At 47.4% G+C, this 57,671-nt stretch carries 60 protein-coding genes, 1 pseudogene, 1 riboswitch and 1 other annotated feature (2 of these 63 only partly in view); of the genes and pseudogenes, 31 read left to right on the plus strand and 30 right to left on the minus strand.

Annotation, left to right across the window (positions count from 1 at the left end; all coding sequences use genetic code 11):
• The 9 genes from P403_RS0106685 to acpS form a co-directional block, all read right to left on the minus strand.
• Positions 1-119 carry the beginning of a SprT family protein gene (locus P403_RS0106685; protein WP_029331909.1) on the minus strand. The gene continues 322 nt to the left of window position 1, outside the view, so only the first 119 of its 441 coding nucleotides appear in the window; it begins with the start codon at positions 117-119; the stop codon falls past the left edge of the window.
• Positions 116-2,236, minus strand: a complete 2,121-nt coding sequence (locus tag P403_RS0106690; protein WP_029331910.1) for a Tex family protein — start codon at positions 2,234-2,236, stop codon at positions 116-118. Before P403_RS0106690 ends, P403_RS0106685 begins: the two co-directional genes overlap by 4 nt.
• Before the next feature lie 63 nt (positions 2,237-2,299).
• On the minus strand, positions 2,300-3,097 hold the full coding sequence (sigB, locus tag P403_RS0106695) for an RNA polymerase sigma factor SigB (protein WP_012371666.1): 798 nt from the start codon (positions 3,095-3,097) through the stop codon (positions 2,300-2,302).
• Entirely contained in the window at positions 3,063-3,545 is a 483-nt protein-coding gene (gene rsbW, locus P403_RS0106700; protein ID WP_029331912.1) for an anti-sigma B factor RsbW, read from the minus strand. The genes sigB and rsbW overlap by 35 nt, the downstream gene beginning before the upstream one ends.
• On the minus strand, positions 3,542-3,868 hold the full coding sequence (locus P403_RS0106705; RefSeq protein WP_029331913.1) for an STAS domain-containing protein: 327 nt from the start codon (positions 3,866-3,868) through the stop codon (positions 3,542-3,544). Before P403_RS0106705 ends, rsbW begins: the two co-directional genes overlap by 4 nt.
• 198 nt (positions 3,869-4,066) lie before the next feature.
• On the minus strand, positions 4,067-4,417 hold the full coding sequence (locus tag P403_RS0106710; protein WP_029331914.1) for a type II toxin-antitoxin system PemK/MazF family toxin: 351 nt from the start codon (positions 4,415-4,417) through the stop codon (positions 4,067-4,069).
• 3 nt (positions 4,418-4,420) lie between these two features.
• Positions 4,421-4,645 (minus strand): hypothetical protein, encoded by a 225-nt coding sequence (locus P403_RS0106715; RefSeq protein WP_012371670.1) that lies wholly within the window; start codon positions 4,643-4,645, stop codon positions 4,421-4,423.
• A gap of 139 nt (positions 4,646-4,784) precedes the next feature.
• Positions 4,785-5,861, minus strand: coding sequence for an alanine racemase (alr, locus tag P403_RS0106720; protein ID WP_029331915.1), 1,077 nt, complete (start codon positions 5,859-5,861; stop codon positions 4,785-4,787).
• Entirely contained in the window at positions 5,839-6,219 is a 381-nt protein-coding gene (gene acpS, locus P403_RS0106725) for a holo-ACP synthase (RefSeq protein WP_029331917.1), read from the minus strand. The genes alr and acpS overlap by 23 nt, the downstream gene beginning before the upstream one ends.
• 68 nt (positions 6,220-6,287) lie before the next feature.
• Here acpS and P403_RS0106730 point away from each other — a divergent pair, with 68 nt between their 5' ends.
• Positions 6,288-7,034, plus strand: a complete 747-nt coding sequence (locus P403_RS0106730; RefSeq protein ID WP_029331918.1) for a rhomboid family intramembrane serine protease — start codon at positions 6,288-6,290, stop codon at positions 7,032-7,034.
• Between the two features lie 68 nt (positions 7,035-7,102).
• On the opposite strand, the gene P403_RS0106735 is transcribed toward P403_RS0106730, so the two are convergent.
• From P403_RS0106735 to P403_RS0106745, 3 genes are read right to left on the minus strand one after another with little or no spacing between them, the layout of a single operon-like run.
• Positions 7,103-7,366 carry a hypothetical protein gene (locus P403_RS0106735; RefSeq protein ID WP_029331920.1) on the minus strand — a complete coding sequence of 88 codons (264 nt, stop codon included), beginning with the start codon at positions 7,364-7,366 and terminating at the stop codon, positions 7,103-7,105.
• A 23-nt stretch (positions 7,367-7,389) separates the two neighbouring features.
• Positions 7,390-7,887, minus strand: a complete 498-nt coding sequence (locus tag P403_RS0106740) for a hypothetical protein (protein WP_029331922.1) — start codon at positions 7,885-7,887, stop codon at positions 7,390-7,392.
• A complete protein-coding gene (locus P403_RS0106745) occupies positions 7,877-8,152 on the minus strand; it encodes a 4a-hydroxytetrahydrobiopterin dehydratase (RefSeq protein WP_029331924.1) in 276 nt (91 codons plus the stop codon). The genes P403_RS0106740 and P403_RS0106745 overlap by 11 nt, the downstream gene beginning before the upstream one ends.
• A gap of 164 nt (positions 8,153-8,316) precedes the next feature.
• On the opposite strand from P403_RS0106745, the gene P403_RS0106750 reads away from it, so the two are divergent.
• Together P403_RS0106750 and P403_RS0106755 are read left to right on the plus strand one after the other, a co-directional pair.
• A complete protein-coding gene (locus tag P403_RS0106750; protein WP_029331926.1) occupies positions 8,317-8,850 on the plus strand; it encodes a cysteine hydrolase family protein in 534 nt (177 codons plus the stop codon).
• Positions 8,851-8,866: 16 nt separating this feature from the next.
• Positions 8,867-10,318: a nicotinate phosphoribosyltransferase gene (locus tag P403_RS0106755; RefSeq protein WP_029331927.1), complete on the plus strand. Its 1,452-nt coding sequence runs from the start codon at positions 8,867-8,869 to the stop codon at positions 10,316-10,318.
• A gap of 325 nt (positions 10,319-10,643) precedes the next feature.
• Here P403_RS0106755 and P403_RS0106760 read toward each other — a convergent pair whose 3' ends face one another.
• Positions 10,644-10,973, minus strand: coding sequence for a hypothetical protein (locus tag P403_RS0106760; RefSeq protein WP_029331928.1), 330 nt, complete (start codon positions 10,971-10,973; stop codon positions 10,644-10,646).
• A gap of 143 nt (positions 10,974-11,116) precedes the next feature.
• Here P403_RS0106760 and P403_RS0106765 point away from each other — a divergent pair, with 143 nt between their 5' ends.
• Positions 11,117-11,608 (plus strand): YwpF family protein, encoded by a 492-nt coding sequence (locus tag P403_RS0106765; protein ID WP_029331929.1) that lies wholly within the window; start codon positions 11,117-11,119, stop codon positions 11,606-11,608.
• 3 nt (positions 11,609-11,611) lie between these two features.
• Here P403_RS0106765 and P403_RS0106770 read toward each other — a convergent pair whose 3' ends face one another.
• Positions 11,612-12,187, minus strand: a complete 576-nt coding sequence (locus P403_RS0106770) for a histidine phosphatase family protein (protein ID WP_029331930.1) — start codon at positions 12,185-12,187, stop codon at positions 11,612-11,614.
• A 46-nt stretch (positions 12,188-12,233) separates the two neighbouring features.
• On the minus strand, positions 12,234-13,193 hold the full coding sequence (locus P403_RS0106775) for an alpha/beta hydrolase (RefSeq protein ID WP_029331931.1): 960 nt from the start codon (positions 13,191-13,193) through the stop codon (positions 12,234-12,236).
• Between the two features lie 171 nt (positions 13,194-13,364).
• On the opposite strand from P403_RS0106775, the gene P403_RS0106780 reads away from it, so the two are divergent.
• A complete protein-coding gene (locus P403_RS0106780; RefSeq protein WP_029331932.1) occupies positions 13,365-14,336 on the plus strand; it encodes a metal ABC transporter solute-binding protein, Zn/Mn family in 972 nt (323 codons plus the stop codon).
• 68 nt (positions 14,337-14,404) lie between these two features.
• Positions 14,405-14,508, plus strand: a riboswitch (SAM riboswitch).
• Positions 14,509-14,589: 81 nt separating this feature from the next.
• Positions 14,590-15,897, plus strand: a complete 1,308-nt coding sequence (locus tag P403_RS0106785) for a Na+/H+ antiporter NhaC family protein (protein ID WP_029331933.1) — start codon at positions 14,590-14,592, stop codon at positions 15,895-15,897.
• A gap of 41 nt (positions 15,898-15,938) precedes the next feature.
• Here P403_RS0106785 and P403_RS0106790 read toward each other — a convergent pair whose 3' ends face one another.
• Entirely contained in the window at positions 15,939-16,139 is a 201-nt protein-coding gene (locus P403_RS0106790; RefSeq protein ID WP_029331934.1) for a hypothetical protein, read from the minus strand.
• A 158-nt stretch (positions 16,140-16,297) separates the two neighbouring features.
• Between P403_RS0106790 and P403_RS0106795 the strand changes: the two genes are divergently transcribed.
• Entirely contained in the window at positions 16,298-17,110 is an 813-nt protein-coding gene (locus tag P403_RS0106795) for an aldo/keto reductase (RefSeq protein WP_029331935.1), read from the plus strand.
• A gap of 55 nt (positions 17,111-17,165) precedes the next feature.
• Here the strand turns inward: P403_RS0106795 and P403_RS0106800 are convergent, their stop codons facing one another.
• The 3 genes from P403_RS0106800 to P403_RS0106815 all read right to left on the minus strand — a co-directional run bounded on the left by P403_RS0106800 (position 17,166) and on the right by P403_RS0106815 (position 22,144).
• Positions 17,166-17,627, minus strand: a complete 462-nt coding sequence (locus P403_RS0106800) for a hypothetical protein (protein ID WP_029331937.1) — start codon at positions 17,625-17,627, stop codon at positions 17,166-17,168.
• A 169-nt stretch (positions 17,628-17,796) separates the two neighbouring features.
• The gene (locus P403_RS0106805; protein ID WP_029331939.1) at positions 17,797-19,242 is read right to left on the minus strand and encodes an alanine/glycine:cation symporter family protein; all 1,446 of its coding nucleotides are present in this window, start codon (positions 19,240-19,242) and stop codon (positions 17,797-17,799) included.
• 445 nt (positions 19,243-19,687) lie between these two features.
• Positions 19,688-22,144, minus strand: coding sequence for a CoA-disulfide reductase (locus tag P403_RS0106815; protein ID WP_029331940.1), 2,457 nt, complete (start codon positions 22,142-22,144; stop codon positions 19,688-19,690).
• Between the two features lie 204 nt (positions 22,145-22,348).
• Between P403_RS0106815 and P403_RS0106820 the strand changes: the two genes are divergently transcribed.
• From P403_RS0106820 to P403_RS0106865, 10 genes are all read left to right on the plus strand, one after another.
• Complete coding sequence (locus P403_RS0106820) at positions 22,349-22,882, plus strand: type III secretion system chaperone family protein (RefSeq protein WP_029331941.1); 534 nt, start codon at positions 22,349-22,351, stop codon at positions 22,880-22,882.
• A gap of 152 nt (positions 22,883-23,034) precedes the next feature.
• Positions 23,035-24,219: a hypothetical protein gene (locus P403_RS0106825; RefSeq protein ID WP_029331942.1), complete on the plus strand. Its 1,185-nt coding sequence runs from the start codon at positions 23,035-23,037 to the stop codon at positions 24,217-24,219.
• Positions 24,220-24,243: 24 nt separating this feature from the next.
• Positions 24,244-25,164: an NAD-dependent epimerase/dehydratase family protein gene (locus tag P403_RS0106830; RefSeq protein ID WP_029331943.1), complete on the plus strand. Its 921-nt coding sequence runs from the start codon at positions 24,244-24,246 to the stop codon at positions 25,162-25,164.
• Entirely contained in the window at positions 25,143-26,006 is an 864-nt protein-coding gene (locus tag P403_RS0106835) for a lysylphosphatidylglycerol synthase domain-containing protein (RefSeq protein WP_029331945.1), read from the plus strand. Before P403_RS0106830 ends, P403_RS0106835 begins: the two co-directional genes overlap by 22 nt.
• The gene (locus P403_RS0106840) at positions 26,003-27,436 is read left to right on the plus strand and encodes an alkaline phosphatase family protein (RefSeq protein WP_029331947.1); all 1,434 of its coding nucleotides are present in this window, start codon (positions 26,003-26,005) and stop codon (positions 27,434-27,436) included. Before P403_RS0106835 ends, P403_RS0106840 begins: the two co-directional genes overlap by 4 nt.
• Complete coding sequence (locus P403_RS0106845) at positions 27,433-28,164, plus strand: glycosyltransferase family 2 protein (RefSeq protein ID WP_029331948.1); 732 nt, start codon at positions 27,433-27,435, stop codon at positions 28,162-28,164. Before P403_RS0106840 ends, P403_RS0106845 begins: the two co-directional genes overlap by 4 nt.
• Positions 28,161-28,901 carry a hypothetical protein gene (locus P403_RS0106850; protein WP_029331949.1) on the plus strand — a complete coding sequence of 247 codons (741 nt, stop codon included), beginning with the start codon at positions 28,161-28,163 and terminating at the stop codon, positions 28,899-28,901. Before P403_RS0106845 ends, P403_RS0106850 begins: the two co-directional genes overlap by 4 nt.
• Before the next feature lie 16 nt (positions 28,902-28,917).
• A complete protein-coding gene (locus P403_RS0106855; protein ID WP_029331950.1) occupies positions 28,918-29,835 on the plus strand; it encodes an FTR1 family iron permease in 918 nt (305 codons plus the stop codon).
• Positions 29,832-31,385, plus strand: coding sequence for a hypothetical protein (locus P403_RS0106860; protein ID WP_235195187.1), 1,554 nt, complete (start codon positions 29,832-29,834; stop codon positions 31,383-31,385). The genes P403_RS0106855 and P403_RS0106860 overlap by 4 nt, the downstream gene beginning before the upstream one ends.
• A gap of 22 nt (positions 31,386-31,407) precedes the next feature.
• A complete protein-coding gene (locus P403_RS0106865; protein WP_029331953.1) occupies positions 31,408-31,917 on the plus strand; it encodes an aminoglycoside phosphotransferase family protein in 510 nt (169 codons plus the stop codon).
• A gap of 410 nt (positions 31,918-32,327) precedes the next feature.
• On the opposite strand, the gene P403_RS0106875 is transcribed toward P403_RS0106865, so the two are convergent.
• Both P403_RS0106875 and P403_RS0106880 read right to left on the minus strand, forming a co-directional pair.
• Positions 32,328-32,888: a GNAT family N-acetyltransferase gene (locus P403_RS0106875; protein WP_029331955.1), complete on the minus strand. Its 561-nt coding sequence runs from the start codon at positions 32,886-32,888 to the stop codon at positions 32,328-32,330.
• Positions 32,889-32,959: 71 nt separating this feature from the next.
• On the minus strand, positions 32,960-33,577 hold the full coding sequence (locus P403_RS0106880) for a YitT family protein (protein ID WP_029331956.1): 618 nt from the start codon (positions 33,575-33,577) through the stop codon (positions 32,960-32,962).
• A 423-nt stretch (positions 33,578-34,000) separates the two neighbouring features.
• Here P403_RS0106880 and P403_RS0106885 point away from each other — a divergent pair, with 423 nt between their 5' ends.
• The 7 genes and pseudogenes from P403_RS0106885 to P403_RS0106910 all read left to right on the plus strand — a co-directional run bounded on the left by P403_RS0106885 (position 34,001) and on the right by P403_RS0106910 (position 40,479).
• Entirely contained in the window at positions 34,001-35,353 is a 1,353-nt protein-coding gene (locus P403_RS0106885) for an FAD-dependent oxidoreductase (RefSeq protein ID WP_029331957.1), read from the plus strand.
• Positions 35,354-35,479: 126 nt separating this feature from the next.
• Entirely contained in the window at positions 35,480-36,364 is an 885-nt protein-coding gene (locus P403_RS0106890; protein ID WP_029331958.1) for an SDR family oxidoreductase, read from the plus strand.
• A gap of 122 nt (positions 36,365-36,486) precedes the next feature.
• Positions 36,487-37,038 carry a maltose acetyltransferase domain-containing protein gene (locus P403_RS0106895; protein WP_420805684.1) on the plus strand — a complete coding sequence of 184 codons (552 nt, stop codon included), beginning with the start codon at positions 36,487-36,489 and terminating at the stop codon, positions 37,036-37,038.
• Positions 37,039-37,137: 99 nt separating this feature from the next.
• Complete coding sequence (locus tag P403_RS16035) at positions 37,138-38,223, plus strand: site-2 protease family protein (RefSeq protein WP_034801016.1); 1,086 nt, start codon at positions 37,138-37,140, stop codon at positions 38,221-38,223.
• 261 nt (positions 38,224-38,484) lie between these two features.
• Positions 38,485-38,892, plus strand: a pseudogene (locus P403_RS16820) (MATE family efflux transporter); the annotation flags it as partial.
• Between the two features lie 364 nt (positions 38,893-39,256).
• Positions 39,257-39,793, plus strand: a complete 537-nt coding sequence (locus tag P403_RS16825) for an MATE family efflux transporter (protein WP_235195188.1) — start codon at positions 39,257-39,259, stop codon at positions 39,791-39,793.
• Between the two features lie 110 nt (positions 39,794-39,903).
• Positions 39,904-40,479, plus strand: coding sequence for a 3'-5' exonuclease (locus P403_RS0106910; protein ID WP_029331961.1), 576 nt, complete (start codon positions 39,904-39,906; stop codon positions 40,477-40,479).
• 60 nt (positions 40,480-40,539) lie between these two features.
• Here P403_RS0106910 and P403_RS0106915 read toward each other — a convergent pair whose 3' ends face one another.
• The 3 genes from P403_RS0106915 to P403_RS0106925 form a co-directional block, all read right to left on the minus strand.
• Positions 40,540-41,655, minus strand: coding sequence for an NADH-dependent flavin oxidoreductase (locus tag P403_RS0106915; RefSeq protein ID WP_029331963.1), 1,116 nt, complete (start codon positions 41,653-41,655; stop codon positions 40,540-40,542).
• Between the two features lie 101 nt (positions 41,656-41,756).
• Positions 41,757-43,865 carry an MMPL family transporter gene (locus P403_RS0106920; protein WP_029331965.1) on the minus strand — a complete coding sequence of 703 codons (2,109 nt, stop codon included), beginning with the start codon at positions 43,863-43,865 and terminating at the stop codon, positions 41,757-41,759.
• A 64-nt stretch (positions 43,866-43,929) separates the two neighbouring features.
• Positions 43,930-44,730, minus strand: a complete 801-nt coding sequence (locus tag P403_RS0106925; RefSeq protein ID WP_029331966.1) for a hypothetical protein — start codon at positions 44,728-44,730, stop codon at positions 43,930-43,932.
• A gap of 108 nt (positions 44,731-44,838) precedes the next feature.
• Between P403_RS0106925 and P403_RS16405 the strand changes: the two genes are divergently transcribed.
• Complete coding sequence (locus P403_RS16405) at positions 44,839-45,012, plus strand: YycC family protein (protein ID WP_084157645.1); 174 nt, start codon at positions 44,839-44,841, stop codon at positions 45,010-45,012.
• A gap of 63 nt (positions 45,013-45,075) precedes the next feature.
• Here the strand turns inward: P403_RS16405 and P403_RS0106935 are convergent, their stop codons facing one another.
• Both P403_RS0106935 and pulA read right to left on the minus strand, forming a co-directional pair.
• Positions 45,076-45,558, minus strand: a complete 483-nt coding sequence (locus P403_RS0106935) for a hypothetical protein (RefSeq protein WP_029331967.1) — start codon at positions 45,556-45,558, stop codon at positions 45,076-45,078.
• A gap of 137 nt (positions 45,559-45,695) precedes the next feature.
• Positions 45,696-47,705, minus strand: a complete 2,010-nt coding sequence (gene pulA, locus P403_RS0106940; protein WP_029331968.1) for a type I pullulanase — start codon at positions 47,703-47,705, stop codon at positions 45,696-45,698.
• 106 nt (positions 47,706-47,811) lie between these two features.
• On the opposite strand from pulA, the gene P403_RS0106945 reads away from it, so the two are divergent.
• Positions 47,812-48,306, plus strand: a complete 495-nt coding sequence (locus P403_RS0106945; protein WP_029331969.1) for a YajQ family cyclic di-GMP-binding protein — start codon at positions 47,812-47,814, stop codon at positions 48,304-48,306.
• 465 nt (positions 48,307-48,771) lie between these two features.
• Here the strand turns inward: P403_RS0106945 and P403_RS0106950 are convergent, their stop codons facing one another.
• Positions 48,772-49,554 carry a 3-hydroxybutyrate dehydrogenase gene (locus tag P403_RS0106950; RefSeq protein ID WP_084157647.1) on the minus strand — a complete coding sequence of 261 codons (783 nt, stop codon included), beginning with the start codon at positions 49,552-49,554 and terminating at the stop codon, positions 48,772-48,774.
• A 115-nt stretch (positions 49,555-49,669) separates the two neighbouring features.
• Here P403_RS0106950 and P403_RS0106955 point away from each other — a divergent pair, with 115 nt between their 5' ends.
• From P403_RS0106955 to P403_RS0106965, 3 genes are all read left to right on the plus strand, one after another.
• A complete protein-coding gene (locus P403_RS0106955; RefSeq protein WP_029331971.1) occupies positions 49,670-50,554 on the plus strand; it encodes a LysR family transcriptional regulator in 885 nt (294 codons plus the stop codon).
• Between the two features lie 86 nt (positions 50,555-50,640).
• Positions 50,641-51,051 (plus strand): carboxymuconolactone decarboxylase family protein, encoded by a 411-nt coding sequence (locus P403_RS0106960; protein WP_029331972.1) that lies wholly within the window; start codon positions 50,641-50,643, stop codon positions 51,049-51,051.
• Positions 51,052-51,104: 53 nt separating this feature from the next.
• Positions 51,105-51,698, plus strand: coding sequence for a metallophosphoesterase family protein (locus tag P403_RS0106965; protein ID WP_029331974.1), 594 nt, complete (start codon positions 51,105-51,107; stop codon positions 51,696-51,698).
• 61 nt (positions 51,699-51,759) lie between these two features.
• On the opposite strand, the gene P403_RS0106970 is transcribed toward P403_RS0106965, so the two are convergent.
• Positions 51,760-52,365, minus strand: coding sequence for a hypothetical protein (locus P403_RS0106970; protein ID WP_029331975.1), 606 nt, complete (start codon positions 52,363-52,365; stop codon positions 51,760-51,762).
• Positions 52,366-52,394: 29 nt separating this feature from the next.
• A complete protein-coding gene (argS, locus tag P403_RS0106975) occupies positions 52,395-54,077 on the minus strand; it encodes an arginine--tRNA ligase (RefSeq protein WP_029331976.1) in 1,683 nt (560 codons plus the stop codon).
• Positions 54,078-54,133: 56 nt separating this feature from the next.
• Positions 54,134-54,354: a binding site (T-box leader), on the minus strand.
• Between the two features lie 129 nt (positions 54,355-54,483).
• Here argS and P403_RS0106980 point away from each other — a divergent pair.
• A complete protein-coding gene (locus P403_RS0106980) occupies positions 54,484-56,160 on the plus strand; it encodes a GGDEF domain-containing protein (protein WP_029331978.1) in 1,677 nt (558 codons plus the stop codon).
• Positions 56,161-56,175: 15 nt separating this feature from the next.
• The gene (locus tag P403_RS0106985; protein WP_029331979.1) at positions 56,176-56,952 is read left to right on the plus strand and encodes an alpha/beta hydrolase; all 777 of its coding nucleotides are present in this window, start codon (positions 56,176-56,178) and stop codon (positions 56,950-56,952) included.
• 110 nt (positions 56,953-57,062) lie between these two features.
• Here the strand turns inward: P403_RS0106985 and trhO are convergent, their stop codons facing one another.
• A protein-coding gene (trhO, locus tag P403_RS0106990) for an oxygen-dependent tRNA uridine(34) hydroxylase TrhO (RefSeq protein WP_084157649.1) crosses the window boundary here: on the minus strand, positions 57,063-57,671 show its 3' portion. It continues 309 nt past the right edge of the window; 609 of the gene's 918 nt are visible here — the last part of the coding sequence; its start codon lies off the right edge, out of view; its stop codon occupies positions 57,063-57,065.

Genomic DNA, 57,671 nt, shown 5'->3' on the forward strand with positions numbered 1-57,671 from the left:
AAATAACGACCACCTGTCGTCCGTAGTCGTTCATTAAAAACAGCCTTATGTCTAAACGGTAAAGCAAACACGTCGAGCGAAACCTGCTCGACGTATTGCTGTAATTGTTCGTTCGTCATGATGGACTGACCATCGTTAAACCGATTCTGCCACGTTCGGGTTCGACACTCGTCACCCAGACCGTTACGATTTCTCCGACGGCGATCACGTCGAGCGGATGCTTAACGCGTCGTTCACTTAACTTCGAGATGTGGACGAGTCCACTTTCCTTTACACCGATATCAACGAATGCACCGAAATCAAGCACGTTCCGGACGGTCCCTTGGAACTCCATCCCGACTTGAATCATATCCAGTGATAATACATCTTGTCGCAAAATCGGTTTATCCAGCGCCTCCCGCGGATCACGCTCCGGACGCTGCAGGGCTTCAATGATATCTCGGAGCGTCGGTTCACCAATCTCGAGTTGTTCTGCCGTATCCTTCACTGGAAGTTCCGCTAACTTCGTGCGAAGTTCTTCCGTCCCGACGGTCGTCAGCGCTAACTGAAGCTGCTTAAACAGTTGTTCGACGGTTTTATACTGTTCCGGGTGAATCGGTGTCCGGTCCAGCGGATGCGTCCCTTCAGGAATACGAAGGAAACCGGCTGCCTGCTCGTATGCTTTTGCTCCGAGACGCGGCACTTTTAACAGTTCTTTTCGTGAAGCAAATGCCCCGAGTTCGGAACGTCGTTCGACGATTTTTTTCGCTGTCGCCTTCGTGATTCCCGCTACATACCCGAGCAAGGACTCAGACGCTGTATTTACATCGACACCGACTTGGTTTACGACGGTCTCAACGACAAAGTCGAGTGTCTCCTTTAATTTCACTTGTGTCACGTCATGCTGGTACTGCCCCACCCCGACAGATTGCGGATCGACTTTAACGAGTTCTGCTAACGGGTCTTGAAGACGGCGGGCGATTGAAATCGCTGAGCGTTGTTCGACTTGGAGGTCCGGGAACTCCGTTCGCGCAATTTCAGAAGCCGAGTAAATACTTGCTCCTGCTTCGTCGACGATCGTAAAGGCAACTTCTGCATGCCCTTTAATCCAGTCCGCTACAAACGATTCGGTTTCACGCGATGCCGTCCCGTTGCCAATCGCAATCAGCTCGACCCCATATTTCTTCACCAGTTCTGATAATTTAGTGCGGGCTTCTTTCGCCTTTTGCTCTGACATCGTGACGTAAATAACGCCGACTTCTTTTAATTCCCCCGTCGGATCAATGACTGCCCACTTACACCCTGTCCGGTAAGCCGGGTCGAGTCCTAACATGACTTTCCCTTTCATCGGTGGTTGCATGTAGAGTTGGCGTAAGTTTTTGCCGAAGACTTCAATCGCTTGGTTCTCCGCCTTCTCCGTCAATTCATTTCGGATTTCACGCTCAATTGCCGGGAAGACCGATTTTTTATAGCCTGTTTTGACTGCTTCTTCAACAAGCTGGCGCTTTTGTTCGGGCAACCGATTAAAAGGACGAAGTAAGTAGGGTAAGACTTGCTGCTCGTCTAACACGACTTTCACGGACACGATTTTCAAGGATTCCGCCCGGTTGATTGCTAAAATCCGGTGTGGCACGATTTGACGGACTCGCTCGTTGTACTCATAGTACTGGGCAAAGACACGTTTCTCATCGACGGCATCCTTTTTTTGTTTCGTCACGATTTCTGCCGCACGGTGTGTCACTTGACGAATGTAATCGCGGACAGTTGCTTGTTCGCCCCATTCTTCCGCGATGATTGCTTCCGCCCCGGCAACGGCCTCTGTTTCTTCGAGTCCGGCAAATAATTCCTCGAACTTCGTTGTCACAAATGGCGTTGTCGATCGGAGCCAGTCTGCGAGTGGTGCGAGCCCTGCCTCTCGTGCAATTTCCGCTTTCGTACGTCGTTTCGGACGGAACGGTAAGTATAAGTCTTCAATTTGTTGTAACGTCGTCGCTTCACGCAACGCTTGATTCAATGCCTCGGTCATCACACCCTGCTCTTCGATTTTCCGAAGGACATCGTCACGTTTTGTTTCGAGTTGCGTGATGCTTTTATGTCGATCGAGGATCGCCTTGATTTCGACTTCGTCGAGCTCACCAGTTTGCTCTTTACGATAACGTGCGATGAATGGGATCGTCCCTCCATCTTCCGTCAACTGTAAGACGGCTTTCACTTGCTGGGGTCGTAAATTCAATTCTGTTGCGATTCTCTTCTCCATTTTTCCTCACCTCCCCCTCATTATACCGAAGAATCGACAGAAAAAAAGACTGACGCCATGGCATCAGTCTTTTGAGAATACTTCATTCGGTTCTACTTTGATCGCTTCTCGTAATTTCTGCAATGCGCGGCGTTGTAAACGCGAAACGTGCATTTGCGAAATACCTAGAAGTTCTCCTGTTTCTTTTTGGCTCATGTTGCGGTAATACGCACATTCAAGAATCGAACGCTCACGGTCTGTCAGTACAGCAAACGCTTTTTCAAGAATCAGCTTTTGGTCGACCGAGTCATAACCATTTTCCTGGTTACCGACTAAATCAAGTAAAGTGACCGTGCTGCCCTCTTGATCCGCTTCAATCGAGCTATCAACGGATAACGCTTGATAACTTTTACCCATTTCGAGTGTTTCGAGCACTTCCTCCTCCGACACTTCAAGACGCGCAGCGATTTCGTCGATTCGCGGTGAACGTTGTAGTTCAGTCGTCAATTCTTCGACAGCTTTCTTAATCTTCGGGCCTAGCTCTTTAATTCGACGCGGAACATGGACGCTCCACGTTTTATCGCGAATGAATCGCTTGATTTCCCCGATGATTGTCGGGACAGCGAACGATTCGAAACTTCGTCCAAATTCTTTATCGAAACGACGAAGCGCGGCAAGTAATCCAATCATCCCGACTTGAACGAGATCATCATGAATCGGACGACCACGTGAGAATTTACGGGCGAGCGCCTCGACGAGATCCGAGTAACGGGCGAGCAGCGCGGCATGGACTTCTTCATCTTGGTCATCTTGTTGATACAGATCAATCAGTCGAAGGACTTCGTCATCACTGTGATGGCGTTGTTGAGACTTTGCTGGCACTTTGACCCACCTCATCTCTATTCATATATTTTGTCATATGGACAGTGACGCCGTTTGCTTTTTCGATCGTGACTTGATCCATCAATGCCTCAATCATCAAGATCCCTAGTCCCCCCTCATGCAGTGAGTCTAGATCGTGCGAATCCGTAATTGGTTCACTTTGGCGTTTGACGCTATCTTTATCAAATGTCACACCGTTGTCTTTGACGATGATTTCAAGACGATCGTCCGGGTAAACGTTACATGTTAAGCCCATTGATCCGTCTTGCTGATCTTCATAAGCATGTTGAACAGCATTCGCACATGCTTCAGAAACAGCAATTTTAATGTCTTCGATGTCATCATACGTATAGCCCATACGGTTTGCGACACCTGAGACCGTCAAGCGTGCGATTGCCACGTATTCAGGTTTTGCAGGTAGTGTCATTTCAAGTTGTTCGTTCTTCATTGCGTACCACCTCGTACACCACTGTCGATTGTAATGATGCTAGAAAGACCTGTGATTTCAAAAAGACGACGAATACGTTCTGAAACACCAACAAGCGTAAACGATGTACCGTTTTTCTTCGATGCTTTAAGCGCTCCGACGAATACACCGAGACCTGTCGAATCCATGTAATGAATTTCATCCAAGTGAACGACGACATCATTTGCTTCTACAGCGGGAACGAGTTCTTGACGAAGTTTTGGTGCTGTATACGTATCAATCTCTCCTACGATATAGAGATGCGTCTGACCTTCTAGTTGCTCTGTTCTAATTGTTAAATCCATCTTCAAGTTCCTCCTCAAGGAAATATGCTATATGATTTCTCTCTGTTTCATCAGTTGATTGTAAATAAAGTGGCTCCTTAAAAAAGTCACTTAAGTATATTTCCCGTATTAAAACACTTCTAAACCTATTTTTAAAAATTTAGTCAAAAAAAGTCGCATACAAATGTATCGACTCTTCTCGTGCTTCTATGTAGGTGCCTAAAAATCAATCAAGCCTAAGCTGATTGCAACGGCACTATTCACTTTCATCATCGTCTCAGGATCCAGGTGTGTCACCTTATCCGTCAGACGGCGCTTATCGATCGTACGGACCTGCTCAAGTAGGATGACCGAATCACGTTCTAATCCGTGTCGCTCTCGATATACTTCCACATGGGTCGGTAGTTTGGCTTTGTCGATCTGTGCCGTGATCGCAGCCACGATAACAGTAGGGCTGAATCGGTTACCAATATCATTTTGTAGGACAAGGACAGGACGTACTCCTCCTTGTTCCGATCCGACCACAGGTGACAAATTTGCATAAAACACGTCGCCACGTTTGACTATCAAAGCTTACACCCCGCTTACTTGACGTAGGAGCGAGAACTCCGCCTCCGTTTCAATCTGGAACATTTCACCAACGATTGATAAATTGATTGCTGCCATTTCTTCGTAACCACGCTTCAATTCCTCACGTAGCTGACGCTTGCGTTCTTCGGTCGTATGGTTCGACTTCATCCCAATCGTCTCCTTCGCTACATTTCGCTCAACAAACTGCTTTTCCCGTTGTTGGACCAAGATAATGGCACCTCCAGATTCACTGAAACCTTAACGAACGACTCACTTTCTACTTCAATATATCAGTCGAATTCAGAAAATACAATCAAAATTCAAAGAAATAACATTTTTTTGCCATCATATTGATGGTTTTTTAAATTTATTTTCGCGGCACACGTTTTGAAAATTGACAAAGGACTTCATAGTTAATCGTCCCTAACCAGTGTGCTGCTTCATCAATCGGTGCGCCCGTTCCAATTAACGTCACTTCTGTGCCGACGGGGTATTCCTGCGGTAAACGAATCATTAACCGGTCCATACAGACACGACCGACGATTTCACACGGTTGACCATCGACGATGAGTGAGTACCCTTGAAAACGTCGCGACCACCCATCTGCGTAGCCGATCGGGACGGTCCCGATCCACTCATCCGTCGGTGCCGTGTACGTCGCCCCATAACTGATCGTCTGTCCGGGTTCGACGCACTTGACTTGCATCAGCTGACTCTTCAACGAAAATGCCGGCTGAAGGAAATCATAATATGGAATCATCTCGTCAGACGGCATCGCGCCGTAAAGGGCAATCCCGATGCGGACGATATTAAACGGGTCATCTTGACCTGCGAGTCGAATCGCAGCAGCAGAATTCGCCGCATGGATATATCGGACGTGCGGTACGCGTTCGACGAAGCCGAGAAACGTCGTCCGTTGCTGTTCGAACAGACGGCTCGACAGTTCGTCCGCTGTCGCGAAATGTGTATAAATCCCTTCGAGCTCAAGCAAATCAGAATCGAGCTCCATTAAAAGTTCATCCAGTTCTTCCATCGTTTGCAGGCCGAGCCGCCCCATCCCACTATCGACTTTAATATGAATCCGAAGCGAATCGATTTCCGTCAGATGTTGTTTTGCTTGCCGTAACCACTCGGCTGAAAACACCGGTACCGCTACATCATAATTCGAAGCGACGGAGACATGCTCCGGCAATAACGTCTCGAGCATAAGAATCGGTGCTTGGATACCTGCTTCACGCAGCTCGATTGCTTCTTCAAGAAGAGCGACGGCAAGTAAGTCAGCCCCGTTTTCCAGTGCAATTTCTGCCACAGTGATCGCACCGTGTCCGTAGCCATCCGCTTTGACGACGGCCATCATCGATTGGTCGCCGATTCTTGCCTTTATCTCGCGTACATTATGTGCAATCGCAGCACGATCAATTTCAATCCACGTCGGTCGGTACATCGCCATCCCTCTTTTCTAATAAGACTTGTGCTGCCGCATAATGATCCGAATGCGTAATCGATACATGAATCATACCGTCAAACGGCCCCGTCATGATAGGGCGACCTGATGTTTCATTTAGTACTTCAAGATCGCGCCAAGACACTTCTCGCCCAATCCCCGTGCCGAGTGCTTTGACAAACGCTTCTTTTGCCGCGAACCGTCCTGCGAGATATTCAAGTCGGCGTCCGTCCGCCAATGTTTCATACCGCGCTTGTTCACGATCCGTCAAAATACGTGTCAGCATCCGGGGTTGACGTTCGAGTGTCAGACGAACGCGTTCTAATTCAATCAAGTCAAGACCGATACCATAAATCATTCCCTACGCCTCCACAGTTCTATTCTTCGTCCACTTCATATAGAATGAAAGTGAAGCGAGGTGTTGTCATGTTTAGTCGAACGGAAAATCTACAAACGTTCACACGTTCTTATCCGGTCGTTTCGTTGTTCATTTTAATCCAAGTCGCTCTGTTTGTCATCGAGCAGTTGAATCAGTTACTCGGCTTTGGTTTCTCTCCACTCAGTTATGGTTCAGCGATTAATTTATTCATCGCGAAGGGCGAATGGTGGCGTGTCGTCACGGCGACATTTTTGCACTACGATTTTTGGCACATTGCCTTTAATACGTTTGCGTTGATTATTTTCGCTCCTGCGCTCGAGCGGATGATCGGGCATGTGAAATTTGCCATCTTTTACTTGCTTGTCGGAACGCTCGCTAACGTGTTGACGTACATCACGTTAAGTGGCGAATTGTTTTACGAACAGGCAGGGGCTTCAGGAGCAATCCTCGGACTGCTTGGCTTTTACGTTTATCTCGGTCGTTTTCGTCGGACGATCATTTCTGTCGAAGATGCACGACTCGTCTACATCTTTAGTGCCATCACGGCCGTCTTTACACTGATCGGCTCGAACGTTTCCGTCTTCGGTCACTTGTATGGTTTCCTCCTCGGATTCCTAGCCGGATTCATCTTCGGGAAAAGCGCTGTTCCGTTCACACGTCCGTTTAATACGGGTCAACGGGCGACGTTCGGTGGTCATGTCGTTCACTCGACAGGATCCGGTCAAACGGGACGCATCGTGTTTTATGTCATCGTTGCTTTTGCCGTTTTCGGTCTACTCGCGCGATTCATCTAATCTACAAAAAAAGCGCCTTGTCTGATTCCGTACTACGGAAAACAGACTCGGCGCTTTTTTCTTATTTCTTACTTCCGGAACGATTCCGCAAGATCCTTCACATCGTCAATCAAATTATGGATGGTTTCTTGATTATCTGTGTAGAGGGCACGAATTTCTTCAAAACGTCCTTTTGGATCTTGTTTGACTGCCGAAAGTTGTGTGCCGGCTCCGCCAAACGCACGCTTCGTCGCTTCGATTTGTGCGTGGCGTGTATCTTTATGAAGTAATGAGAGTGTTGCTCCGATTAGTGCGCCACCTACTGTTGCGAGTACAAAATAATTCTTTTTCATCTGTTTCTTCCCCCTGTGTCATTTTAATGTAATGGTGGTACAAGTTGATAACGTTTCATAATTGGAGAAGGCGCAAACGACTTCCCTGCTTCTTCAGCATACTGGTCAACTGTCAAGCGTTCAACTGATTTTGCGTAACGTGACGCATCTCCTTCGTCCTTGAATTGAATCAACAATACGAGATCCGTCGCCCGCTCGACCCGGGCAACCCGTAAGGCTTGGAAACTGCCATATTCTGCCCCGAGTACTTTCGGGTCCGACATGACCTGATGGATGAAAAGATCGCCGCTATTTTGATCCGCTGGAATCGACCAGTAAAAAATCGTCCCCTTCTCATCAAAATTACCACGCGTTTCGAGGAGTGTATAGCTGTTCCCGCTTTGAAACGGTGACTTTCCGTCCGTCTCAATCCAGAGTAATGCTTCTCCGCTTCCGCTCGCCGCCCGAATTTGAGCATCACGTGAGCGAATTTGGTCGACAAAGTTACCGCTACCGAATGTAATGAATAGTTTAGATGGCATCACAGGCCTCCGCGAGTTCGAAGTCTTTTCCAGTCAATCCGCCAGCATCATGTGTCGTCACGGCGAGCGTCACCTGTTTATAATCAATCATGATCCGCGGGTGATGATTCAAGTGTTCCGCTAAAGAACCGACCTCTTGAACAAAATCAAGTGCCGCCGGAAAAGAATCCAATGTGTAGATGCGTACGATTTCGTCATCGACGACGCTCCAGTCATTCAGACCTTCTAAACGTTCTTCTACCTCATACTCATTCAACCGTTCCATTCCATTCTCCTCCTCTACTATCGTTTTCGTCCTATACCTTATACCCTACTTTCCTTACTTCTTATACCTCTACTCGTTCGATTTCTTCCTTTTGCCTTCGAAGTGAGATAGAGTACAATGTGAAAGAGAACACTATATCCCATTCAGGAAAGGGGCTATCGCTCATGCGCGCTCTTATCGTTATTGATTATACGTTTGATTTCGTCGCCGATGAAGGTAAGCTGACTTGCGGAAAACCGGGTCAACTCATCGAAGGACGCATCGCATCGCTCATGGATGAATTTTCGACGAACGACTATGTCGTCATTGCAAACGACCTTCATGAAGAAGGCGACACATTCCATCCGGAAACCGTCCTCTTCCCGCCTCATAATATTCGAGGAACACACGGACGGGACTTATTCGGACAGGTCGCAGAGATGGCACGTGTTGCGGATCATGTCATCGACAAGACGCGTTATAGCGCCTTTGCTGGGACGGACCTAGATTTACGTCTTCGTGAACGGCATATCACAGAAGTTCACCTCGTCGGCGTTTGTACAGACATCTGCATCTTGCACACCGCTGTCGACGCGTACAATCTCGGCTATAAAATCGTCGTCCATGCTGACGCCGTCGCCAGTTTCAATGCGGCCGGTCACGACTGGGCACTCACACACTTTAAACAATCGATCGGCGCAGAAGTCGTCGGCGAATAAGAAGGGATCTGTCTTCATGTTACAACGTAATCTTGCACTTCATACTGACCTCTATCTTCCGAGATGGATGTATATCTATTGGAAGGAAGGACGTCATAATGAGCGTGCTGTTTTTGACGTCTATTACCGCAGCAATCCATTCGAAGGTGGTTATGTCGTCTTCGCCGGTCTTGAAAATATCATCGAATATATCCAGACACTTCACTTCACAGAAGAAGACATTACGTATCTTCAAACGATGATCGGGTTCCCGGATGAATTCAAGGATGAGTTACGTAACTTTAAATTCAATGGCTCTCTCTCGAGTGTGAGAGAAGGCGAAATCGTCTTCCCGAACGAACCGTTAGTCCGGATTGAAGCACGGATTTTCGAAGCGAAGTTACTGCAAACGGCCATCTTGAACATCGCCAATCACGAATCGTTGATTGCGACGAAATACGCGCGAATCCGTCAGTCAGCGCCAGGCGCGAAATTCCTCGAAGCCGGTTCACGCCGCGCTCAAGGAATCGATGCTGCTTACTTCGGAACACGTGCCTCTTATTTAGCCGGGTTCGACGTGACAAGTCTCGCGTCTGCCGGCCGCGACTTTGGTATCCCGTGCGGCGGAACGATGGAGCATGCAGATATCCAGTTCCATGATGATGAGTTGACGGCTTTCCGGACGTTCGCGTCGCATTATCCGGATCAAGCGACACTGCTCGTCGATACGTACGATACGCTTAAAAGTGGACTCCCGAATGCGATCACGGTCGCAAAAGAACTCGCAGCAGACGGACATAAGTTACGCGGGATTCGAATCGATTCCGGCGACTTATCCTACCTATCAAAACGCGCCCGGAAGATGCTTGATGAAGCTGGCTTACTCGACGTCGAAATCGTCCTGTCTGGTGATTTAGACGAATATGTCATTCAAGACCTTCGAATCCAAGGGGCACAGGCAAACACCTTCCTCGTCGGAACACGCGGCATCACGGCGTATGAACAACCGGCGCTCGGCATGGTTTATAAACTCGTCGCCCGCGAAATTGACGGCGAACTTGCACCCGTCATCAAAGTTTCATCTTCAAAAGCAAAGACGACGACACCGCATATCAAGGAAGCGTACCGCATCGTCGACCCGGAAACGAACAAGTTCAAAGGGGACTACATCACGTTACTCGATGAAGATCCGAGTCAACTCGATTTCGTCGACTTGATTGACGTCCGCGATCCGTCGTTCCGCAACCGGATTGAAAACTTCAAGGTCGAGCGGTTACTGGCTCCAATCTTCAAGGATGGTGAACTCGTGTATACCGTTCCGACGATTGAAGAAAGTCGTCAGTTCCATGAACAGCAAATCGGACGTCTGTGGGAAGAGTACAAACGTCTACGTCTACCTGAAATCTATGCCGTCACGTTCAGCGACCGTCTCTGGAAACTGAAACTCGACATGATTCGGAAGACACGCCTCGCAAGTGGCGTAAAATAACAAAATCAAGTAGCCTCAAGAATCAAGCTTCTTGATGGACGTGCGTTAAAAACGCACTTTTCCCCGTAGGAGTCAAAGAAACGTGACGCTTTTTAGGGCATACCATGACGGAAATCCAGTCATGCAGACACTTTAGAGCGCAAGCCGTCTCGAATCGCTTTTAAAGCGAAAAGTAATCGGTCGCGACCCTGCAGCTCTGCTGTAGCGGCGTGACCGATTGCCGATTTAAAGACGAGGCGAGACAGGGAAGCACGAACGGATTGCCTCTCGATATCGCATGTTCACGTTTCATAATCATTTTTCTATACGCTAAAAACAGCCCGCTTCAACTGAAGTGGGCTGTTTCATTTGGACGTGCAGTCATTTTGGCTGTCGCTTGTTCCATTTGTTGACGAAAGTACCACGCAAAACCAAGCGCACCTCCGATGAAGACGATATAGGTAATCCGTTGACCGAACTCAGCAAGAGAATCGGCGTAAAAGATGCTAATTAAATGATCACTTCCACTGATAAGAAGCAAACAGGCGATCAGGAGCGCTATGCGGTACGCAAGCGTCGGGCGATCTTTTGGCTCAGCATGCCAATACATGATGATGTGATGGGCAAGTAAGATAATCCCCACGATCCCTAATATTCCTATAAGTGCTTGCGGCATAATAAACGGTCCTCCTGTTTCTGATTTCTAGTTCCATTTAAACATAGTTCGACTCGAAGACGTTACGAAAAGTTTCGCGCAGGCGACAGACTCACGTTATACTGAAGAAAATCACGTACGAACAACAAAAGGAGGAGTTCTTTTTGAAAACCTTTAAATTGTGTACATTACGTATTCTCATGGATGAATCAGGGCGAGACACGACAATCCCCGTTCAGATTAAAGATGGGCTGACGGTGAGTACCGACCAAACTGCCCAGTGGGTCGCTGAAATCGTCGTCACCGAAGCCGATCAACCGATTCTGAAAGAACTGTTCGAGAAAAAGCTACGCGCTTTGATTGAAATCACGATTTCACGGCCGGACAATGACCCCGCCGCCATGATCGTCACGCCTTATGAAAGTACGCAATTGAGCGAAGGCGTCTCTTATCTCTTTACCGGTAAGATGGTCATGATGAAAAATGATTTATCCGAATCGATTTTACGTGAAGTCGTCGAAGACAACTTTACTGGCGAAGAGCTGATTCAAGAATATAAAGACCGACGCTCTAAACGTGGTGCGCACATCACGAGCATCGCGAAAGAAACGTTTAAACAGTACTTACAAGAACACCCGGCAATCGTCGAAGGATGATGCTCAAATTGTGATATGGTCCGCTACATTAATCCGCTCAATCTCATAACGGTCAGAAAAGCGAATGTAATTCGCACATGCATTTTTTAATGGTGTCCGGTAACTGAACGTCTCATCAATCGAGGAGAGTGCCGCTTTAATCGTATGCGAATGGCAGACGACTAAGAGGCGTTTTCCTCGATATTTTTCTGTCATTTCTTCAACTGCACTGAAGACACGACGTTGAATCTCCGCTTCCGTTTCAAGCCCCGGCACGCGTTTTGCATCATTTGCCTGCACTGCTTCGTAAATTCCGGCGACCGGTTCACCAGAAGCCGTTCCGAATTCGCGCTCGACAAGCCGTTCATCCGTTTCCGTCAAGCTTAGACCGATCGATTGACCAATGATTTCAGCCGTTTCGACAGCTCGTGATAGCGGACTTGAAATCAAGACGTCCCACTGTTCTTCTGCCAGGTAAGCAGCACTGAGGGCCGCCTGTTTTCTACCGGTCTCGTTAAGTGGTATATCTTCACGCCCTTGAATCCGCTCGTTTAAGTTCCAGTCCGTTTGACCGTGTCGTACTAAACAAATTTCCGTCATTTTGCAGTCTCCTTCTAAAGAAATATGACTGATTGTATCATGTTTCCTAATGAAGCGTCTCTCGTTTCGGTAAGATGAGCACGTGACAACTGAAGGCTTCGATTCGTTCGAGTAAACGTTCAATCTTGAGCGGATTTTCAGTTTGGGCAAAGCTCGCCAGCGAATGCGTACCATTTGGGAAAGAGAATAATCGAACATCCGCCCCAACATCCGCTCCCTTCTCAACGAAATGGAGTGCTTGAGCAAACGGGACGATTGGATCTTTTTTTCCGTGCAACAACATGATTGGCGGCGAGTCAGAACTTAAATGTGTCGCCGGGGAGACACGCGTCATCAGCTGTCGCCATTCTTCCCGTCCGCCGCCATAAAACTTGATATGGGCAATCCAGGTTTGAATGAACTTAAACAACAGAAAATTCGTCGGCGGATATAGGGCGATGACTCCACTGATTAAAGGGAGATGCGATTCCGCCTGTTCGCCGATAAATTCAGTCGGAGCAAGTGCCGTCGTCAACATTAAGGCACCACCTGCTGAATCACCCCATAAAAGCATCCGACCGCGCGCGATGCGCAATTCATCCGCTTGTTGATTTAAAAAACATAAGGCATCTCGAACATCTTCAAGGTTATCCGGAAAATAGCTGCCATCCTCAAATAAACGATAGTCGATGCTACAAACGGCAATTCCGAGTTCTAAAAACCGGTCGATGATTGGAGCAAAACTAAACACATCATCACGGTTCCCACGAACGAATGCGCCGCCATGAGCATAAATCGCGACCGGAAACGGTCCTTCTCCCGGCGGATAATAGATATCTAACGTCAAGTCCTGCTGATTGACCGTCTTGTATAAAAGATTTCGTGGTGCTAATTGCTTTTCGGTAAGCGGCAAGACCGGCTCCGTCCATCTCAGTAAGGCTCCATAATTATTCCAAATGCTCGCACCAGCAGCAGCCGTCGTCAAAATAGCGGCTCCACCCATCAACCATGCTGTTTCACGTTTCACCTCACCACCTCCAAGGCTCATTCCGATTTCTCTTCTACTCTTCTCTTACCCGATTTATTTTGAACTAGAACTTCACAACATTCCGACTTGACGCTTTAATTTTCGTCGGATATAGTTAGAAAGTCCAAATCGGAACAATTACGTTTTAATAATCTTGGAGGTTTTATTCATATGAAAAAACTAATTACAGCATTCACCGTTGCAACCATGAGCGCAAGTCTTCTTGCTGCGTGCGGGTCATCGTCTTCATCAGATTCGAGTGACGATGGTAAACTACAGGTTTATACTTCGACGTTCGCCACGGCAGCCATCGCCAAAGAAATTGGTGGAAAGGACGTTCAGGTCGAAATGATCGTTCCACCTGGCGCCGATCCGCATTCGTATGAGCCGACTCCGAAGCAACTGACGACGATTGCGAAAGCCGATCTATTTTTACTTACCGGCACAACCCTTGAGCCGTACTCTGAAAAGATTAAGGAAAGTTTAGCCGGTAATTCCATCCGTTTTGTCGAGACAAGTAAAAATATCGACTTACTCGAGGCTTCCGCTTCGCTTCATACGCACGAAGAAGACGGACACGATGACCATGATGATCACGAGGCTGAAGAAGCGTCGCATGACCATGGACAATACGATCCGCATGTTTGGCTCGACCCGAACAACGCCAAGAAAATGGCTGACTCGATTACGACCGCGTTAGCAAAGGAAGCACCTGACCGGAAGGATGCGTTCGAAAAAAACCTCGCACTCTTTAATAAACAGGCAGATGAACTCGACCAAAACTTACAAAAGGCCGTTGACTCCGGTTCAAAAAAAGAGTTACTCGTCACTCATGCAGCGTATGGATATCTTGCAGAGCGGTATGGTTTCGAGCAACTCCCGATTGCCGGTATCTCGCCGTCTGACGAACCGTCACAAAAGCAACTCGCCGCAATCGTCAAAGAAGCTAAGTTACATGACTTACACTATATCGCCTTCGAAGAGACGGTGTCGCCAAAGGTCGCCCGTGTCATCCAAAAAGAAATCGGTGCCGAATCGATTACGATCCATAACCTCGAGTCCGTCACAAAAGAACAACAAGATCAATCCTATTTTGATTTGATGAATGAAAACGTCACGACACTCAAACAGGCACTGCAGTAAGGTGCTGTTGACAAGCATTAAAAGATACGTTACGGTAGAAAACGTATTTTAAACAACTAAATGACTTCTTTTTATCGCGAGAAACGGAGGGACTGGCCCAATGATGTTTCGGCAGCGGACGATTGATTCGTACTGTGCCAAATCCAGCAAGCTACGGCTTGAGAGATAAGAAGAGCGTCTTTTTCAGTAAAGACCTCCTTCTTTCTTGCGAAGGGGTCTTTTTTTGTATGCTGAAGAAATGGAGTGATTCGACATGAACGAAACGATTACACCGAACAAATGGGCTTTGTTGCCCTTGTTCGTTTTCCTTGTATTATTCATCGGTGCAGGAATCTTCTACAACGACTTTTACAAATTCCCAATCTTGATTGCAGCGTTGATTGCCTTGATTTTTGCTGCTGCGACAGCTAAAGGAGACATCAACCAGACGGTCGAGCGGATTGCCCGCGGTGCCGGTAACCCGGACATCATGATCATGGTCTTCATCTTTTTACTTGCCGGTACGTTTTCCGGAACAGCGAATGCGATTGGAGCGATTGATGCGACCGTCAATGCCGCACTCAGCTTCCTACCCCAGTCGCTCCTGATGAGTGGATTGTTCATCATCGCCGCTTTCATCTCGATGGCGATGGGGACTTCGACCGGGACGATCGCTGCCCTCGCCCCGATTGCCCTTGGGATTCATGACGCGACGGGTGTCAATGTCGCACTCGCCGCTGCTGCCGTCGTCGGTGGAGCAATGTTCGGTGACAACTTATCGTTCATCTCCGATACGACGATCGCAGCCGTCCGGACACAAAAAACGAACATGCGTGATAAATTCAGAACGAACTTTTTAATCGTCTTGCCTGCTGCTATCATCACTGTCATCTTACTTGCCTTCGTATCAGGCGCCGGAGATGTCGTCGAAGCAAAGGCGTTCGACTTCTATAAGTTGATTCCGTATCTTTCCGTCATCGTGCTCGCACTTTTCGGTGTCAACGTCATTCTCGTCTTACTCGGCGGGACATTGTTGACAGGGATCATCGGGATGATCGACGGAAGCTTCGGATTAAGTGGCTTTGTTCTCGCGATGTCTGACGGATTGATGGGGATGGCAGAAATCTCCATCTTGACGTTACTGATGGGCGGACTCGTTAGCCTGATCACCTATAACGGCGGAATTGCTTATCTCAAAGAAACGCTGACACGAAAAATCTCCAAGCGCCGGGGAGCGGAGTTCAGTATGGCTGCCCTCGTCAGTGCAATGAATCTCGCAACAGCGAATAACACGATTTCGATTCTTGTCGCAGGACCGCTCGCCGCTGAAATCGCGGATACGTACGACATCGATCGGAAGAAGTCAGCCAGTATCCTCGACCTCTTTTCCTGTGGTGTCCAAGGAATCATCCCGTACGGAGCACAACTTTTGATTGCCGCCGAACTGACAAAAACGGCATCTCCCGAACTGATTCCATATTTGTTCTATCCGTTTCTGTTGTTCATTTGTGGATCGCTCGCAATCTTCTTCGGATTCCCACGCCGGAAGTCCGATACAGCACAGAAAAAAAGCATCTCGTAAAATAAACAGCCCCGTCGCATTTTCTGCGACGGGGCTTACTTTTATTTACGTTTTTCTTGACGATTCAAAATGAAATAAGCAATCGCCGGAAGTGGGAATTGAACGAGCCCAGCTCCACCCCATACCCACGGGTTACGTCCTGTCTTGCGGGCACCAAGGAAAAGGAACGTGGCTTGAGCGCCTAATAACGCAGCAATGCTTGTCCAAACTCCATTTGGTACTTTTTTAATCGATTTCACCATGATTTTACACCTCTCTTCATTTATGCGTCAGTAGACTTTCTTCTCTTTCCCATTCTATATTCCCTGCTTATGAGCATCAAAACAGATGTTCTTCTGACTTCATGCTAAACTGAACAGGCAAATCCATATTCTAGTTCTATTGAAGGAGGAGTATACACATGCAATACGCAAAACTTTCAAATGGTATCACGATTCCACAAATCGGGTTCGGTGTCTGGCAAGTCGATGAAGAGACGGAAGCACCGGCTGCCGTCGCAGAAGCACTTCGCGTCGGTTACCGTCATATCGATACGGCTGCCGTCTACAAAAACGAACGTGGTGTCGCAAAAGGAATCAAAGAAAGCGGCGTGAAACGTGAAGAACTCTTCTTGACGTCTAAAGTTTGGAACGATGACATTCGTGCCGGACGGACGAAAGAGGCTTTCGCTGAGTCACTTGAGCGACTAGAAACAGATTATCTCGATCTCTACCTCATTCACTGGCCTGTCGAAGGTTATGTCGAAGCATGGAAAGCCATGGTCGAGCTTTACGAAGCGGGTAAAATCAAGGCGATTGGTGTATCGAACTTCAAAGAACATCACCTCGATACACTTGCTGAAGAGGGACTCATGACGCCGATGATTAACCAAGTCGAGCTTCACCCACAACTTCCGCAACATGAACTGCATGAGTACTTGCAGGATCATAACATTCAAATCGAAGCATGGAGCCCACTCATGCAAGGTAAATTCCTCGAAATCAATGATTTCAAAGAGATTGCTGAAAAACATGGTAAGAGCCCATCGCAAGTCGTTCTTCGTTGGCACCTCGATAACGGAATCGTTGCACTTCCGAAATCGGTCACACCAGAACGGATTGCTGAAAACTTTGATGTGTTTGATTTCCAACTCGATGCAGACGATCTTGAAAAAATTGACCGTCTCGCGTCAGAAGACCGCCTCGGACCGGACCCTGACGAAATCGATTTTTAATGCATGTACGCCTAAAAAAGACTGCTCGCGGGAACGCTTCCGGAGCAGTCTTTTTTTAGGCATAATAGATAAGAATCGTCTCTTCAGTTTCTTCCGCTTTACTAAAATAGGCCCGTAGATCCGCGAATTGTTCCCACACGTCGTCGAATTCTCCATGTTGCCCCGCTTCATCATAAATCGTCTCAAGTGACCGACGATCAAAATTTCGCATGACTTCTGCTGAGATGATGATTAACGGAAGAGGGAGAATCCCGACAATTGCCGCTTGTGTTTCGTTGACAATCAACTCTTCACCGACAATCGCTCGACCTAAGTTGTAATGCGTCTCTTGATCGATGTAGATATCGATTTGATTCATCACGTGATAGAGGGCTGCTGTTTCTTCGAGGGCAAATACCTGCTCCTGGTCGGGCTGCGTCTCATGGATAAAAAGAATCCAGTCCATGATGATATGCGGGTCGTCACCAAACGAATCCCAAACGGCATCCGTGACACGGACGTAATGTACGTTTTCCATCCTCCCTCTCCTCTCTTCGTTTCTTTAATAGCTATTCCCATTTTTTCGATGCTTTAGTAATTTTTTTAGAATCTGCGTACTAAAAAGCAACGAAAAAAAACGCTCCCACCTTCTGATAGCACGTTGTCTACATGCAAAAAGAACCAGCAAAATGCCGGTTCTTTTTTGATTACATCGCTTTTTCTTTTGATTCGTCCGTTTCCCAAGCCTCAAGAGATTCCTTACCTGGTAAGTTCGGAATCGAATTCGCATAAAAGCGCGGATCTTTTCCGGCTTTTCGTTGTTCGAGGTAATCATCAAGTGCGAGTTTCGCGATTTTAGATAAGCGGAAAATCGCATACAAGTTGACGACTGCCATCAAGCCCATGAAAATATCAGCAAGCGCCCAGACAAGACCTGCCGTCTGTACGACTGAACCGAAGACAATCATCCCGAGTACGATGACACGGTACGCCATCATCAGTGTTTTATTGTCATTAATGAAGCTGATGTTCGACTCACCATAGTAGTAGTTTCCAACAATCGAACTGAAGGCGAATAAGAAAATGGCAAGTGCCATGAACGTCGTCGCAAACACTCCGACCTGAGTCGAGAGGGCGCTTTGCGCGAGTTCGATCCCGGCAACGGCTTTTCCGTTCGCGTCTTTCGTCGCGACATCACTGACGAGGATGATCATCGCTGTCGACGAACAAATGAGTAACGTATCCACGAATACACCGAATGACTGAATCAACCCTTGCTTGACGGGGTGTGACACTTCAGCCGTCGCAGCAGCGTTCGGAGCAGAACCCATACCGGCTTCATTCGAGAACAGACCACGACGAATTCCGTTAAGAACTGCAGCACCAATCGCTCCGCCAGCAAGCGTCTTAAACTCTAAAAGTCCTTCTTGGAAAATCAAGCTGAAGACGTTCGGCAACAATTCAAGATTCGTGATCATAATGAAGAGGGCGATTAAAATGTATCCGCCCGCCATGATCGGAACGAGGAATGCAGAGACCGTCGCGATACTGCGCACACCGCCGAAAATCACGAGTGATGTTAATAAAACGAGGCCAATCGTGATCCACATCTTATCGATGCCATACTGACTTTGAAGTGACAACGAAATCGTATTCGATTGAACCGAATTAAAGACAAACCCGAACGAGATTGTAATCAAGATACTGAAGACGATTCCGAGCCACCGTTGACCAAGCGCCTTTTCCATGTAGTAGGCAGGGCCCCCACGCCATGCCTTCTCATCACGGACTTTATAAATTTGTGCAAGTGTACTTTCGACGAATGCTGACGCTGAACCGATTAAGGCAATCAGCCACATCCAAAAGACGGCACCGGGACCACCTAGTGCGATGGCTGTCGCAACACCGGCAATGTTCCCGGTTCCGACACGTGCCGCCGTACTGATCGCGAACGCTTGGAATGGCGAGACGCCATCCTTTCCTTTATCTGTTCCTTGGAACAGCAACCGTAACATTTCAGGTAACATCCGGAATTGGACGAACCCCATGCGAATCGTAAAATAAATGCCTAAGCCAACAAGTAAAATGATCAATACGGTCGACCATAATACGTCACTAATATTCGTTACAATCTCCATCAGTTGTTTCTCCATACAGGCTCCTCCACTTCTCTCTTATGTAACATTTCTTCACATGTGTTCTATAATACGAAAGTTTTTTTGAAAAATCAAATACAGTTGTATCAGTCAATTTCTGATTACGAGGCATTTCTATCCATTTCCTCACATTAGATGTAAGGTTTTTCGTTTGCGAACAAAAAAGAACGGCCTCACTCAAAAGGAGGAACGGCTACCCATTAAACGGAATCAGGACTTTTTCATGCGTGTCCCAGATACACACTAAGCCATCGTGAAAAAGAAGCATTTACATCGAATGGCCGATGATTCCTTGAAAAACGGGATCATCGGCCATTCGATTAATGGAGGACGGAAACGTCCGTCACAAAGATGGATGTTCGTCTGAATTAGTCAGCCCCTCCATCTTTAGACAAACGCTTAGAGCCCCTCCACTTTTCGCGGAAGGGCTCTTTTCGATTCTTTAGATGAATAGATTTAAGTTGGCATCATCTGTCGCACCAAGGTAACTTGCGACCCCACCATAATCGATATCATCTAACAGTTCTTCTTTTTTAATCCCCATGATGTCCATCGACATCGTACACGCAATCATTCGGACACCTGCCGCTTGTGCTTTTGCCATCATCGTCTCTAACGCATCGACTTGTTTGTCCTTCATGACTTTTTTCATCATTTTTTGACCGGCGCCTGCCATGTTCATGTTGGATAATGGAAGATCACCGGCATGTTTTGGCATCATCATCCCCATCATGCGTTCCATCGGCGCTTTGTCGACGGCTGGTGCATCCGGCTTCCGAATGACATTCAATCCCCAGAACGTGAAGAACATCGTGACTTGTTTTCCCATTGCTTGTGCACCTTGTGCGATGACGAATGACGCAAGTGCTTTATCAAGGTCTCCACTAAAGACGACCATCGTTGCGTCGTCTGCTTTTGCGACAGGAGCTGATGTCACTCGTTGCTCCGTTTGTCCTTGCCCTTTTTCAAGTAAGACTTCGACAATTCCTTTATTCATTTCTGCCGTGTGGACGGTATGTCCGAGCTTCGTTGCCCATGCCTGGACGTCCGGTAAGAAACCAGGATCCGATGCTTTAATGAAGACTTGGTCGCCATCTTGCAGTTGATCCATCTTTGCTTTTAATTCAACGATTGGTCCCGGACACTGTAATCCACATGTATCGAGCAACGTGATTTGCTCTGCTTTCACGGCTTGTTTCGGCTCACTTTTCATCGTCGTCACTGCTGTTTCCTCCCGTGCTTGGTTTCGCGCTTCTTGATCGCGATTGACCGTCGCCCATGTTTTATATCCGCCACTCAAGTTTTTCACGTCAAAGCCGTTTTGTTTGAGGAGCTGACTCGCGACATATCCTCGTAATCCGACTTGGCATGTCACGTAGATGGGCTGATCCTTCGGTAGCTCGTCGAGTGACGTGCGAAGCGTCGGTAATGAAATGTTGACCGAGCCTGGAATCGAACCGAGTTCATTTTCAGACGGTTCACGGACATCGAGTAACAATCCGCCGGCTGCGACGATTTGATCAATTTCATGCCAATGGACGTTTTCACTATCCCCTAACACGATATTCGACGCGATGTATCCTGCCATGTTGACGGGATCTTTCGCCGAGCTGTAAGGTGGTGCGTACGACAACTCAAGATCCGGTAAGTCAAGGACGGTCAAGCCGCCTTTGATTGCCGTCGCTAAGACATCAATCCGTTTTTCGACACCCGTCATCCCGATCGCTTGCGCACCATAAATTGTCCCGTCGACCGGATCAAATAGAAGTTTCATCGAAATCGGACTTGCCCCCGGATAATAACCGGCGTGCGAACCGGGATGGAGATGGACCGCTTCATAGCGGCGACCAGACTGTTTCAATCGTTTTTCGTTATTTCCGGTCGAAGCGACTGTTAAATCAAACACTTTTGCGACGGCTGTACCGAGCGCACCTGTGTACTTGACGTCGCGTCCGGCGATGATGTCTGCAACGAGACGCCCTTGACGATTCGCTGGCCACGCGAGTGGAACGTGCATCGCCTCTCCTGTCACGTAATCTTTCACTTCGATGGCGTCACCAATCGCAAAGATCGATGGATCAGATGTCCGTAACGTGTCATCGACTTTGATTGTATTCTTGATTCCTAACTCGAGTTTTGCTTCCGCCGCAAGGTTACTTTCCGGCATGACACCAATCGACAGGATGTTCATTTCCGTTTCGATCGTCTTGCCGCTCGTCAAGACAACACGTTTCCCTGCCTCTTCAAAGCGGGCGACACCATCCGATAAAATCAACTCGACGCCTTTTGCGCGTAAATGTTCATGAACGATGGCTGCCATTTCCGGATCGACCGGTGCCATGACTTGATCCATCATTTCAACCAATGTCACCTTCGCACCGCGTTCGACCAAGTTTTCTGCCATCTCGAGTCCAATGAACCCGCCACCGATGACGACGGCATGTGCGGGACGGTTCTCATCGACATATTGACGCATCCGGTCCGTGTCCGGAATGTTGCGTAACGTAAAGATGTTCGTCGCTTCTTCGATTCCAGGAATCGATGGACGCATCGGTTTTGCTCCTGGTGAAAGGATTAAGTTATCATATGACTCCTCATATTCTTCACCCGTATCGACTTTACGGATTGTGACCGTTTTTTGTTCACGATTGATTTGAATCGCTTCTGACAGATTTCGGACATCTAGGTTAAACCGGGCATGCATCCCCTCAGGTGTTTGGACGAGTAGCTTGTTCCGGTCTTTGATGACATCCCCGATATAGTACGGTAATCCACAGTTCGCGAACGAAATCTCTTTTCCACGTTCTAACAAAATGATTTCCGCCGTTTCATCCAACCGGCGTAATCGTGCTGCAGCGGTCGCTCCACCTGCTACTCCACCAACAATGATTGTTTTCATGTCTGTTTTCCTCCTAATCGAATCGTACTCTCTATGCTTTACAATATACCCATTAAGGTATGTGGTTTCAAGTAGTTTGTTCTACTTTTCACAAACTTGTCTTATTTTCAAACTGTTTCTTCTTTAAATGATAACGGACATTAGTTGCAATTCCTCTTAAAATGCTTGAAACTGAGATTACAGTATCTATAAGGGGGATTTAAAATGGACCAGGACCGTAACTCGAACGAAACGAATGAGGACAACAAGGTCACACCGCTTCACCCAGAACGTAATCAAGAAGAAACAAACGAAAACGGGGTAACGGAAGTTCAACAACAACACTTGGAAGCATTCCAAGCGTTCTTAGTCGAAAAAGGCATTCCAATGGAAGCACGTGAAAATGAAACACACGTCTTCTTTATGACACAAGAAAAAACACCAGCTGGCGCTGAGCCGATGATGATGATCGTCTTCAGTAAAACGACGACGGACGTTGAGTTATTCGCTCGTACCGTTACGCACGTTCCAGACGGTGTCGAAGATCTTCCTATCTTAAACGCCATCAATGATTTCAACCAAGAATTCAAATACTTCCGCGTCGTCCTCGATAGCGATCGCGACGTAACGATTGCTTCAACAATCGACTTAGATCACGGCTTCAACCCGGCTGCCATCTTCGGCCACTCGGTCATGATGTTCCAAGCTTCTGACGAAGTGTACGCGTATTTAACGAAATTGTATGACCAAATTCAATGATTTATATTTAAAAAATGGCTCCGGAGATTTCTCTGGAGCCATTTTTCTGTTTTAAGTTCAATTGACAATGAGAATTATTCTCGCTATAGTGAGAATTGTGAAAACGACATCATTGTATAGATAATTTTATTTTTCCTGGGGGAATGAGACAGATGAAAAAACGATTTAAAGTAGCGTCACTCTTTATGGTAGCCGGATTACTCGCAGCTTGCGGAACGGATGAAAAAGAAACAACGACAGCTCCAAAAGAAGACAAAACGGAGCAAACGTCTGATAAAAATACGAATGCCGGAATCGCCGCAACGACATTAACGGATGAATTGACAATCTTCAGCTCGATCAAGACAGAACTCGATAAAGGGAAAGAAGGACAAGCCATCGACTGGAAGATGGTCCAGACGAGTTATGAATCGAAGTTAAAAGGTGGCGTCGCAACTGCCGCTCCTGAAATCGAACAAGTCGTCACTTCTGCCCTTGCAGGCGTCGAATCAAAGGATTTGGATGAGAACATTGCCCGTCAGCTCGTCGATAAAGGACTTCAGTCTTACTTCTATAAACTCCAAAAATCAATGCAAGCCACAGCAGAAGAAGCAGTCGCGGCCGGAAAAACGGATGACGCCATGGCGACGTTAAAAAATATCAAAAACATGGCGGAAACTGTCTTCATCCCGACTGCTGAAAAGCGCGATGCGAGTTATGACTTCAAAAACGAAGAAGCCATCGCACAAGCGATCACGTCCGGTCTCGCAGCACAAGAAGAAGCCATCACGGCTGAAAACGTTGCTGACTTTAAGGTCGCAAAACAATTGACGGATAAGTCGATTTACCGTTCGTTCTACCTCGCAGCACTCGGTTATGCACAAAAAATCGAGGATGGTGCTAAATCCGGTGCCGACGAACAAGAGTTACAGATGGAACAAGCAGAAGGCTACGGATTCTTACTCGCAATCGAAGAGTCACTTGCCGGTGGAGATGAAGCAGCCGTCGCAAAACTAAAAGAACGGTATGACTTCTCAAAAACAAAACCAGCAGACGTCTCTTATGAAGAAATCGAAGGACTCTTCGCAAAAGCATTGACGAAGAAAGTCGTCGGCTACCATGAAGAAGCACTAGAAGCACTCGAAGCGAAAGACGTCGATACAGCACGTGTCGAAGCGATGGAAGCAAACATGTTCGTCATCGCAATGAAGCCAACCCTCGAAAATCGTCTCGGTAAAGAAGAAGCAGACGCTGTTCTTGCTGACGCTAACACATGGTACGATCTCATCGAAAAAAATGACGCAGAGGCGGAAACCGTGAGCAAAAAAATCGTCAATGCGCTCGATACGTTCAACTAAGCAAGACGATTGGAGGAACTTCCTTTGAACATCGGAATTACGGGTGGCGCCGGCTTCATCGGTGCTGCACTTGCAACTCGTTTGCGTACTAGTGGTCATACCGTATCGATCATCGATGCCTTCACTGATTATTATGCAAGCGACTTGAAACGCGAACGGGCAGCGGAGCTGACACGACTCGGCGTAAACATCTGTGAAGCAGATGTCCACGTCGGACTCGATGCCTGGTGTTCATCCGGTCAATTCGATGCCTTGTTCCATCTTGCTGCTTTACCTGGCGTTCCCGGATCTTTACGTGAGCCGCATCGCTACATCAAAGAAGATATCGATATGACGGTGACCGTCCTCGAAGCGGCAAAACAACATCAGATTCAACAAGTCTTTTTTGCCTCTTCTTCTTCGGTTTACGGGGAGCAGACAGGTGCGTTGAGCGAACAGCAAGCGACCGGTCAAGTCGTCAGTCCATACGCCGCGGCGAAGTATAGTGCCGAGACATTCTGTAATGCCTATCAAAACCTATACGGATTACGGGTTACGATCTTCCGCTTCTTTACGGTCTACGGACCATCCGGACGTCCGGATATGGCGCTTTACCGCTTCATCGAACAAGCGCTTCGTGGTCAAGAACTTGTCGTGTTCGGTGACCCGGTCCGCGACTTCACGTACATCGATGACATTACACGCGGGATGGAACAAGCACTTCAAGCGCGCGCAATCGGGACTTATAATTTAGGGGCGAATCGACCGGAGTCGGTCCGAACGATTGCCAGTTCCCTCAGTGAGCGATACGGTGTTCCGGTAACGTTCACCGAGCAAAGAGAAGGAGATGTCTCGATGACATGGAGTAATACGGAAGCTGCACGACAAGCATTCGGCTACACGCCCTCCGTTACCTTGAATGAAGGACTCGAGCGGATGATTACATGGCATCTCGGGCGCATGTAATTCGTACAACCGCAAGCGTCCTCTTGACGTGTGCGGTTGTTTTTTTATTAATTCAGTTCGTGCTCGAGTTACCTGTCCTCTATGATTACTTGCGCACCCTTTCACGCTCTTATTGGACGCTACTCGCAAGCTTGTTGTATGCAGGTGCTTTTTATGTCCGTGCTGTCGCCTGGCGTGTAGCTGATCAGCGGCAGGCACCCTTGCCAATCTATTTGACGAGCCTCTATCTCGGGCTCGCCGTCAATCACTTGTCACCCGTCAAACTCGGCGAAGGTGTTCGCCTGCTGACGGCACGTGCCATCGCTAGTCCCTTAAAACGGACGACAGCAATCCTTGTCGCACAGCGCGGCATTGATTTGGTCGTCCTCGGACTCTTCGTCTCGCTCGGCTTGCTCGCGACGAAAACAGCTCTTCCTGCAGGTATCGCGATTGCGCTCGGTGTACTCGCCTTAGTCGTCGTCCGTCCCTTTTTACGGACGATGTACGCATTAATCGGCTATGGCACACTCGCTTGGTGTTTGGAAGCAGGCGCCGTTTACTGCTTATTCTTAGGCGTGAACGCCGTCCTTCCCTTCCCACTCGTCTTAATCGCGATGAGTGCCGGTGTCTTATCCGGAATTGCTCAATTCACCCCCGGTGGTCTCGGCACGTATGAGCTCGCCATGGGAACGGTCTTACAGACGGCAGGCGTCGATCATCCTTATGAACTTGCCTTGATGACGCACACGTTCAAATATGCGTTCGCCTTCATCGCACCTTTGTATTTTTTGGTCAGACATCACCGTAGTGTCACATTACTGTTTCGCCAATTCAAGAACCAACAGAAAGGAGGATCTTCATGAAAAGTGCTTCACGTTTTGAAAAAGTTGCAGCCCGTATGTGGAATCTATTGAATGAAGGAAAGCCATTCACCCCGATTTTTACAATCGGTGTCTTCCTCAGCTACTGCCTTTTGTTCCAACAGACACTGAGCGGTGTCGGATTCGGATTTTTAGTGACGTTGCCTTTATTCGTACTGTACTGGAAATTTGATTTCCCGCTGTTCCTTCGTAATTATCTATGGATGCCCGTCATCGTCTGGTTGTTCCTCGAAGGAACGGATTCACGACTCTTGCCCCTATTCGCATACGGCGCAGGTCTTTATTTCTTCTTCACGGTCTTCTTCTGGGGAACGATTTATTACCATTTACGGATTGGAACGGACTGGCTCAACTTCACACGTTTTTGGAAACTCGTCCTCAAGAACAGTGACTCGACGAGTGGCAACGCGCAAGAACAACTACCGAAAGTCGCACTCTTACTTGCCTACTGGCAAACAGCGTCAATCAATCCGACCTTTGACTGGTCGTACGTCTTGTTCCCTGCCGGTTTGTTACTATTTGCTTGGATTCTCCACCATTATCTCTTCGACTGGAAACCGAAACTTCCGACTGAGCAGACAAAAGACGCCAGCTTGCCGACTTCAGACAAAGTCTACGTCTTGATTGTCGACGGGATGCGAAAAGACCGATACATGGCTGCACATACTCCGTTTCTCGAGCGATTGCGTCAAGAAGGAACGGAATATACGAATATGGAGACCGTCTACCCAGCCCGGACAGTCGTCTGCTTCAGCTCGATGTTCACAGGAGCACGTCCAGAAGATCACGGTATTCATTCCAACATGGTTTGGAATACGACCGGTGTCAAAACGGATACCGTCTTCGACCGATTGCGTGCCGTCAATAAATCCGGCAAGATTCTCGGAATTGCCCACCTCGTCGATGCGTTCGGTTCGACCGACGTCAGTACCGTGACAGCCGTCATGCATAATGATGTCGCCGACCGCAACATCATCGAACGGGCAAAACAAATCGTTCACGAAGAAGATCCGGATTTGCTTGCGATCCAATTAATTGGAACGGACCAAACCGGTCATAGTCGCGGAACGCTCTACTCGGAATACATTCAGAAAATCGAGGAAGCCGATGCCCTACTCGCAGAGTTTTGTGAAGAACTCGATCGTCTCGGTAAGCTTGACGATGCGACACTGATCGTCATGGCCGATCACGGACAAGCCGACGGGATCGGCGGGCATGGTCACCTCGACGAAGGAGAACGTTTCGTCCCATTTTGGATGTATGGCAAACACATTCATGCTGGTCGCAAGGTCGATACACACCGACATATCCTATCGCTTGGACCAACGATTACGAAGTTGCTTGGTGCCGATATCCCGCACGACAGTCGTGGCGTATTGTTAACGGAAGCCTTTAAGGAGGAACGCTCATGAAGAAAATCGTCGTCTTCCTCCCGGCCCACAATGAAGAAGTCTCCTTGCCGCTCGTCTTAAAACGGATTCCGGCTGAAATCGATGGACTGCCTGTCGAAACGATCGTCATCGACGACGGCTCCACTGATGCGACGTCCGAGATTGCCCAGCAACATGGAGCCCATGTCTATCGTTTTCCTAAAAATCGCGGGCTCGGAGCTGCCGTCCGCGAAGGACTGCTCCGGTCCTATGAACATGACGCAACCGTTTCCGTCATGATTGACGCCGATAACGAATACCCAGCCGATCAAATTCCGGACGTCGTTCGACCGATTTTAGCGAACGATGCGGATTATGTCTTCGGATCACGATTCCTCGGGACGATTGACGGAATGCGCCTCTATCGCTATATTGGGAATCACGTCTTTACGTGGCTTCAATGTGTTTTACTGAAACGAAAAATTCATGACGGACAAAGCGGGATGCGTGCTTTCTCACGCGCGGCTTGCAAACACGCGGAAATCATCCACGATTATAACTACGCGCAAGTCTTGACGTTAAACCTCGTCCGCAAAGGATTCCGTCTGAAAGAAGTACCTATTCGTTACCGGGTACGTGAATCAGGAAAGTCTTTCATCCGCTTGAACTATATTCAACGTGTGGCCCCTGCCATTTATAAAGAGTGGCGTCGACCAATCGTTGCACTACCGATTGAAGAACGTTTTGAACGAAAGGAGCATCTCGGATGATAAAACGTTTAGTCCTTCCGGTCGTTGTTTTCTTCTGTCTCCTCGCGACTCCTTTATCGGCGTTTGCTTACAGCTATGGTGACCCGGGCAAAGAAGCTTTTGCGGAAGCTTATAAACAATTTGAGGAACAGCTTGATCAAAAAGATTATGCACTTGCGAAGGAAACGATTGACGCGTACGATAAAGAATTTACGCTCTACTTCCCGGAAGCAAAAGAAAAAATCGATGCTGCATTAGCGGAAGAAGACGCAGAGAATGCCAAACAGGCGTATCGCGTTGCCTTACGTCAAAACATCGAACGTCGTCTTCATTTTGCGGATGAGCAGTTCGAAGACTTCGGACAGGCGAAGCTGTTACTTGCGAAAGCACGCGGCACGTACGATGTACTCGCACCTTACGTCAAAGAAAGTGAGGATGCAAAAACGTCCGATGCATTGTATACTGCGTTTGACGATGCACTTACTGCGCTCGGGAACCCCGGACTGTTCGGAGTCGGGAAAAAAGCGAGTGATAAAGAAACATTTGATCAAAACATTGCATTGATCGAAGATACCATTACACCACTATTCGTTTTACCCGGAGAAGAAAAAACCGGTTTATTTGAAGAAGAGGATTCGATTTTCGGACAATCTTTCGGAACAGACGAGATTTGGAAAACGATTGCGATTGGTCTTGTCATCGTTCTCATCGTCATCGTCATCATCGGTCAACGAAAAAAGAAACGTCAAAATCACTGATTAGGGAGGAAGGACGATGGATTTTCAAGCGTTTTTAATTACGCTTCGTGAATGTCTCGAAGCTGTCTTGATCGTCGGTTTGATTCTCGGCTATCTCGATCGACTCAACGCACCGCAATATAAAAAATGGGTCTATGCCGGAGTCGGACTTGCGCTGCTCGCGAGCCTCGGTGTCGCCTTTTTATTCCAAGTCGTCTTTACGAGTTTCGCAAGCTTCGGTAGCGACACGTACTTGCGTCTTGGTATCATGATGATCTCCGTCATCTTACTGACACACATGGTGCTCTGGATGGGGAAAGAGGCGAAAGAAAACCAACAGGCCTCGCAGGCAAAAGTCGCGGCGGCGGTCTCGACAGGCAGTGCCATCACGATGATCATCCATTCGTTCCTCGTCATCGTCCGAGAAGGCATCGAGACGGTTTTCTTCTTCGCTGCCATTTCCGGCGGTGAAATCGAGAAAGTCTTGACGAGTTATGGTGCCGTCTCCGGTCTCTTGCTCGCCTTAATCTTCGGTTACCTGTTCGTTTCCGGCACGATGAAGATTCCAGTCAAACGTTTCTTCCAAGTGACAGGCATCCTGATTCTGTTTATTGCTGCCGGCATGCTCGTCCAAACGATTGGACGTTTCCAAGACCTTGGACTGCTCGGAAGCCTGTTGACGAATGCCGATGGAACACCGGCAGCCTTGTATAACATCGTCGGGTTTATGCCGGAACACTACATCGACCAAATTCAATATTTGCGCGATACAGGCAATCCAACCTTAATCAGCGGACAAATCGGTACGTTTATGGGTGCGATGTTCGGCTACAGCCATAATCCATCACTTGAGCAAGTGATCGCCTGGTGGGGATACTTCGCGTTTGCCGGTTTCATGCTGATGCGTCAAAATCGAACACCAAAAACCGCCAAAAAACTTCAGGAGGTTTCTTGACCGTTCGGAGCGATCGTCTACTTGGACGATCGCTTTTTTTCACGCTTTGTTTCGTCATCTCACTATTGCTGGGTGTTCATTTTTATCTGGTCAGCCCGTTTGTCGCAAGCTACGACATCGCCAACTTTACGTTAGCGGTTGGACAGTATGATTTGGCGAATCTGCAGCCACATTTTCCGGGGTACCCGTTTTTCATCTTACTCGCGACAGGTCTCGCACGACTCGGGCTTGAACCCGTCCGTACGCTTGGCATCGTCTCGACGCTTGGCTTCACAAGCGGACTGATTCCGTTATATTGGCTGTTAAAACGTCAGTCGTTCGATACGGCTCGTTTACTAGCCGCTTTCACTGTCATCTCGGTTGCTTCACTCGTCGTCATCTCTGCGACCGGGATGTCGGATGGTCTTGCACTTGGTGTCCTCTGTTGGTTCATGTGGAGTGTCGAACGGGCTCGGCACGGTCATTTCCGTCTTTTGCCGTACCTCTTATTCGGACTGTTGATGGCAACACGATTATCCTATGCACCGTTCGGAATCGTGTTACTCTTTTTACTTTGGCAAACCCGAAAAGACTCCTGGCAACTCCTGTCCGAACTGGCGACGTTACTCCTGGCACAACTTGCCTGGCTGTTACCGGTCGCCTTCTCGGTCGGGGGACCCGCGTCCTTCGCTCAATTGTCACTCAGTTTCGTGACGGGTCACTTTTCGGACTGGGGTGGTACGGCACAAACGGACGAAGCCTCGTTGATTGAACGACTTGGATTGACACTCAAACAAATCGTTTGGCATGGTTTAGGATTTACAAGTTGGCTCGGTCTTTCTTCAGGGCTATTCTTGTTCTGCCAACGAATCCGTCCGCTTCCTCTTTGGTGGAGCGTCACCGGTGCTGGTTATTTCCTTTGGGTCTGGTTGGCCCAAAACATTGATAAACCACGCCATGTTTCACCTCTCGTCTTACTGCTCGTCTTCCTGCTTGTTCGCCATCTGTCAGTGCGTTGGCTCGTCCCATTTTTATGTATTCAATTGGTGATGGGAAGTATCGCCTTGTACCGCCAAGCGACAATTGAACCGGCAACTATCCAGTTGGCGGATGCCATTACCGGTTTACCGGCGTCAGCGACCATCTTTACGGATGAAGAAGACCGCCAGTTTTTAATGAAGCGTCCTGACGCTACAATCGTTCCGATTGGATCTGTCAGCAAATGGCGGGCGGAGCCGAAATCAGCGGAAGTTTACCTGACCGGACGATTGTTCAAACGGTTACGGGCGGAAGATGTATCGATTGAAGTGACGGAGGTTTTCCACTTTACGAGTGATCCCCGGTTTGAACCGGAGGATGCAGAGGCGCGGTTGTATCGGATGATCTTACGAGAAGGAGCGGATTGGGATGAATATCATTGGAACCGGCAACACAGCTACGATTCAAAAAGAAACTGCCGCGATTGTGCGAAAGCAGTTTCACGCACACGTCCCACATGCAGCGGTCCAGCAGGAATTTCTAAATCATCTGTCCATTCAAAACCGCTTTCCGATGACACCTCGTGTCTATAATCAAGTTGATCATTCCATTCGCATGGAGTACTTGAAAGGTGAATCGCTCGGCGATTTAATGAAACGTCATCCCGTTCGGATTCTCTGCTACATGACGGCCATGGTCACCTTACACCAGCACCTCCACACGTTATCTGTCGACGGGTTACCCCGTCTTCAAGAACGATATCCCGCTCACACTACACTTGTAGCGGGACGTACTTTATGTCATGGTGATTTTCACCCGTATAATCTGTTGCTTGTTAAAGAAGACATCTATGTCATCGATTGGATGGATGCCTCCATCGGCAATCCACTGATGGACGTCGCACGTACTTTTTTGCTAATTCGCTATGGAGGACGAATGTCTTTACGAAATCCGGCAGAATGCGTTTCCCGATTCATCCTCAGTCATTTGTATCGTGTCTGTTATTTTAAGCGCATCAGAAAAGTCACCGGATTCGAGGCTTGTTTACGGCTGTGTGCAGCTTCCCGCTTGAAAGAGCATATTACGCCTGTCGAATCTGTTCTGTTACAACGTTTTTTAAAGTGATGTCCAACGAGTCACAAATCATCGCCACCTAATTAAGCTGAACATAAAAAATCACTCTTTTCCACGCGCTTTCCTCAGGCGAGACACAAGCCAGTTTTCCTGCCTCCATGAGGCAGAAAATCGGGTCTTGTTTGTCTCTGACAGCGCAAGTCGTCTTGCGCTTTTTCCTGTAGGAGTCGCGTGAAGCGAGTGATTTTTTGATTTCAGATTCCTGATGGATGGATTTTAACAGCTTAACAAAACGTCGTTGAGCAGCAGACAAGACGAAGACTCCTGTGGGAAAAGCGGAACAAATGAGACCCCGTAAGTCGCGCAGGCGACGCGGAGACTCACGTTTCGCCCGCGGAAAGCGAAGTCTTGTCTGCGTATCAACGAATCTTGAAACGAATCCGAAGTACTTCCTTCGTCATTCAAGTTGCATACGGTCGTTCCATGTAATCAAATTGTCCGCCGCTGATTTCAATCGTCTTGACCGGGACGAATCCAAGACGTCGATAGAGACGTTGCGCCCCGGCATTCGTCTGATCGGCATTTAACGTAAACGCGCGTAATCCACGCTTCTCTCCTTCGTCCGCCGCTACCTGCAACAGCTCAGACCCAACTCCTCTTCCGCCATATGCCGAATCGACCGACAATGTATCGAGATAAAAGACGTTTCCTTCCGTCTCTTGATCAATTTGCGCCGCTCGTCCTGTCCACGCGAAGAGCTGACGTTTAATCGGTTCATCCAACTGTACTGCATCCATTCCCGCATATGCGATGACGATGCCGACGACGCGCCCATCGAGCTCCTTGACGAGAATGTTCTCGTGACTTAACCGGTTTCCCGTTTGCGTCACAAACAGCGCAAGCCGTTGCAAAATCAATTCCTTCTCCTGTGTTCCAGTCAGTGTCTCGGCAATTTCATGAATCGCCTGTTCAATCAACGGTGCGATGTGATCGGCGTCTTTTGCGGTCGCTCGTCTAATCATTCGATAGCCTCCTTCTCGTTGTCTCTTTTATCCTAAAACAAAATCCTTCCTGATGTCAGGAAGGACTGTGTTTATTTCAGTTGTGGAGTTGGTGTAACTACTGGTACAGTAACCGGTTCGCGTGTCATGACTGAGACGACGCGTCCCGCGATGGCAACTGCCAGTAACGTATAGAGCGTCAAACTGACTGGCAAGTAGACAAGTGAAATGACAAGAACAATTGCATCGAGACTAAATAAAATTGTTCCAATTGATAAACCCGTCACTTTGCTAAGTCCCATTGATAAAAGGTCGTCACCGCCGGTCGCAGCACCACTCTTCAACACAAGACCAAGTCCGTATCCCGTAATGATCCCACTCGCAATGGCGGCGATTAACGTTGCCGGCCATGCCTGCTCCGGGAAATGGAACAAGTCGAGCTGATGCCACATCTCATAAAACAACGATAGTGCACCTGCTGAGACGAATGCCTCACTGACAAAACGTTTTCCTTTAAAATAAAGTGCTCCAATAAAGAATGGAATGTCGAGCACGATCATCGAAATCGAGGGATTGATATCAAAGAAATATCGTCCTAATAAAGATAATCCGATAAATCCGCCTTCCGCTAATCCAAACTGTTCATTCAAAGTATAGTAGCCGAACGCCATAAGTAACGTTCCTGCTAAAATGGTTACGATTCGTTTCATGTGTTAATGTCCTCTCCCGTATCATGCCTGGGAGAGGTATTTTTATTCCCGTTTGGGTATTCATCTATTTTCGCTCTCCCTGATTTTTTTCAAGCCATTACCTTCCTGTTCAATGAAGATTGGCACTGCTAAAAATCAGGTAAGCTGAATAGATGATCGGTCCTCTCGGTATCCATCGGTTTCCACCCTTTCATTTAGTTCTCCATCTTATTATAACCCGAACTTCAGAAACTAAAACATTTTTACGGACTTTTAACAAAAACGTTATAAGTCATTACCTCTTTGTTCACAAATTCACAATTCAGACAAAACTATGCTCAATCATGAACAAACTACTTGAAACCAATATTGTGAAGTATTACACTAAGGTTATCAAATCGAATGTGATTAATATCACAATCAAACAAAAAGGGGACTTTATTCATGAAAGTAGCAGTCATCGGTTGTACACACGCAGGAACAGCAGCAGTCAAAGAGCTTACGGCAACTAACGAAAACCTTGAAATCACAGTCTATGAACGAAACGATAATGTCTCATTTCTCTCTTGCGGGATTGCCCTTCACGTCGGTGGCGTCGTTGAGCATGCCGAGTCACTCTTCTACTCTTCACCTGACGAATTGGCTGACCTCGGAGCAACAATGCGCTTGAAACATGATGTCCTTGAAATCGATAGTACGAACCAAACGATTCTTACGAAAAATCTTCTGACGGGTGAAACCGTTCACGATACGTACGACAAATTAATCATGACAACGGGTTCATGGCCAATCATTCCCATGTTACCGGGCATTGAACTGAACCAAATTGAGCTCTGTAAAAACTATCACCACGCGCAAACCATCATTAAAAAAGCAACGGATGCTCAGCGGATCACCGTTGTCGGTGCCGGCTACATCGGCGCTGAACTCGTTGAAGCGTTTGAAGCTTACGGTAAAGATGTCACGTTCATCGATAGTGCCGACCGGATTTTAAATAAATACTTGGATCGTTCATTCACGGATATCATTGAAAGTGAATTGACAGACCGCGGCATTCAGCTCGAGTTGAACCAAACTGTTCAAAGCTTTACTGGTGTGGACGGAAATGTCACACAAGTCGTCACGGATAAAGGAACGTTCGAAACGGATCTCGTCATTCTTTGTGTCGGTTTCCGTCCGAGTACGGAGCTCTTAAAAGGACAAATCGATATGTTGCCGAACGGTGCCATCATCGTCGACGACTATATGCGGACGAGTAATCCGAATATCTTTGCTGCCGGTGACAGCTGTGCCGTCTACTACAATCCGGCTCGGACACATGCTTATATTCCGCTCGCCACAAACGCTGTCCGGATGGGGACACTCGTCGGGAAAAACTTACTCGCTCCGACAATCCGCTACCAGGGGACACAAGGGACGTCCGGCCTCCGGTTATATGACTTAAATATCGCGTCGACCGGCGTCACGGAAGATGCTGCTCCATTCTTTGGATTAGAAGTCATGAGTACGACCGTCACAGATGCCTATCGACCTGAATTTATGCCGACTGCAGAAGACGTCCAGCTCAAACTTGTTTTTGAACAAAACTCTCATCGTGTCGTCGGGGCCCAAATTATTTCGAAGGTCGATTTGACGCAAGCGATGAATACGTTATCGGTCGCGATTCAAAATGAAATGACGCTTGAAGAACTGGCCTTCGTCGACTTCTTCTTCCAACCGCACTACAACAAACCGTGGAACTTACTAAATCAAGCCGCACTCCAGGCGATGAATGAACTGACGAAAGAAAGAGTTTGAGCTAAACGACCGTGCCTCGCGCATGGTCGTTTTTTAATTGTACGGAGTAACGTGACGTTTAAAGGCTAGATGACAGGGAACATACTTCTTATGCAAATCAAATCACTATCTAGGAGGAATCAGTTCATGTCACAGTCTAAAAACCCACTTACACAACACTTTAACGATGATTTCCCAAAACAGTATCAGCAGCCACCGGCTGTCCAGGCAAAAATGGAACCCGTTCCGGATTGTGGAGAAGAAAGTTACAAAGGTTCAGGTAAACTAAAAGGTAAAAAAGCGTTGATCACAGGAGGCGACTCTGGAATCGGCCGTGCTGCTGCCATCGCTTATGCTCGTGAAGGAGCAGATGTCTTCCTCAACTATCTCCCGGAAGAACAACAAGATGCAGAAGAAGTGAAAGCACTAGTTGAAGCAGCTGGTCAAAAAGCATACTTACTTGCTGGTGACTTAAGTGACGAATCGTTCTGTCAACAACTCGTCAAAGAAGCACATGATTCGCTTGGCGGACTTGACATCCTTGCACTCGTTGCCGGTAAACAACAAGCCGTCGAGGACATCATGGACCTGTCGACGGAACAACTCCGAAAAACTTATGAAATCAATGTCTTCTCGCTGTTCTGGGTCGTCAAAGCCGCTCTTCCACTACTAAAAGAAGGTGCATCAATCATCACGACGACGTCTGTCCAAGGTTACAATCCGAGTGAGAACTTACTTGATTATGCGTCAACGAAGTTTGCCATCAACGGATTTACACGTGGCCTCGCGAAACAAATCGCACCAAAAGGTATCCGTGTCAACTCTGTCGCACCGGGTCCAATCTGGACACCACTTCAAATCTCGGGTGGTCAACCGAGCGAAAACATTCCAGAGTTCGGTCAGGAAACGCCGCTGAAACGAAGTGGTCAACCGGTCGAGCTATCGAGCGTCTACGTCTTCCTCGCGTCTGACGATGCTAGTTATGTGACAGCTCAAATTTATGGTGTCACAGGCGGAATTAAACTCGCTTAATTGAATGCTAGATTAAAAGTGGTTTTTGATGGCGACATCAAAACCACTTTTTTGGTATCAGTTGCTTCTCCCCGTCCGATTTAGTCTAATGAAAGTATACATACCATTAGGAGATGATTCGTGTGACGGAAAAAGAAAAGATGATCCAAGGTCAATTGTACTTAGCAGGAGACCAAGAGCTAGTCGCTGATCGTAAGCGGGCTCAACTCTTATGCCACCAATTCAATCAACTCAGCATTACAGATTTAGATGAACGGAAAACACTGCTGAAGCAACTTTTCCAAAACGAACAACTTGATTGTTATATCGAACCCTCTTTTAAATGTGATTACGGCTACAACATCACGCTTGGTTCCCGGTTTTATGCCAATTACGATTGTGTGTTGCTCGACATTTGCCCGATTACGATTGGTGACAACTGTATGCTTGCTCCAGGTGTCCACATCTATACAGCGACACACCCGCTCGATCCTGTCGAACGAAACAGCGGTTATGAATTCGGCAAACCCGTCGTCATCGGGGATAACGTTTGGATCGGCGGACGAGCTGTCATTAATCCCGGTGTGACGATTGGCGATAATGCGGTCATCGCTTCCGGGAGCGTCGTCGTTAAAGATGTTCCTGCGAATACGGTCGTCGGTGGAAACCCTGCTAAGATTCTCAAAACGATTTGATGCGGGAAACAGACTGAACGGACGGCAAATGAAACTTTTTTTCTTAATTTGGCGTACACTAGAGACAGAACGTCATATTTATGGAAGAAGGAATTCATGATGGCTAAAAAACGTTGGGGAGGTCTTGCCGTCGCCGGAGCATTTTTGCTCTCGAAAGGGAAGGTCGTCCTTGCACTCTTAAAATTTTCGAAATTCGGAGGAACCTTGATCTCGTTCGGGATTTCGCTCCTCTTTTATGCTCAAATCTTTGGTGTCTGGTTTGGTGTTGGTTTGCTTTACCTATTGTTCATTCATGAAATGGGACATTTAGCTGCCGCAAAACGGCTTGGCTTTAAAACGGGACCGGCGATTTTCGTTCCGTTCATGGGGGCCGTCATCGGGATCAAAGATACATTCCGAACGCCGAAACAAGAAGCAATCTTAGCCTACGGGGGTCCGCTCGCCGGACTGCTCTCCCTTATCCCGCTTTTGATTGGATATGCCATAACAGGAAATGATTTTTGGCTCGTTATCTTCCACTTAGGTGCCCTGCTCAATCTATTCAACCTGCTTCCTGTCAGCCCCCTCGATGGCGGGCGGATTTTAGCAGGCCTGCCGATCGTCGTCTGGATTGCAGGACTCGCTGCCCTTGTCGCCTACGGTTTAACCCACTTCAGCATCATTTTATTGTTGATTGCTTTCCTCGGTGGCAGTACCGTCTGGAAACGGTACCGTTTCGCGAAACAATATGAAGACAATCAATCCGTCCTGATGTTGTACCGGGCAGCCCGCAACCGTGTTTTACAAGCAAAAGCGGAACAGGAACAACACCCAATCGCTGAACCGGCTGAGAGCGATCAACTCGACTCAGGTGAGACTACAGTCTCCGCTACATCGAGCTATGATCCGATTGCATGGACTTTACGCCATGACTTACAGAATCTGCGGAGTGCAAGTCCGGAAGAAGCAAAACCAGCTGCTGACGAACTCTTACGCTATCAATATGATTCGGCGAATGATTACGATGCCTTGCTGCGTCGACTCGACCAACGCATCGAACCGTTGCTTGAAGCGGAAAAATCGGTTGAGTACCACCAGATGCCGAAAAAACAACAAGCGATTACGTTAGTTGCCTATTTGGCACTCGGAGCGATTCTCTTCCTCGCTTTCGAATACTCAAAAGGCTATTTACCGTTACCCTCTTAATCCGCAAACACTCCGTCACTGTACTGTTGTCGGAGTGTTTTTATTTTCATACCGATTCGTCACAAGGACAGAACAGTTCCTCTTTGCACATTGCCCGGAGTGATTTCTTGCATCTGCCGACCCAAGCGACTAGTCTGAGTAAAAGCCAACGTACTTACTTTAAAGGAGGCTCTCCTACCGATGAATAAGAATACTGCCCAACTGGGAGATGCACCCATCAATAAATTATTGATTGGATTATCACTCCCGGCGATGATTGGTATGCTCGTCACTGCGCTCTATAACATCGTCGATACGATTTTTGTCGCCCAAGGAATTGGGACGATTGCTGTCGCTGCCGTCGGAATCGCGTTTCCCGTCCAACTCGTTTTGATGGCGATTGCTAATTCACTTGGAATCGGCGGTGCCGCGATTGCCTCCCAACGACTCGGTCAAAAGAATTTAATCGGAGCTAGTCGAGCATATGCAAATGTTTTGATGGTCGTGTTCGTCGTCAGTATGCTCGCCATCGTCTCCGCCTTCATCTTCGTCGAGCCCTTGTTGCGTGTCTTTGGGGCAACCGATGAAATCATGCCATACAGCATCGATTTCTTGCGTGTTTTGCTGTTCGGTTCCCCCTTCTTCATGTTGACGATGGCATCAAGTGCGATGTTACGGGCGGAAGGACGCGCCAACTACCAAATGCGTGTCATGTTGACAACTGTCGCCATCAATACGATTTTGACTCCTTTATTCATCTTCGGATTCGATTGGGGCATTAAAGGGGCGGCACTCGGGACCGTCGTCGCTCAAATCGTCGGTTCCATCTTGATTTTCCGATTCTTCTTTACGAAACAGAAAAAGACAAGTCTCCTATTAGACCGTGAAGCCTTCCGTTTTGAACCAAAGCTCGTTGTCCGGATGTCGCAAATCGGTTCGTCGTCCTTCATCATGCAAGTTTCCCAATCGATTTTGTTCATCACCGTCCCCCCATATGCTCGTCCGATATGGGGGGACGACGGAACTTGCGACCTTCGCCGTCATCAACAAATTCATGGCGCTCGTCGGGATGCCGATCATGGGAATCGTCCAAGGGATGCAACCAATCGTCGGCTACAACTTTGGTTCGAAACAATTCGACCGCATGTCGCTCGCCATCAAACTTGCGATGCGGTACGGTTTGTCATTATCGATTACACTTTGGTTATTGATTCAACTCTTCCCACGCTTCTGGGTCGGAATGTTCACGAATGATACCGCACTGCTCGATGATGGTTCGACCGCGATGCGGATTCTTTTCGCTGTCTCGTTCGTCTATGGGATTCAGATGATCATTAACGGGATGTATCAATCACTCGCGAAAGCGCGGATCGCTTTGTTCCTGTCCTTGTCGCGGCAAACGTTGTATACGATTCCGCTTGTCCTGATTTTACCGGTCTTCTTCGGTGTACAGGGAGTCTGGTTCGCCTTCCCGATTGCTGACTCAATGGCGGTCCTGACCGCCGTCGTCTTCGCTTACCGGGACCGTACTATGCTCTTTAAACCAAATGAGTATGTAGAACCGGAAACAGATACAGTACAAGCGAAATAACCGAAAGTCCGTCGTGCCACTTGGCAGACGGACTTTTTATTTCGCAAAACAAAAGACGAACATGTATTCTGAATCAAAATGCGGTATGCTGTTAAAAAAGGAGGGATTGTATGCCAAAGCCTTACACACTGGCGATTGATTTTGAAACGGCCAACCGGAATAGTCGCAGCATCTGTGCTTTCGGATGGTCCGTGTTATCGGAAGGGAACGTCGTCACGAGCCAACAAGTTTTGATCAATCCGGAAGAAAGCTTTGATGCTGGCAACATCCGTGTCCACGGCATTCGACCGAGCGACGTCTGGGATGCACCAGCGCTACCCGAAGCGATGGCAGCACATGGCTTATTCGAGCTGATTGAAAACGCGGAACTGATTGTCGCCCACAACGCTTCTTTCGACATGGGTGCACTTCAAAAAGCGATTCAAAAATATGATTTGTATCAAATGCCGTCTTTTCAATATGGCTGCACGGTCAAATTGTCACGGAAACTCTATCCTTGGTTGCCGAATCATAAATTGAATACGATGGCCGAATTTTTAGGTGTATCGTTTAAACACCACGATGCAAAAGAAGATGCCTATATTTGCGCCTTGTTGCTGCAGGATATGCTCGACCGAACGAACATCGAACATCCGGTCGAGTTGCACCGTTTTTGTGGTGTACGGATGGGGGAAGTCGCTTATTAACTCCCCTCATATGAAAAGGAGCGGCTCAGAATCTGAGCCGCTCCTTTTCTATCATGTTGCTTATTTCGTCGTTTGTTTGATTGGGAACCAGCCTGGACGGCTAATAATTCCTTGCCATAGTGCATCTGGCATCACGAGTTCTTCTTGTGTTGTTGGATCAAGTTCTGTCCGAATCGAAGCGACGTCTCCTGCTTCGACTTTTTCGACCCAGTTCGGTTCCATGATCAATTCACGACCGAGTGCGACGAGTGGCACTTCTGTTAAGGCACGTTCGACTTCTTCTGGTGTGTGGAGTGATCCGACACCGATGACTGGAACCTGTTGTCCAACACGCTCTTGAACGAGTGTGATTGGCGAACGTGTTTCGTTTTCATCACGAATCGAACCAGCAAAGAAGTCCATGACGGAGACATGAAGGTAGTCGAGGTCTTTTTTCGCAAGAACGTCGACGAGCTGCATTGTGTCTTCTAGTGTAATCCCTGGGTTTTCGATTTCTTCTGGTGAGAAGCGATATCCGACGATGAACGATGGATCTTGTTTTGCGACCGCTTCGACTGCATCAACGACAGCAAGTGGGAATGCCAAACGTTTTTCAAGGCTTCCTCCCCATTTGTCATCACGACGGTTTGAGTGTGGTGAGACGAATTGTTGAATCAAGTACGTATTGGCACCATGAATTTCAACACCATCAAATCCAGCTTCCATCGCGCGACGTGTCGCTTGACCGAATGCTTCGATGATAGCTTCGACTTCTTCTGCTTCGAGCGCACGTGGTGTCATGGCGCCTTCACGTTCTGGTGCTACAGCACTCGCACTGACCGTCTGCCCGCCAACGAGTTCTGGTGGTGCCATCCGACCTGCGTGGAAAATTTGAAGAATCGCTTTTGCGCCTTGGTCTTGAATCGTTGTCGCGAGGCGTTTTAAGCTTGGAATGAGTTCATCGCGCTCTGCGCCGAATTCATTTGGGAAACCTTGCCCGTCTGCCGTGACGTTGGCACACGCTGTGATGACTGCACCGACCCCACCTGAACGCGCTGCATAATAAGCGAGTTCCACTTCCGAAACTTCACCGTTCTCTTCTGCCGCATAGTTTGTCATCGGCGCCATCATGACGCGGTTTTTCAATGTCACTCCGTTTGGAAGTGTAAACGTATCAAACATTTTTTCATTAGCCATTGAAACATATCCTCCTCTGAAATCTTAACTTGAATATCGTCAGTATACGCTCGGCCTTTTCAAAATGCCTAATGATGTGCTTAGCCAATCTGCTTGCTTGTTCAGTGCCACTTCGTTTGGCGTTTCCGTCGACCGCCCGGCCACCACCAGTTCCAGTGTCCGAATAACTTCATCAAGGCTGGAACTAACAGCATCCGAACGATCGTCGCATCGATGAAAATCGCAAGTGCAATCCCGACACCGAGTTGCTTAATCGGGCTGACGCCGGTGAAGGCAAATGCTCCCGTGACGACAATCATGATCAAAGCAGCCGATGTGATGATTTTACTTGTCTTCGCAAGTCCCATTTCGGTTGCGACATCATTGTCTCCCGTCTCGTCATAATATTCCTCCATCCGGGAAACCAAGAACACTTCATAGTCCATCGATAGACCGAATACAAGTGAAAAGATGAAGACCGGAGTCAAAATGCCAATCGTTTCTGCCGGAAAAACGAGTCCTGATTCAAATAGAATCACGAGCAATCCGAATGTCGCCCCAAGACTGAGTAGGTTCATCAAAATCGCTTTAATCGGAATTAAGATCGAACGAAAGGCAATCAATAAAATCAAGAATGTAGCAAGTAACACGACACTGAGCGCAAGCGGCATCTTGTCATAAATCTCATCATAGATTTCTTGATTGAATGCAGCCGGTCCGCCAATCGTATAGCCCATTTCCCGGACTTTCCTGACCCAGTCCTGTGAAGCCTGATCACCGGGGTCCCCGACTAAATTCACGTTCACACGGGCGACGTCCGCGTCAAACGCTATCCAAGGGGTCAGCTGCTGTTTCGCTTGTTCGACTTGCACGGCTTGCTCCAAATCAAGTCCATTCTGCTCCGCTAAGGTCGCGCCGGAAATCACGTCTTTGACACCGCTATCTGCTTGAAAATTTCGTGTCGCGTCCTCGAGACGACGGAGTCCTGCTTCAGACGAAAAGTCCCCCTCGACTAAGACGACTGCGTCGGTCCCGTCATCCCCAAACTTTTTTTCCCATGACTCAAACGCGAGCCGTGATGCATAGTCTTCCGGCAGGGCACTCGCTTGCGGGATATTCAACTCAAGATCACGCAATGGAATCAAACACGGGACGAGTAATATCAGTGAAAAAATCGTAATCGCAACAGGACGCTTCATGACGAAGCGCGCCAGATTCCGCCAGCGTCGTTCACCACGATCCGAGCCGGACTTAAAGATCCGTCCTTTTTCTAATCCTGTACCGAACAGTGCGAGTAAGGCGGGGAGTAACGTGATGGCACTAATGACGGCACCCAGTACAGAGACGAGCGTCCCGATCGCGACAGCTTGAAAGACATCGACGTCAATCACTAATAGACCGGCGAGCCCGACAAAGACGCAAATCCCAGAAAATAAAATCGAACGACCGGCTGTCGCGACAGAGACTTCTGCTGCCCGCGCAATCGAATACCCTTTGCCCTGTTCCTCTCGAAAACGATTGACGTAGAGCAGTGAAAAATCGATTCCGAGCGCGAGTGAAATCATCGCGACGGCATTCAGGACAAAAATCGATAATTCTTGTTGACCCGCAACAAAATAGAGAGTCCCGGCACCGAAGATGAAGGTAACGAGTCCCATGATGAGCGGTAAGACAGCTGCCAAGGGTGTCCCAAAGACGATAAGTAAGACAAGTAAAGCCGCTGGAACACCAATCAACTCTGCGCGAACTAAGTCATTTTTCGAGGCCGTGTTCAAGTCGTCGACGATCAGTGGTTCGCCAGTCAGTCGGACAGACACGTCATTCGGAACATCTACTTTATTTTCGACGGCTTTCGTCCATTTCTGTTCAATATCGGGGGTCCCGACCGTAAGATATCCTTTGCCGTCCCGAATCGCTTGTGGATTTTCGGTTGGTCCAACGACCTGCCCGACTCCTTTAATGTCACGAAACAACGTGACATGCCGCGTCATTTCCTTACGAATCGTTGGTTCATCCCCTTCAAACAAGACGATGATTTGATGCGGGTCTTGCTTAAATTCTTGTTCTAACACTTGCTCCACTTGTTGAAATTCCCCGTCACGGGTGAAGCCGTTCCCTTTTAATTGATCGGGTAACTGAAGGGCGAAATACCCAAGGACAATCAGTGCAATCAACCAGACGAGACTGATGCTTTTTCGAAAGCGAACAATCTTCTGACCAAGACGTTCCATCTGTCGACTCCCCCTTTTGTGTATACAGTAAACACATCCTTCGTACGATCGACAAAGGATGTGTTTACGTCTTGTGAAAAATTTGAACCCACGTGTTTCCGAAATTCGGTGACGTCGAAACGATTGCTAGTCGCCTTGCCTGTTCGTCAAGCAACAGACTTTTTAACAAGACGGACGACTGACACCCTTCAAATTTAAACTTTAATTGTTTGTTCTCATAGAGATAAAATCGTGTCGCATCCGTGACAGAAAACAACTGTTTCTGACTATCGACGAGTGAATATTCTTCATAGTCCGAGAACGGGATGACTTGTTCTTCGTGCTTGACCGCATCCCAAATGACGTATCGCGTCTGATCGGGATCGTATGAGATGATTGTCGCCGGCGCAATAAATCGTTCGAACGTCAATTGTTCATTGTATCCACGCTCGACGATGCGCCCTAATAAAGGGGCTTCGTCATAGTCTGAAAAAGTTCCTGCTTCCGTCATCAAATCAAAGCGGACGATATCCGTTTCCGCTGCGTATAAGAACAGTTGATTGCCACTCCACTCATACAGGTTACTAAACCAAGCATCCGCCCAGATATCCGGGCGATTCATATATGTTATCTGACCATTCTTTAAATCAAGTAATCCGAAGACAATCGTTTCTTCGAAGACGATGAACGCACGACTTCCATTCGGTTCGAGGTACCACGTGAATGGAACATAAGCACAGGCTGTTTCCCAAACTATTTTTAAATCTGCATCGCATTTCGTAAATCCTCCTTGCTCTCGAAACAAGACGAATTCCTCTCCTACTCGTTCAAATAACGATACCGATTCATGGAGCAACAGCTCAGCCGCTGGTTTATACATATACATCACTTCCTACCTCCTACGGTATCAACCTTCTTGATTTCTAGCTACTGTCGATGCGCTCGCATTGTATGTCTTGTATACTAGAACCAATCATCAAAAGGAGGATCTTTCATGAAACCATTACAACTTTCTGCTGATACGGCAGTCGAGCTCGCGAAGCGGCTGAATGTACCACTCGAACAATTGATGCATATGCCGCGTCACATCTTAATCCAAAAGTTAGTCGAACTCGAGAGCGAACAAGCGGATGCTACAACTGAATCAAGTGATGAGGAGACAAACTAAGCCCCACTTCTGATAAGTCGCACTCCAATCCGTACGAAAAAAAGAGGCACTAGGCCTCTTTTTTTACGCTTGCGGATTATACTCCGACTTGCCGTACCGAAAGACATTGACGATCGCTTTGCCATCACTCGGATATCCATTCGGATGATCAATCGGAAAGAGTGAAAAGAAAACAAAGTAGAAGGAGAAATAAGCGAACTGATACGTAAAGATCGATGCTTCGAATACTCCAGCATAAATCAATCCGTTGACGATTAAAATACCTGCAACGTTCGCTAACGAACCACCCAAATACACCATGATGTTCGTAAATTTATTTTCATGCCGGAGTGCCTCATACTGGCACCAGCCATCCCAAAAGTAAATTCGATTCAAACGAATCGGTCCGACACGTACCAATGACTTGCCTGATCCAATATTGATTTCCATGTTTCCTCCGAACAATCGTGCGAAGAAATAATGCCCCATTTCATGAATTAATGTCACAATCGGTAATAACAGAAAAAACGATAAGAAAAATTTCCAGATATCATCAAATCCAAACATGCTGACGCTCCCTTTCAGAAAACTAATCCTCTAAATACTACTTAATCTATTTTCCCGCATCAGATGAATTAAAACTGGATTATCTAAAAAGAATTAATACGAAAAGATGACAGCCGCAACGCGACTGCCATACTAGGTTACTCTTTTTTCCGACGTTTGTTTGCTGCGTACAAAAGACCGATGATCGTCAATGCCGTGCCACCCGCGACCGCATACTTTTTATAGTCTGCTTTTCGCTCGGCCACTACGGTCGTCGTCAGTGCCGGAATCAATAATTCTCGTTCCTCGTGCAGACGAGGCGCATGGATTTTGACTGCCCCGTTTTCGACAAGCACTTCGAACTCACCACTTGGCAATTCAATCGTTACGTCTTCATCTGTCGCATTATGATAGACACGTTGACGCTCGACGTAACCTTCATATGTCCGCTTCAGCTCATATGCAATGATGCCTTCCCCTTCTTCTAGAAAGCGGAGATGTTTGCGAATCATCGCTGTATTTTCAAGACGGAACATCGGATATTGACGGCGCATCGCAATCAACCCTTTGACATATTCAACGGAAGAACTGAATGTCTCTGCCCGTTCATAATCGAGTCGATTCACGACTTCTCCCGCATTGAAGCTATCACGAATCCCATCCTTCGTCCGGAAGAACTCTTGACCCGCGTGGAGGAAGGGAATCCCTTGTCCCGTCAAAATGATTGCATTGGCAAGCATTTGACGTTTGCGTCGTACTTCGTCCGTATCCTCCGGGCGTGAGACAGAGAGCTTGTCCCAAACTGTTAAGTCGTCATGTGCTTCGACATAGGAGACGACTTGGTTCGGCTCATCCGCAAAGCCTTGCGACGACACGTTTCCAGCAATCCCGCGCTTGACTTCATTCGTCCGATCGAATGCACCGCTGATGAAGCCGCGGTCCTCCGGTGTTTGGACATCTCCTTTTAACCCGTCACGTAAGCCGTTATTGAAGTGTGCAATCCCCGGCATCTGCGAGGCATTGAAATAGTTCGCTTTTTGATCGAGCGGTAACGGTGTATCTAAATCCCAGCCTTCACCGATGATTAAAATCGACGGGTCGATTCGATCGAGTGCATGACGAACTTGGTTCATCGTTTCGATATCGTGGAGTCCCATCAAGTCGAACCGGAATCCGTCGAGATGATACTCTTTTGCCCAGTACGTCACGCAATCGATGATGAACTTCCGCATCATGAAACGCTCAGAAGCTGTATCATTTCCGCAGAAACTGCCGTTTGAAAGGGTTCCATCCGCTTCCTGGCGATAAAAATAACCTGGTACGAATTGACCGAGCGGCACCTTGTCCGCATCATACGTATGATTGAAGACGACATCCATGATGACTCGGATTCCACGGTCGTGCAGTGCTTGGACCAATTCTTTGAGCTCACGGATGCGTGCTTTTGGATCATCTGCATTTGATGCATAGGAGCCTTCCGGTGCAAAGAAATTGACCGGATCGTATCCCCAGTTGTAATTGTCCGGATCGTTTGGTGCTGCTTCGTTGACCGAACCGAAATCATAGATAGGAAGTAATTGGACGTGCGTCACACCTAAATCAGCTAAGTAGTCGAGTCCCGTCAATCCACCATTTTTCGTCCGCGTACCTGCTTCCGTCAATCCGCGGAACGTACCTCGTTCGACCACACCACTCGCCGGATGACTTGTCGCGTCGCGAACGTTCAACTCATAAATGACAGCATCTTGTGACGAATGGAACATCGGTCGCTCCTCAATCCAACGGTCCGGTTGTACGCTGGACGGATCGATTAAAGCACCACGCTTTCCGTTCGTTCCGACTGCTTTTGCATAAGGGTCGACCGCTTCGACTTTCTGACCGTCGACGATGGCTTGAAATGTATAAAAATAACCTTCATACACAGCACGATCGAGTTCTGCGACGAATGTCCCCCGTTCAGCGGCTGACAGTTCGACTTCCTCTACTTTTCTTGCACGCAGCGTCCGGTACAGACGGATGACCACACGTTCCGCCGTCGGTGCCCACAATCGAACACGAATCGTCGTCTCTTCAAAAGTCGCACCCAAGTCCATTCCTCTATAGGCATAACGCTCATCCATCTCCTTTGGCGTGAGCGTCAACATATCTGCTGTTTGTTTCAAAGCCATGCACCCCTTTCATTTCATGGTATTCATTATAACAAAATTTCAAAGTGGTGGACGCTTCCGCTGTTCCTCTCTAAAATAGAGAATAGAACGAAAGGGGAGATGCCATATGGCAGCAAAAGATAATTCATTTGATATCGTGTCACAAATCAACATCGAGGAAGTCAAAAACGCGATGCAAGTCGCACTGAAGGAAATTACGAACCGCTTTGATTTTAAAGGTTCGAAGAGTGACATGAAACTTGAGAAAGAGGATTTAATCCTTATCTCAGATGACGACTTCAAACTCGACCAAGTCAAAGACGTCTTGACGACGAAGTTGATTAAACGTGAAGTTCCAACCAAAAACTTGCAGTATGAAAAAGTCGAACAAGCAGCCGGGAATACGGTGCGTCAACGTGTCATCCTAAAAAGCGGAATCGACCGTGATGATGCGAAAAAAATCAACAATGCCGTCAAAGAATCCAAATTAAAAGTCAAAACACAAATCCAAGATGACCAAATCCGTGTCACTGCTAAATCACGTGATGACTTGCAACAAGTCATGCAGATCGTCCGTGAGTTACCATTATCGGTCGACGTCCAGTTCATCAATTTCCGTTAAGCATAAAAAATCCCTTTCTCCAAGTCGGAGGAAGGGATTTTAGCGTGTAGACAAACTCTTATGAAGCGTGAAGAGAGACAATCCGTCGCGCTTCCCTGTCTCGCCTCGTTTTCAAAGCGGCAATCTTCCGCGCCGCTACAGCAAAGCTGCAGGGTCGCGACCGATTGCTTTTCGCGGTTCTAAGCGATTCGAGACGGATTGCGCCCTAAACCGTCTGCATGACTGGCTTTCCGTCATAGTGTTACCTAAAAGCGTCACGTTTCGTTGACTCCTGCGGGGAAAAGTGCGTTTTTAACGCACGTTCAGAGGTAGCCAAGACCCTGCTCGTTGTCCGTGGGGATCAAGGAGCAACGGCTTGCACCTCGCCCGAGGAAAGCAACGAAACAGGCACTCGATTTTCCGATAGCACGTTGTCTAAAGTCTGAAATCCCTTTCTCCAAGTCAGAGGAAGGGATTCGTTTATGCTCATTGCGCTGTATATCCACCATCAAGGACGACGGCTTGTCCTGTCACGCCAGCTGCTTTATCACTTGATAAGAAAATCGCGTAGTCGGCAATTTCTTTTACTTGCAACAAACGCTGTTGTGGCACAAGCGGATAAATGACTTCTTCTAAGACAGACTCAAGCGGTACGTTCCGCGTTTCAGCGAGTGAAGATAGCTGTTTTTGGACGAGTGGTGTATCGACGTAACCCGGGCAAATCGCATTGACCGTAATACCGGACGTCGCCCCTTCGAGTGCTGCGACTTTCGTTAAGCCAATCACACCATGCTTCGCACTGTTGTATGCCGCTTTCCCAGCAAAACCAATTAAACCATTGATGGATGACATGTTGAGAATCCGTCCGAATCCTTGTTCTTTCATGATCGGGAAGACATATTTCGTATAGAGGAATGGTGCCCGTAACATGATACTTTGCATCAAATCAAACGTCTCTGTCGAGAAGTCTTCGATGGGTGAGACGTGTTGCATGCCAGCATTATTGATGACGATATCAATTTTTCCGTAATGTGCCATCGTCTGTTCGATACTTGTTTTAATCGCCGCTTCACTTGTTACGTCACCTGCAACTGCAAAGGCGTCAAATCCTTTGTCCGTCAGTGCTGCTGCTGCATTTTTCGCTGCCTGCTCCTGCAAGTCGACAATCACGACCTTAGCGCCTTCTTGCGCAAATTCTTCAGCGATTTCAAGACCGATTCCACTAGCTGCTCCAGTAATTAACGCTACTTTTCCTTCGAGTTGTTTCATTTCCATCTACTCCTTCTTTACGGTTTCGCTCCTTTTACTGTACGCTTACCAAAACAATAATAAAAATGAATCCTTATTATGCTATGTATAACGAATTCGAATAGGAGGATAAAAGATGGATTTTCGACAACTCGAATATTTTACTGAAGTTGCCCGGTTCAAAAGCTTTACCCGTGCCGCCGATCACTTGCATGTCACACAACCAACTTTAAGTAAGATGGTCCGCAGCCTTGAGGAAGAGCTCGATATCGAACTTTTTGACCGCAGTAAACGGCAAATCGTCTTAACGGATGCCGGTGAAACACTTCTTCTTGAAGGCGAAAAAATCTTACGCCAACTTTCGGATTTACCCTCTCACCTGTATGACGTGATGCATTTGACGAAAGGAACCATCCGGATTGGCCTTCCTCCACTGATTGGTTCGCTCTTCTTCCCACGTCTCTTGCATCAATTTTCGCAACAGTACCCAATGGTGACAATCGACATCGTCGAAGCCGGCGGTCATGCATTAGAGAAAGCCATTGTCGCGGGTGAGGTCGATTTGATTGCGACCGTCTTTCCTGCCGATGAACACTTGACGGTTTACCCGTTCATGGAAGAAGAACTACATCTTTTCTTACCGGAACACCATCCGCTCGCTACACGTTCTTCCATCGCGTTAGAAGAAGTGTCAAAAATGCCGTTCGTTTTATTTAATGAAACCTTCTCTCTCCATAACGTCGTTTTAAATGCTTGCCGGGCAGCTGGTTTTGAACCGACCGTCACACATGTCAGTTCGCAGTGGGATTTCCTTTGCCTGCTCGTCGCAGAAGAAAATGCAGTTACACTCCTTCCCCGCTCACTTGCACAGCGGATTCAAGTCAATGGAGTCAAAACAGTTCCATTAGAAACTCGGGTACCTTGGCAATTAGGTGTCGCTGTTCCGACAGGACGATATCAATCGTATGTGACCCGAGAATGGATTCAGTTCATTCAAAATTTCTATGCAAAAAAAGAATGATATATATAAAAATCATGTATTTGTAGCATGGTTTTTCTTTCGTTATGATAGGTTGTATCGTTAATCTAGAAAGGAAGTTATTTACTATGTCAACGCATGAAACACGTCACGAAGTCGGTCTAAAAAAATTAAGTGAATTCACAGATACGAATTCAGCTCAATCTACACATGATAAAATCTCAGAATCATTAAAAGACATTGCACCTGCCGTCGGAGAATGGATCACGGATTTCGCTTACGGTGAAGTTTACAGTCGCACTGGACTCGGGAACCATGACCGTGCACTCGTCACAATCTCGACACTCGTCACACAAGGAACAGAACCGCAACTTGCCTTACACATTAACACGGGGCTAACAGCTGGTCTCTCAGGAAATGAGATCGTCGAAGCCATCATGCACCTCGTACCGTATACAGGTTTCCCTCGTGTTTTAAATGCGCTAGAAGTCGCAAAAACTGTATTCGCAGAACGCGGTATCACAGTCGAAACAGAATAAGCATGAATGCGGTATCACTCAGGGTATAGCCCTGTATAAGGGAGAGATGCCGCATGCAGTACGCATTGATTGCTGACTTGCACAGTTCCTTTTCGGATACACGTGCTGTGCTACAAGACATTCGTAAACGCGCTCCCGCGGCAACGATTTTCTCACTCGGTGATTTACACGAGTGTCATGTCGGGAAAAAAAGAGCGCGTCGTTACACGTATGAATCGATTGCCCATGTCGTAACGCTCAATTCAGAGTATCTCCAGTTACTTGATTTCGAGACGTTACTCGGCAATCAAGAAGAACGAATTTTTTCACTGGTACCGTTCGGTATGTCTCGCTCGCTTGATCAACTTCGTTCAGCACTTCGGACGAAACAAATCGGCGATGCCTTATTTCTACATGGCGATCAGTTCGAATGGAGTTATGAACTAGTACCGGATACGACACGATTTAAACAACGATTATTATTTTTCGGTCACAGTCACCAACGTGGTTTATTTAAAGACGGACATCGTATGTCAGCTCATCTCGACATCCCGATTTCTGTAAAAAAAGGACGGTACGCGATTAATGTCGGTCCTGTTCTCGTCGAACGTGAATGGCTACTCTATGATACAGAAACAGCGTCAATCCTTTATCGCCAAGCAAGATGAAAAGACCCTCGGATGAGAGGATGGATATACATCCATCTTTCCCCCGAGGGTCTTTTTATGGTTACAGATAACGGACGAGTGAAGCCTTCACTAAATCGACCTGCGTCAATTCATGTTTCTCGACGAATTTATCGACGACACGACGTACTTCTCCTTGACGACGGACGAAGCTTGTCGGGACAGGCGTTTTACCAACAAGTTGTTCGTATAACGTCGTCAATTGATGATCATCGATGACCGTTGTCATCGAATCGAGGAACAATAAGACGTGGAGACGGTTGAGATAGTCCCATGGCTTGTCTTCCGACCGGAATTCATTCCGGGCCAACCATTTTTTAAGACCAATCGCATCGATTTCACTGAGTGTTTCCTTCGAACGTGGTGCTTTAAAGAGGGATAAAAGTTCACCTAATTTTTTACGCGTTTGTTTTTTACCCATGAAAAATTCGAAGTTCACTTTCGTATCGAGTGCATCTCCACTAACAGGTGCGATTAAATCGGCACCTGGTGCTGTCACGACATCAAAGATGAAGTCGACAGACTCTCCAGGCAACCACGTTGCCACTTTCCCGTGAAAATCAGCGATGAAAGCAATCGCTTCTGTCATGTCTTCGTTCTTGATCCGTTCTGCTGCCTGTTGCAACCGTTCGTTTGTTTCTTTATTCATATGCTAACCCCATCTTTAGTTTGATTTTATTACATTTCTTCTGGAGCGCCGACACCGAGGAGGCGTAGACCTTCCGTCAATACAATCGTAACCGATTTCACGAGTGCAAGGCGAGATTGTTTTGCCGTATCCTCTTCAAGAACACGTACTTGACCATAATATTTGTTAAAGCTTTGTGCGAGATCAAGGACATAACGGCTGATGATGGATGGTTCACGACGCACGAACGCCCGGTCAATGACTGCCGAGAATTGGTTGAGCATTGAGACGACGCCCCAGGCATAATCGTCAGCACTTCCGTCGAAGGCTGCACCGTCATAGCCGCCTTTACGAAGTAACGAGTTGGCACGGGCATTTGTGTACTGGACGTATGGACCCGTCTCCCCTTCGAATTTCAACATCTGCTCGAGATCGAACTCGATATTGTTCATGCGTTCATTTTTAAGATCATGGAAGATGACTGCGCCGACGCCGACTTGTTGTGCTGTTTGATCCGCATTCGCAAGGTTCGGGTTTTTCTCGGCGATGTTTTGTTTCGCGACATTGATCGCATCTTGAAGGACTTCCTCAAGCAAGACGATCCGCCCTTTACGCGTCGACATCTTTTTGCCGTCTTTCATGATCAGACCGAATGGTACGTGGTGCATGCCGTCAACATTATCAAAACCAAGCTTTTTCAAAACTGCAAACAACTGTTTAAAGTGAAGTGCTTGTTCTCCGCCAACAACATAAAATGCTTGTTCGAAACGGTACGTCTCGAGGCGGTAGACTGCAGCTGCCAAGTCACGTGTCGCGTAAAGTGTTGCGCCATCTTTTTTCTTGATTAGCGCAGGTGGCATACCTTCTGCTTCAAGATCAACGACCATCGCGCCTTCAGACTCGACGAGCAGTTCTTTTTCTTCTAATAAGTCAATGACATGCTGCATTTTGTCATTATAGAAGGCTTCTCCGTTCAGACTGTCGAACTGTACACCAAGCATGTCGTAAACACGGCTGAATTCGACGAGTGAGACTTCACGGAACCATTTCCAAAGAACGGTTGCCTGTTCGTCACCTTGCTCGAGTTTTTTGAACCAGGCCCGACCTTCATCTTCAAGTTCCGGCTTACTTTCTGCTTCTTCATGGAACCGGACATAGAGTTTCAATAATTCTTTGATTGGCTCAGCCCGGACATCTTCTTCTTTACCCCACATGTTGTAAGCCACCATCAATTTACCAAACTGCGTGCCCCAGTCGCCTAAATGGTTGATTCCAACGACGTCATATCCTTTTTTACGTGAAATTTGGTTTAATGCATTTCCGATGACTGTCGAACGTAAATGTCCCATCGAGAACGGCTTCGCAATGTTTGGTGAAGAGAAGTCAGTAACAATCGTCTTACCGTTCGCTTCGCTTGATCCGTAGTTCGCTTTTTCACTTAAGACACGATTGACGATCTCTTGCGAGACGACTTCACGGTTCAAGAAGACGTTGACGTATGGTCCGACTGGTTGAACGTTCGCAAAGAGTGGATTATCGATTTTTTCAGCGACATCTACTGCAATCATGTTCGGTGCTTTACGGAATGCTTTCGCCAACAAGAAGCAAGGGAATGCGAGATCTCCGTGGTCTTCATGTTTCGGTTGTTCAATCAGTTGCTCAATTTGTTCAAGTGTCAATGCGTCTCCGATGACTCCTTGTAAAACTTTAGCATATTGTTGTTTGTAGCTCATTGTATTACCTCCAACAGTTTATTTTTTCCAATAAAAAACGCCCTTTGCGCAACTCGCAAAGAGACGGAATGACCGCGGTACCACTCTTCTTGGCGTCGTTTTCGACACCCACCTTAGTTGGGGATAACGGGGTTCCCCCGGCTACGCCTGATCGTTACGATTCGGATAGCGTCTCTGAAGTGCGTTTCACGATTTCTTTGTCCATTCAGGCTTCCACCGTTTCCTGATTCGCTGGCTGACAAGATAAAACCGTTACTTTCTTCGTCATCGACGATTTGATATCTTTCACATTATACGCAATGACTCGATTTCTCTCAACCTTATTTTTTTGTAAATCACTTATCATAATTTCCACAAATCGGGTATATATACAGAAGGATCGCCACAGAGAGGGGTCTATTTCGCTATGGTTTACTATCAAAAAGTAGCACGTATGAGCTGGATCACTTTAGCACTTATTGTTGTTTTGCTGTTTCTTGCATCGCTTGCCTTTCCCGTCCATATGAACCCAGCGATATCGCTTGGAAATGCAAGTTATCTTCTCATTTTAGTCCTCCTCTTCCAATTCGATAACATCCGCCGTGGTGGGATTTATTATACATTTCAAGAAGGTATTATTTTATTCATTTTTCTTAATTACGGTTTATTAATTGCCATCATTTTGAGTCAACTCGGTGTCTTGATTTTTCAATTATTTTCGCATAAAAAAGAAATTCGTATAAAACGATTCATCTACCTGTACCCCGTCAACGTCTTATTCGACATCGTCTATATCACAGTTCCCGCCTCCGCTTACTTGCTACTTGGAGGTCCGACCGGTCCGGGCTTTACCTATACCGAGTCACTTATCCCGTTTGTCGGTTATCTGGTTGGTGTCTTTCTTATTTCCTATCTTCAATGTCGATTCGTCAATCGTTTCTTAAACTTAAAGTACGACTGGACCCGCCTCATCCGACTTCAGACACTCGTTTACGGGATTAGTATTTTAAGCGCACTTCTCGGGATTTGGTTTTATGACGAAAATCCGTTAGTTGCTGCGACTGTCTCGACTTTAATTTTATTCTTATTCAAGCAACTGCTACAACAGCGTGGTGTATCCTTACAAGCTACACACAATGCGAAACGATTCGACGATGCGAAGGAACGTCTGCTCGTTTCACGCTTTGAACGGGAAGCGATTGAGTCCTTACTGATTGATTTACCTCATCTGATTGATTTCTCCGACGGCTGGCTTTCCATTCAGCAGCAACGAAAACAAATCATCTATGACATTCGGACAAAAAAAACAGTTGATGTCTTACCTTTATTTCATACGCTATCGGCCGATGATCTGCGGACTCCGATTCTCTATGGTCTTCGGTTCGACTGGGGAAATGATGTGCAACTCTCGCTTCCCGTCGATCGGCATTCGATGCTCGCGATTCCTTCCATCACAAGTGGAGAAGTCGATGTCTCAATCGTTTTATTTCATCAAATCGCAGATGCTTATGATGAAGCAAAAGCGGATGAAATGTCGCGCCTGCTTCGGACATTTTGCCGCGTACTCGAGCGTTCCCAAGAAAACTTTCAATTGTATGCCGAAAGCCGGACGGATGCATTGACCGAACTCCCGAACAGCCGTGCTTTTTATGAAGAGGGAGCACGCCAGTTTGCTTCCGAACACTTTCCGCTCTCAATCATTCTGTTTGATATCGACCACTTTAAATACGTTAATGATACGTACGGACATAAAGTCGGGGATCTTGTCTTACGTGAGCTCGGAAGACGGATTAAATACGTCATCCACCGAAACGATTCTGTCTTCGCAGCGCGTTATGGGGGGGAGGAATTTGTTGTCTTGATTGCGGATTGTTTACAAGACCAAGCAATCGCTATTGCTGAAGAAATTCGTCACACCGTTCTCGATCGTCCCTTCATTGTCGACGATCACCACCTCTCTATTACCGTCAGTCTTGGCGTCGATACAGTAGAACATCCTTACCAACGCACATTTGAAGAATCATTACGTCAGGCAGATCACGCACTATATGTCGGCGGAAAACACAATGGTCGAAATTGTACAGCCCACTACGCTAATCTCTGAAAGGTTGTGTTTCGTATGTCTATTACTGAAATCGCGTTATCGCTTCCGATGAATCAACAACGGCGGACGCTACGAATTTATCGTCCCCCTGAGGTCACGACGGATGTTGCATTGCCCGTCATCTATATGCATGACGGACAAAATGTCTTTAGTGGTGCGAGTGCTTCCTTCGGTAAAGGGTGGGACGTCCACCTTGCTTTACATGAAGTCGGTCTACAGGCAATGATCGTCGCCATCGATAGCCCGGATGACCCGATGGACCGGTACGATGAATATGCGCCTTGGACGGATGACGCGTTATTGATGCGAACCGCATATCCGTCGCACCGGACGACGATCGGCGGAAACGGCAAAGCGTATATGGAATGGATCATCCATGACTTGAAACCGTACATCGACTCGCACTATGCGACGATTCCGACTGATACGACGATGATCGGCAGCTCGATGGGCGGCGTGATTTCCTTGTATGGCTTATTTGCTTATCCGGAAGTTATCACGCGTGTCGCTGCCTTATCGACAGCTGGATGGGCGAACTTCTCGTCTTTACTTGAATTCATCGAGCGAAGTCTCCCCCTGTCTGACGCGCATCGTTGCTACATGGATATCGGGACAAACGAAGTCAGCGGTCCGATGACGGAAAATGATTATTTGCATACGAATGAGGTCATCTCGGCGGCAGTGCGACAAAAAGTCGAACAGATGCAATACAGCGTCATCGAAGACGGTATTCACCATGAGACAGCATGGGCGAAACGTATGCCGGACGTGCTCCGATTTCTCTTTTCATAAGAATTAAGTGTTAACGCATTTGAATCATCTGCGTGACACGTCTTTTTTCAGTGGTATAACCTAAAAAGGATGATGTACGCTCTAACGAGCACACATCATCCTTTTTCATCTTATTTTACGAGTTCTTCAGTCAGTTCTTTTTCATAACGATTCCGCGGGTGTTCCCGGCATTCGTCGGAACATGAACGCATCACTTTTGGTTCACATTCTTCACAGCAGAAATGCTGACGATTACATTCCGGGTTCGCACAATTAACATAACGTGTTTCTGCCTTACCACAGTAGTAACACTCGGATACGACCGTCGGGTTGACTTCATTGACGGGTACTTGAACGCGTTCATCGAACACGTACAACTCCCCTTCCCAGTCTTCTCCACGCGTGACTTCATCTTTTCCGTACATGACGACGCCACCTTTCAGATGGAAGATGTCGTCGCTATTTTGACGTTTACGGAAATAAGCCGTGAACTTCTCACAACGTACGCCACCCGTACAATACGTCAAGACTTTTTTCCCTTCGAACAAATGCTCATTTTCATTGAGCCACTCAGGGAAATCACGTGACGCCGCAACATCGACCTTGACGGCATTTTTGAAATGACCGAGATCGTATTCGTAGTTGTTTCGAACGTCTAAGATGACGACGTCTTCATTTTGCATCATCTCTTTCCACTCAGCAGGCTCAAGGTAGGCTGCATTTTCTTTCGGGACATTAAA

It is taken from the genome of Exiguobacterium oxidotolerans JCM 12280 (assembly GCF_000702625.1).
GTDB lineage: Bacteria > Bacillota > Bacilli > Exiguobacteriales > Exiguobacteriaceae > Exiguobacterium_A > Exiguobacterium_A oxidotolerans.

Coding starts and splice junctions, on each gene's coding strand:
- P403_RS0106690 (WP_029331910.1), bottom strand. CDS start 2,236: ATGGAGAAGAGAATCGCAACAGAATTGAATTTACGACCCCAGCAAGTG.
- rsbW (WP_029331912.1), bottom strand. CDS start 3,545: ATGAAGAACGAACAACTTGAAATGACACTACCTGCAAAACCTGAATAC.
- P403_RS0106705 (WP_029331913.1), bottom strand. CDS start 3,868: ATGGATTTAACAATTAGAACAGAGCAACTAGAAGGTCAGACGCATCTC.
- alr (WP_029331915.1), bottom strand. CDS start 5,861: ATGTACCGACCGACGTGGATTGAAATTGATCGTGCTGCGATTGCACAT.
- acpS (WP_029331917.1), bottom strand. CDS start 6,219: ATGATTTATGGTATCGGTCTTGACTTGATTGAATTAGAACGCGTTCGT.
- P403_RS0106730 (WP_029331918.1), top strand. CDS start 6,288: ATGTTTAGTCGAACGGAAAATCTACAAACGTTCACACGTTCTTATCCG.
- P403_RS0106735 (WP_029331920.1), bottom strand. CDS start 7,366: ATGAAAAAGAATTATTTTGTACTCGCAACAGTAGGTGGCGCACTAATC.
- P403_RS0106740 (WP_029331922.1), bottom strand. CDS start 7,887: ATGCCATCTAAACTATTCATTACATTCGGTAGCGGTAACTTTGTCGAC.
- P403_RS0106745 (WP_029331924.1), bottom strand. CDS start 8,152: ATGGAACGGTTGAATGAGTATGAGGTAGAAGAACGTTTAGAAGGTCTG.
- P403_RS0106750 (WP_029331926.1), top strand. CDS start 8,317: ATGCGCGCTCTTATCGTTATTGATTATACGTTTGATTTCGTCGCCGAT.
- P403_RS0106755 (WP_029331927.1), top strand. CDS start 8,867: ATGTTACAACGTAATCTTGCACTTCATACTGACCTCTATCTTCCGAGA.
- P403_RS0106760 (WP_029331928.1), bottom strand. CDS start 10,973: ATGCCGCAAGCACTTATAGGAATATTAGGGATCGTGGGGATTATCTTA.
- P403_RS0106770 (WP_029331930.1), bottom strand. CDS start 12,187: ATGACGGAAATTTGTTTAGTACGACACGGTCAAACGGACTGGAACTTA.
- P403_RS0106780 (WP_029331932.1), top strand. CDS start 13,365: ATGAAAAAACTAATTACAGCATTCACCGTTGCAACCATGAGCGCAAGT.
- P403_RS0106785 (WP_029331933.1), top strand. CDS start 14,590: ATGAACGAAACGATTACACCGAACAAATGGGCTTTGTTGCCCTTGTTC.
- P403_RS0106790 (WP_029331934.1), bottom strand. CDS start 16,139: ATGGTGAAATCGATTAAAAAAGTACCAAATGGAGTTTGGACAAGCATT.
- P403_RS0106795 (WP_029331935.1), top strand. CDS start 16,298: ATGCAATACGCAAAACTTTCAAATGGTATCACGATTCCACAAATCGGG.
- P403_RS0106800 (WP_029331937.1), bottom strand. CDS start 17,627: ATGGAAAACGTACATTACGTCCGTGTCACGGATGCCGTTTGGGATTCG.
- P403_RS0106805 (WP_029331939.1), bottom strand. CDS start 19,242: ATGGAGAAACAACTGATGGAGATTGTAACGAATATTAGTGACGTATTA.
- P403_RS0106815 (WP_029331940.1), bottom strand. CDS start 22,144: ATGAAAACAATCATTGTTGGTGGAGTAGCAGGTGGAGCGACCGCTGCA.
- P403_RS0106820 (WP_029331941.1), top strand. CDS start 22,349: ATGGACCAGGACCGTAACTCGAACGAAACGAATGAGGACAACAAGGTC.
- P403_RS0106825 (WP_029331942.1), top strand. CDS start 23,035: ATGAAAAAACGATTTAAAGTAGCGTCACTCTTTATGGTAGCCGGATTA.
- P403_RS0106835 (WP_029331945.1), top strand. CDS start 25,143: ATGGCATCTCGGGCGCATGTAATTCGTACAACCGCAAGCGTCCTCTTG.
- P403_RS0106840 (WP_029331947.1), top strand. CDS start 26,003: ATGAAAAGTGCTTCACGTTTTGAAAAAGTTGCAGCCCGTATGTGGAAT.
- P403_RS0106845 (WP_029331948.1), top strand. CDS start 27,433: ATGAAGAAAATCGTCGTCTTCCTCCCGGCCCACAATGAAGAAGTCTCC.
- P403_RS0106850 (WP_029331949.1), top strand. CDS start 28,161: ATGATAAAACGTTTAGTCCTTCCGGTCGTTGTTTTCTTCTGTCTCCTC.
- P403_RS0106855 (WP_029331950.1), top strand. CDS start 28,918: ATGGATTTTCAAGCGTTTTTAATTACGCTTCGTGAATGTCTCGAAGCT.
- P403_RS0106865 (WP_029331953.1), top strand. CDS start 31,408: ATGGAGTACTTGAAAGGTGAATCGCTCGGCGATTTAATGAAACGTCAT.
- P403_RS0106875 (WP_029331955.1), bottom strand. CDS start 32,888: ATGATTAGACGAGCGACCGCAAAAGACGCCGATCACATCGCACCGTTG.
- P403_RS0106880 (WP_029331956.1), bottom strand. CDS start 33,577: ATGAAACGAATCGTAACCATTTTAGCAGGAACGTTACTTATGGCGTTC.
- P403_RS0106885 (WP_029331957.1), top strand. CDS start 34,001: ATGAAAGTAGCAGTCATCGGTTGTACACACGCAGGAACAGCAGCAGTC.
- P403_RS0106890 (WP_029331958.1), top strand. CDS start 35,480: ATGTCACAGTCTAAAAACCCACTTACACAACACTTTAACGATGATTTC.
- P403_RS16035 (WP_034801016.1), top strand. CDS start 37,138: ATGGCTAAAAAACGTTGGGGAGGTCTTGCCGTCGCCGGAGCATTTTTG.
- P403_RS16825 (WP_235195188.1), top strand. CDS start 39,257: ATGGCGCTCGTCGGGATGCCGATCATGGGAATCGTCCAAGGGATGCAA.
- P403_RS0106910 (WP_029331961.1), top strand. CDS start 39,904: ATGCCAAAGCCTTACACACTGGCGATTGATTTTGAAACGGCCAACCGG.
- P403_RS0106915 (WP_029331963.1), bottom strand. CDS start 41,655: ATGGCTAATGAAAAAATGTTTGATACGTTTACACTTCCAAACGGAGTG.
- P403_RS0106920 (WP_029331965.1), bottom strand. CDS start 43,865: ATGGAACGTCTTGGTCAGAAGATTGTTCGCTTTCGAAAAAGCATCAGT.
- P403_RS0106925 (WP_029331966.1), bottom strand. CDS start 44,730: ATGTATATGTATAAACCAGCGGCTGAGCTGTTGCTCCATGAATCGGTA.
- P403_RS16405 (WP_084157645.1), top strand. CDS start 44,839: ATGAAACCATTACAACTTTCTGCTGATACGGCAGTCGAGCTCGCGAAG.
- P403_RS0106935 (WP_029331967.1), bottom strand. CDS start 45,558: ATGTTTGGATTTGATGATATCTGGAAATTTTTCTTATCGTTTTTTCTG.
- pulA (WP_029331968.1), bottom strand. CDS start 47,705: ATGGCTTTGAAACAAACAGCAGATATGTTGACGCTCACGCCAAAGGAG.
- P403_RS0106945 (WP_029331969.1), top strand. CDS start 47,812: ATGGCAGCAAAAGATAATTCATTTGATATCGTGTCACAAATCAACATC.
- P403_RS0106950 (WP_084157647.1), bottom strand. CDS start 49,554: ATGAAACAACTCGAAGGAAAAGTAGCGTTAATTACTGGAGCAGCTAGT.
- P403_RS0106955 (WP_029331971.1), top strand. CDS start 49,670: ATGGATTTTCGACAACTCGAATATTTTACTGAAGTTGCCCGGTTCAAA.
- P403_RS0106960 (WP_029331972.1), top strand. CDS start 50,641: ATGTCAACGCATGAAACACGTCACGAAGTCGGTCTAAAAAAATTAAGT.
- P403_RS0106965 (WP_029331974.1), top strand. CDS start 51,105: ATGCAGTACGCATTGATTGCTGACTTGCACAGTTCCTTTTCGGATACA.
- P403_RS0106970 (WP_029331975.1), bottom strand. CDS start 52,365: ATGAATAAAGAAACAAACGAACGGTTGCAACAGGCAGCAGAACGGATC.
- argS (WP_029331976.1), bottom strand. CDS start 54,077: ATGAGCTACAAACAACAATATGCTAAAGTTTTACAAGGAGTCATCGGA.
- P403_RS0106980 (WP_029331978.1), top strand. CDS start 54,484: ATGGTTTACTATCAAAAAGTAGCACGTATGAGCTGGATCACTTTAGCA.
- P403_RS0106985 (WP_029331979.1), top strand. CDS start 56,176: ATGTCTATTACTGAAATCGCGTTATCGCTTCCGATGAATCAACAACGG.